49 protein-coding genes (1 of these 49 only partly in view) are annotated in these 56,907 nt (G+C 64.2%); 28 read left to right on the top strand and 21 right to left on the bottom strand.

From position 1 onward, the window contains the following. Positions 1–455, bottom strand: the 5' portion of a protein-coding gene (locus ACTRWG_RS13055) for an HAD-IA family hydrolase (RefSeq protein WP_027237077.1). 208 nt of this gene lie to the left of the window's left edge; 455 of the gene's 663 nt are visible here — the first part of the coding sequence; it begins with the start codon at positions 453–455; the stop codon falls past the left edge of the window. Between the two features lie 131 nt (positions 456–586). Between ACTRWG_RS13055 and glmU the strand changes: the two genes are divergently transcribed. The 3 genes from glmU to ACTRWG_RS13040 are packed head-to-tail and all read left to right on the top strand — an operon-like array spanning position 587 to position 4,451. Beyond that, entirely contained in the window at positions 587–1,942 is a 1,356-nt protein-coding gene (gene glmU / locus ACTRWG_RS13050; protein ID WP_027237076.1) for a bifunctional UDP-N-acetylglucosamine diphosphorylase/glucosamine-1-phosphate N-acetyltransferase GlmU, read from the top strand. Next, complete coding sequence (gene glmS / locus ACTRWG_RS13045) at positions 1,942–3,762, top strand: glutamine--fructose-6-phosphate transaminase (isomerizing) (protein WP_027237075.1); 1,821 nt, start codon at positions 1,942–1,944, stop codon at positions 3,760–3,762. The genes glmU and glmS overlap by 1 nt, the downstream gene beginning before the upstream one ends. Positions 3,763–3,767: 5 nt before the next feature. Next, positions 3,768–4,451 carry a DNA alkylation repair protein gene (locus ACTRWG_RS13040; RefSeq protein WP_027237074.1) on the top strand — a complete coding sequence of 228 codons (684 nt, stop codon included), beginning with the start codon at positions 3,768–3,770 and terminating at the stop codon, positions 4,449–4,451. A gap of 88 nt (positions 4,452–4,539) precedes the next feature. Here ACTRWG_RS13040 and ACTRWG_RS13035 read toward each other — a convergent pair whose 3' ends face one another. Next, on the bottom strand, positions 4,540–4,980 hold the full coding sequence (locus ACTRWG_RS13035) for a hypothetical protein (RefSeq protein ID WP_027237073.1): 441 nt from the start codon (positions 4,978–4,980) through the stop codon (positions 4,540–4,542). A 90-nt stretch (positions 4,981–5,070) separates the two neighbouring features. Between ACTRWG_RS13035 and moaA the strand changes: the two genes are divergently transcribed. Genes moaA through ACTRWG_RS13020 form a run of 3 tightly spaced genes read left to right on the top strand, consistent with a single transcriptional unit; the run spans position 5,071 to position 8,452 of the window. Then, complete coding sequence (moaA, locus tag ACTRWG_RS13030; protein WP_027237072.1) at positions 5,071–6,081, top strand: GTP 3',8-cyclase MoaA; 1,011 nt, start codon at positions 5,071–5,073, stop codon at positions 6,079–6,081. A gap of 2 nt (positions 6,082–6,083) precedes the next feature. Next, complete coding sequence (locus ACTRWG_RS13025) at positions 6,084–7,394, top strand: 3-deoxy-D-manno-octulosonic acid transferase (RefSeq protein ID WP_027237071.1); 1,311 nt, start codon at positions 6,084–6,086, stop codon at positions 7,392–7,394. Beyond that, entirely contained in the window at positions 7,394–8,452 is a 1,059-nt protein-coding gene (locus ACTRWG_RS13020) for a glycosyltransferase family 4 protein (RefSeq protein WP_027237070.1), read from the top strand. The genes ACTRWG_RS13025 and ACTRWG_RS13020 overlap by 1 nt, the downstream gene beginning before the upstream one ends. A 113-nt stretch (positions 8,453–8,565) precedes the next feature. Here the strand turns inward: ACTRWG_RS13020 and ACTRWG_RS13015 are convergent, their stop codons facing one another. From ACTRWG_RS13015 to ACTRWG_RS12995, 5 genes are all read right to left on the bottom strand, one after another. Continuing rightward, positions 8,566–9,729: a M20 aminoacylase family protein gene (locus ACTRWG_RS13015; RefSeq protein WP_027237069.1), complete on the bottom strand. Its 1,164-nt coding sequence runs from the start codon at positions 9,727–9,729 to the stop codon at positions 8,566–8,568. A 33-nt stretch (positions 9,730–9,762) separates the two neighbouring features. Continuing rightward, positions 9,763–10,929, bottom strand: a complete 1,167-nt coding sequence (locus ACTRWG_RS13010) for a M20 aminoacylase family protein (RefSeq protein WP_462829403.1) — start codon at positions 10,927–10,929, stop codon at positions 9,763–9,765. Positions 10,930–11,135: 206 nt separating this feature from the next. Continuing rightward, entirely contained in the window at positions 11,136–12,302 is a 1,167-nt protein-coding gene (argE, locus tag ACTRWG_RS13005) for an acetylornithine deacetylase (protein ID WP_027237067.1), read from the bottom strand. Further along, positions 12,299–13,009 carry an SDR family NAD(P)-dependent oxidoreductase gene (locus ACTRWG_RS13000; RefSeq protein ID WP_245597389.1) on the bottom strand — a complete coding sequence of 237 codons (711 nt, stop codon included), beginning with the start codon at positions 13,007–13,009 and terminating at the stop codon, positions 12,299–12,301. The genes argE and ACTRWG_RS13000 overlap by 4 nt, the downstream gene beginning before the upstream one ends. Beyond that, complete coding sequence (locus tag ACTRWG_RS12995) at positions 13,009–14,829, bottom strand: ABC transporter ATP-binding protein (protein WP_027237065.1); 1,821 nt, start codon at positions 14,827–14,829, stop codon at positions 13,009–13,011. Before ACTRWG_RS12995 ends, ACTRWG_RS13000 begins: the two co-directional genes overlap by 1 nt. 342 nt (positions 14,830–15,171) lie before the next feature. Between ACTRWG_RS12995 and ACTRWG_RS12990 the strand changes: the two genes are divergently transcribed. From ACTRWG_RS12990 to ACTRWG_RS12975, 4 genes are all read left to right on the top strand, one after another. Continuing rightward, the gene (locus ACTRWG_RS12990) at positions 15,172–16,875 is read left to right on the top strand and encodes a peptide ABC transporter substrate-binding protein (RefSeq protein ID WP_259956816.1); all 1,704 of its coding nucleotides are present in this window, start codon (positions 15,172–15,174) and stop codon (positions 16,873–16,875) included. Between the two features lie 149 nt (positions 16,876–17,024). Beyond that, on the top strand, positions 17,025–18,032 hold the full coding sequence (locus ACTRWG_RS12985; protein WP_027237063.1) for an ABC transporter permease: 1,008 nt from the start codon (positions 17,025–17,027) through the stop codon (positions 18,030–18,032). Continuing rightward, complete coding sequence (locus ACTRWG_RS12980) at positions 18,025–18,996, top strand: ABC transporter permease (RefSeq protein ID WP_027237062.1); 972 nt, start codon at positions 18,025–18,027, stop codon at positions 18,994–18,996. The genes ACTRWG_RS12985 and ACTRWG_RS12980 overlap by 8 nt, the downstream gene beginning before the upstream one ends. A 233-nt stretch (positions 18,997–19,229) precedes the next feature. Next, positions 19,230–20,303, top strand: coding sequence for a YeeE/YedE family protein (locus ACTRWG_RS12975; RefSeq protein ID WP_462829402.1), 1,074 nt, complete (start codon positions 19,230–19,232; stop codon positions 20,301–20,303). Here the strand turns inward: ACTRWG_RS12975 and ACTRWG_RS12970 are convergent. The 5 genes from ACTRWG_RS12970 to ACTRWG_RS12950 form a co-directional block, all read right to left on the bottom strand. After that, positions 20,239–21,519: a DUF3422 family protein gene (locus ACTRWG_RS12970; RefSeq protein ID WP_027237059.1), complete on the bottom strand. Its 1,281-nt coding sequence runs from the start codon at positions 21,517–21,519 to the stop codon at positions 20,239–20,241. The genes ACTRWG_RS12975 and ACTRWG_RS12970 overlap by 65 nt on opposite strands. Positions 21,520–21,750: 231 nt before the next feature. Beyond that, complete coding sequence (locus ACTRWG_RS12965) at positions 21,751–23,187, bottom strand: NAD(P)(+) transhydrogenase (Re/Si-specific) subunit beta (RefSeq protein ID WP_027237058.1); 1,437 nt, start codon at positions 23,185–23,187, stop codon at positions 21,751–21,753. A gap of 15 nt (positions 23,188–23,202) precedes the next feature. Continuing rightward, entirely contained in the window at positions 23,203–24,774 is a 1,572-nt protein-coding gene (locus ACTRWG_RS12960) for a Re/Si-specific NAD(P)(+) transhydrogenase subunit alpha (RefSeq protein WP_259956823.1), read from the bottom strand. A 138-nt stretch (positions 24,775–24,912) separates the two neighbouring features. Beyond that, positions 24,913–25,362, bottom strand: coding sequence for a methyltransferase family protein (locus tag ACTRWG_RS12955; RefSeq protein ID WP_027237056.1), 450 nt, complete (start codon positions 25,360–25,362; stop codon positions 24,913–24,915). A gap of 224 nt (positions 25,363–25,586) precedes the next feature. Next, the gene (locus ACTRWG_RS12950) at positions 25,587–26,537 is read right to left on the bottom strand and encodes an MBL fold metallo-hydrolase (protein ID WP_260027775.1); all 951 of its coding nucleotides are present in this window, start codon (positions 26,535–26,537) and stop codon (positions 25,587–25,589) included. 143 nt (positions 26,538–26,680) lie between these two features. Here ACTRWG_RS12950 and ACTRWG_RS12945 point away from each other — a divergent pair, with 143 nt between their 5' ends. The 4 genes from ACTRWG_RS12945 to kynA all read left to right on the top strand — a co-directional run bounded on the left by ACTRWG_RS12945 (position 26,681) and on the right by kynA (position 30,076). Then, on the top strand, positions 26,681–27,436 hold the full coding sequence (locus tag ACTRWG_RS12945; protein WP_462829401.1) for an SDR family NAD(P)-dependent oxidoreductase: 756 nt from the start codon (positions 26,681–26,683) through the stop codon (positions 27,434–27,436). After that, positions 27,436–27,819 (top strand): MmcQ/YjbR family DNA-binding protein, encoded by a 384-nt coding sequence (locus tag ACTRWG_RS12940; RefSeq protein ID WP_462829405.1) that lies wholly within the window; start codon positions 27,436–27,438, stop codon positions 27,817–27,819. The genes ACTRWG_RS12945 and ACTRWG_RS12940 overlap by 1 nt, the downstream gene beginning before the upstream one ends. A gap of 81 nt (positions 27,820–27,900) precedes the next feature. Continuing rightward, positions 27,901–29,094, top strand: a complete 1,194-nt coding sequence (gene kynU, locus ACTRWG_RS12935; protein ID WP_462829400.1) for a kynureninase — start codon at positions 27,901–27,903, stop codon at positions 29,092–29,094. Positions 29,095–29,242: 148 nt separating this feature from the next. Beyond that, a complete protein-coding gene (kynA, locus tag ACTRWG_RS12930) occupies positions 29,243–30,076 on the top strand; it encodes a tryptophan 2,3-dioxygenase (RefSeq protein ID WP_462829399.1) in 834 nt (277 codons plus the stop codon). Between the two features lie 33 nt (positions 30,077–30,109). On the opposite strand, the gene ACTRWG_RS12925 is transcribed toward kynA, so the two are convergent. After that, on the bottom strand, positions 30,110–30,691 hold the full coding sequence (locus tag ACTRWG_RS12925; protein WP_462829398.1) for a TetR/AcrR family transcriptional regulator: 582 nt from the start codon (positions 30,689–30,691) through the stop codon (positions 30,110–30,112). A 94-nt stretch (positions 30,692–30,785) separates the two neighbouring features. Between ACTRWG_RS12925 and ACTRWG_RS12920 the strand changes: the two genes are divergently transcribed. Continuing rightward, positions 30,786–31,250: a (2Fe-2S)-binding protein gene (locus ACTRWG_RS12920; protein WP_462829397.1), complete on the top strand. Its 465-nt coding sequence runs from the start codon at positions 30,786–30,788 to the stop codon at positions 31,248–31,250. 3 nt (positions 31,251–31,253) lie between these two features. After that, complete coding sequence (locus tag ACTRWG_RS12915) at positions 31,254–33,494, top strand: xanthine dehydrogenase family protein molybdopterin-binding subunit (protein ID WP_462829395.1); 2,241 nt, start codon at positions 31,254–31,256, stop codon at positions 33,492–33,494. Positions 33,495–33,540: 46 nt separating this feature from the next. Here the strand turns inward: ACTRWG_RS12915 and ACTRWG_RS12910 are convergent, their stop codons facing one another. From ACTRWG_RS12910 to ACTRWG_RS12900, 3 genes are all read right to left on the bottom strand, one after another. Further along, positions 33,541–34,056 (bottom strand): GNAT family N-acetyltransferase, encoded by a 516-nt coding sequence (locus tag ACTRWG_RS12910; RefSeq protein ID WP_462829404.1) that lies wholly within the window; start codon positions 34,054–34,056, stop codon positions 33,541–33,543. 25 nt (positions 34,057–34,081) lie between these two features. Next, on the bottom strand, positions 34,082–34,861 hold the full coding sequence (locus ACTRWG_RS12905) for a gamma-glutamyl-gamma-aminobutyrate hydrolase family protein (protein ID WP_027237046.1): 780 nt from the start codon (positions 34,859–34,861) through the stop codon (positions 34,082–34,084). Between the two features lie 131 nt (positions 34,862–34,992). Continuing rightward, positions 34,993–35,613: a helix-turn-helix domain-containing protein gene (locus ACTRWG_RS12900; protein WP_259970432.1), complete on the bottom strand. Its 621-nt coding sequence runs from the start codon at positions 35,611–35,613 to the stop codon at positions 34,993–34,995. Positions 35,614–35,777: 164 nt separating this feature from the next. Between ACTRWG_RS12900 and ACTRWG_RS12895 the strand changes: the two genes are divergently transcribed. Next, positions 35,778–36,260, top strand: coding sequence for a fasciclin domain-containing protein (locus ACTRWG_RS12895; protein WP_036797474.1), 483 nt, complete (start codon positions 35,778–35,780; stop codon positions 36,258–36,260). Positions 36,261–36,370: 110 nt separating this feature from the next. On the opposite strand, the gene ACTRWG_RS12890 is transcribed toward ACTRWG_RS12895, so the two are convergent. The 3 genes from ACTRWG_RS12890 to ACTRWG_RS12880 all read right to left on the bottom strand — a co-directional run bounded on the left by ACTRWG_RS12890 (position 36,371) and on the right by ACTRWG_RS12880 (position 39,497). Further along, positions 36,371–36,799 (bottom strand): GlcG/HbpS family heme-binding protein, encoded by a 429-nt coding sequence (locus ACTRWG_RS12890; protein ID WP_027237043.1) that lies wholly within the window; start codon positions 36,797–36,799, stop codon positions 36,371–36,373. Between the two features lie 113 nt (positions 36,800–36,912). Then, positions 36,913–39,060 carry a malate synthase G gene (locus tag ACTRWG_RS12885; protein ID WP_027237042.1) on the bottom strand — a complete coding sequence of 716 codons (2,148 nt, stop codon included), beginning with the start codon at positions 39,058–39,060 and terminating at the stop codon, positions 36,913–36,915. A 230-nt stretch (positions 39,061–39,290) separates the two neighbouring features. Then, positions 39,291–39,497 carry a hypothetical protein gene (locus tag ACTRWG_RS12880; protein WP_027237041.1) on the bottom strand — a complete coding sequence of 69 codons (207 nt, stop codon included), beginning with the start codon at positions 39,495–39,497 and terminating at the stop codon, positions 39,291–39,293. 125 nt (positions 39,498–39,622) lie between these two features. Between ACTRWG_RS12880 and pepN the strand changes: the two genes are divergently transcribed. The 3 genes from pepN (at position 39,623) to ACTRWG_RS12865 (ending at position 44,086) form a co-directional block, all read left to right on the top strand. Continuing rightward, the gene (gene pepN, locus ACTRWG_RS12875) at positions 39,623–42,187 is read left to right on the top strand and encodes an aminopeptidase N (RefSeq protein ID WP_027237040.1); all 2,565 of its coding nucleotides are present in this window, start codon (positions 39,623–39,625) and stop codon (positions 42,185–42,187) included. Further along, positions 42,156–42,638 (top strand): hypothetical protein, encoded by a 483-nt coding sequence (locus ACTRWG_RS12870; protein ID WP_245597387.1) that lies wholly within the window; start codon positions 42,156–42,158, stop codon positions 42,636–42,638. Before pepN ends, ACTRWG_RS12870 begins: the two co-directional genes overlap by 32 nt. A gap of 215 nt (positions 42,639–42,853) precedes the next feature. Then, positions 42,854–44,086, top strand: coding sequence for a hypothetical protein (locus tag ACTRWG_RS12865; protein ID WP_245597386.1), 1,233 nt, complete (start codon positions 42,854–42,856; stop codon positions 44,084–44,086). A gap of 183 nt (positions 44,087–44,269) precedes the next feature. Here ACTRWG_RS12865 and ACTRWG_RS12860 read toward each other — a convergent pair whose 3' ends face one another. Continuing rightward, a complete protein-coding gene (locus ACTRWG_RS12860) occupies positions 44,270–46,624 on the bottom strand; it encodes a Tex family protein (RefSeq protein ID WP_462829394.1) in 2,355 nt (784 codons plus the stop codon). A 337-nt stretch (positions 46,625–46,961) separates the two neighbouring features. On the opposite strand from ACTRWG_RS12860, the gene gatB reads away from it, so the two are divergent. The 3 genes from gatB (at position 46,962) to ACTRWG_RS12845 (ending at position 50,668) form a co-directional block, all read left to right on the top strand. Beyond that, on the top strand, positions 46,962–48,473 hold the full coding sequence (gatB, locus tag ACTRWG_RS12855; protein ID WP_027237035.1) for an Asp-tRNA(Asn)/Glu-tRNA(Gln) amidotransferase subunit GatB: 1,512 nt from the start codon (positions 46,962–46,964) through the stop codon (positions 48,471–48,473). Between the two features lie 306 nt (positions 48,474–48,779). Beyond that, complete coding sequence (gene pepT / locus ACTRWG_RS12850; protein ID WP_027237034.1) at positions 48,780–50,021, top strand: peptidase T; 1,242 nt, start codon at positions 48,780–48,782, stop codon at positions 50,019–50,021. A gap of 170 nt (positions 50,022–50,191) precedes the next feature. Next, positions 50,192–50,668: a DUF4177 domain-containing protein gene (locus ACTRWG_RS12845; RefSeq protein ID WP_027237033.1), complete on the top strand. Its 477-nt coding sequence runs from the start codon at positions 50,192–50,194 to the stop codon at positions 50,666–50,668. A gap of 18 nt (positions 50,669–50,686) precedes the next feature. On the opposite strand, the gene ACTRWG_RS12840 is transcribed toward ACTRWG_RS12845, so the two are convergent. Further along, a complete protein-coding gene (locus tag ACTRWG_RS12840; RefSeq protein WP_027237032.1) occupies positions 50,687–50,941 on the bottom strand; it encodes a BolA family protein in 255 nt (84 codons plus the stop codon). Positions 50,942–51,047: 106 nt separating this feature from the next. Here ACTRWG_RS12840 and ACTRWG_RS12835 point away from each other — a divergent pair, with 106 nt between their 5' ends. The 5 genes from ACTRWG_RS12835 (at position 51,048) to cobT (ending at position 56,853) form a co-directional block, all read left to right on the top strand. After that, the gene (locus ACTRWG_RS12835) at positions 51,048–51,671 is read left to right on the top strand and encodes a DnaJ domain-containing protein (protein WP_027237031.1); all 624 of its coding nucleotides are present in this window, start codon (positions 51,048–51,050) and stop codon (positions 51,669–51,671) included. A gap of 255 nt (positions 51,672–51,926) precedes the next feature. Continuing rightward, positions 51,927–52,295: a hypothetical protein gene (locus ACTRWG_RS12830; RefSeq protein ID WP_027237030.1), complete on the top strand. Its 369-nt coding sequence runs from the start codon at positions 51,927–51,929 to the stop codon at positions 52,293–52,295. Positions 52,296–52,397: 102 nt separating this feature from the next. Next, entirely contained in the window at positions 52,398–53,453 is a 1,056-nt protein-coding gene (locus ACTRWG_RS12825) for a hypothetical protein (RefSeq protein WP_462829393.1), read from the top strand. 370 nt (positions 53,454–53,823) lie between these two features. Continuing rightward, positions 53,824–54,810 (top strand): cobaltochelatase subunit CobS, encoded by a 987-nt coding sequence (gene cobS, locus ACTRWG_RS12820; protein WP_027237028.1) that lies wholly within the window; start codon positions 53,824–53,826, stop codon positions 54,808–54,810. Positions 54,811–54,975: 165 nt separating this feature from the next. Beyond that, complete coding sequence (cobT, locus tag ACTRWG_RS12815) at positions 54,976–56,853, top strand: cobaltochelatase subunit CobT (protein WP_027237027.1); 1,878 nt, start codon at positions 54,976–54,978, stop codon at positions 56,851–56,853. Positions 56,854–56,907: the final 54 nt, after the last annotated feature.

The raw sequence follows: 56,907 nt of genomic DNA, 5'->3' as shown, positions 1-56,907 counted from the left end.
TCGAACAGCGGCTCCGGGTCGGGTTTGCGCACCGGCAGCGTGTCCGCCCCAACCAGCGAGGCAAAGGCATCCCGCACGCCAAGGCTGCGCATCAGCTGCTCTGCCAGCCCTTCCGGCTTGTTTGTGCAAATGCCGACGCCGAAGCCCGCGGCTTTCAGCACCTCCACAGCCTCCATTGCACCGGGATAAAGTATAGTGTGGTGGTCGATAGCATCGCGATAGGCTTCCAGCAGAACCGGATAAAACTCATCGACGGTGGCGGGGTTGAACTGCCCTGCCCGTTTCAAACCTGCGGTCAGCATCATCCGGCCGCCGCGCAGAGCGACGCCTGCATCTTCGGGATGGCTCAGCACATCGCCCAGCCCCATCTGCCGGAAGCAGAAATTGGCCGCCGCCAGCAGATCGCCCGAGGTATCCGCCAGCGTGCCGTCCAGATCGAAGATAACTGTTCGCATACCCTGCCCTTTCGGCACTTTTCCGCCGCCGCATGTTGCAGCCCGCAATCTAGTTTGATGGCGCTATCCCTTGCGCCCTGCCCCCCAGCGGATAAAACGGGAGCGCTAAAAACACAAAGAGAAAAGCGATTATGAGCATTGCCCTTGTCATCCTGGCGGCCGGAAAAGGCACGCGGATGAACTCCGACCTCCCCAAAGTCCTGCACCCGATCGCCCAGGCGCCGATGCTGGAGCACGCTATGGCTGCAGGCCGCGCACTGGAGCCGGAGCGCACCATCATTGTGGCAGGTCACGGGGCTGAGGCAGTGCGTGAGGCGGTAGCCGAAATCGACGAGGAGGCCGAAGTCGTCCTTCAGGAGGAACAGCTTGGCACCGCCCATGCGGTGAACCAGGCCCGCGCCGCGTTAGACGGCTTCGAGGGCGATGTGGTTGTGCTTTACGGCGACACGCCCTTTGTCAGCGCCGAGACGCTGGAGCGGATGGTCGAAGCCCGCCAGCGCGCCGATCTGGTGATCCTGGGGTTCGAGGCTGCCGACCCGGGACGTTATGGCCGCCTGGTGATGAACGGCGACAGCCTGGAGCGGATTGTCGAGTTCAAGGACGCCTCTGAAGCCGAGCGCGCCATCACCTTCTGCAATTCCGGGCTGATGGCCTGCAAGGCCAGCGCGATGTTCGATCTGATCGCCCGGGTTGGCAATGAAAACGCCTCGGGGGAATACTACCTGACCGATCTGGTGGAACTGGCCCGCCGCGAGGGCTTGAAAGTCACCGCCGTGTCCTGCGACGAGGCGGAAACGCTGGGCGTCAATTCCCGCGCGGAACTGGCGCAGGCCGACGGGCTGTTCCAGGCACGCGCACGGGCCGAACTTCTGGACCTGGGCGTCACCCTGATGGCGCCGGAAACCGTCTACCTCTCTTTCGGGACCATCATCGGCCGCGACACGGTGATCGAACCCAATGTGGTCTTCGGCCCCGGCGTGACGGTGGAAAGCGGCGCGCTGATCCGGGCGTTTTCGCATCTGGAGGGCTGCCACGTCAGCCGCGGTGCCAAAGTGGGGCCTTATGCCCGCCTGCGCCCCGGTGCGGAGCTGGCGGAGAACACCCACATCGGCAACTTCGTCGAAATCAAGAACGCCGAGATTGCCGAAGGCGCCAAGGTGAACCACCTTAGCTATATCGGCGACGCCGCGGTCGGCGAAGCAACCAATATTGGCGCGGGCACAATTACCTGCAACTATGACGGTGTGATGAAGCACCGCACCGAAATCGGCGCCCGCACCTTTATCGGGTCGAACACCATGCTGGTGGCCCCGGTGCGGGTCGGCAACGAGGCGATGACCGCGACAGGTGCCATCATCACAAAGAATGTCGAAGACGGCGACCTGGCCATTGGCCGCGCTGAACAAACCAACAAACCGGGCCGCGCGCGCAAGCTCATGGAGATGCTGCACGCCAAGAAAGCCCGCCTGCAAAAGGGAGCCAAGTGATGTGCGGAATTGTCGGCGTACTGGGCAATCACGAGGCCGCCCCGATCCTGGTCGAGGCGCTGAAGCGGCTGGAATACCGCGGCTATGACAGTGCGGGCATCGCCACGGTGAACAGGGGCGAACTGCACCGCCGCCGCGCGGTGGGCAAGCTGGTGAACCTCTCCGACCTCCTGGTGCACGAGCCGCTGGCCGGCAAGGCCGGGATCGGCCACACCCGCTGGGCGACCCATGGCGCGCCGTCCGTCAGCAACGCGCATCCGCACCGCGCGGGCGCCGTCGCCGTGGTGCACAACGGCATTATCGAGAACTACAAGGAACTGCGCGCAGAGCTGTTGAACTGCGGCCTGGAGTTCCGCACCGAGACCGACACCGAAACAGTTGCCCTGATGACGGAACGCTACCTGCAGGAGGGCCTTGCGCCGGCGGATGCCGCCTTCAAGACGCTGGACCAGCTGGAGGGCGCCTTTGCGCTCGCGTTCCTGTTTGACGGCGAGGAGGACCTGATCGTCGCCGCCCGCAAGGGCTCGCCGCTGGCAATCGGCCATGGCGACGGCGAGATGTTCGTGGGCTCCGACGCCATTGCCCTGGCGCCGCTGACCGACCGGATCACTTATCTGGAGGAAGGCGACCGCGCCGTCGTGACCCGCGCAGGCGCCGAGATCCGCAACGCGCATGGCGACCTGGTGAACCGCGAAACCAAGACCATCCAGATCGACGCCGCCCAGGTCGACAAGGCCGGCCACAAGCACTTCATGGCCAAGGAAATCGCCGAGCAGCCCCATGTGATCGCCGAGGCGATCCGCCATTACCTGCCAGTCGAGGAAGATACCGTCCGGCTGCCCGGAGAGGTTGATTTTTCTCAGGTCGAGCGGCTGACAATGGTCGCCTGCGGCACCGCCTATTATGCCTGTGTCACCGCCAAATACTGGTTCGAACAAATCGCCCGCCTGCCGGTCGAAGTCGATATCGCTTCCGAGTTCCGCTACCGCGAGCCGCCGATCCCGGCCAAGACACTGGCCCTGTTTGTCTCGCAATCGGGTGAGACCGCCGACACCCTGGCGGCGCTGCGTTTTTGTCAGGAGAAGGCGAACAAGATCCTGTCGGTGGTCAACGTTCCCGAAAGCTCCATCGCGCGGGAAAGCGATCTGGCGCTGCCGATCTTTGCCGGCCCTGAAATCGGCGTCGCCTCCACCAAGGCCTTCACCTGCCAGCTGACGGTGCTGCTGGCGCTGGCGCTCAAGGCCGCCTGCGACCGCGGACACCTGAGTGCTGAGGAGATGGCAGAGTATGCCACCGCGATCCGCGGCCTGCCCAATGTCCTGTCTTCCGCGCTGGAGCAGAACGAGGCGATCCGCCAGGCCGCTCAGAAGGTGAGCGAAGCCCGCGATGTGCTGTTCCTGGGCCGCGGGCTGATGTTCCCGCTGGCGCTGGAGGGCGCGCTGAAACTCAAGGAAATCAGCTACATCCATGCCGAGGCCTATGCCTCCGGCGAGCTGAAGCACGGCCCCATCGCGCTGATTGACAAGAACATGCCGGTGGTGGTGCTGACGCCCAAGGATGCGCTTTTTGACAAATCCGTCTCCAACATGCAGGAGGTGCTGGCCCGCAAGGGCAAGGTGCTGATGATCTCCGACCAGGACGGGATCAACGAGGCCGGCGACGACGTCTGGTGCGCCATCCGGATGCCGCGGGTCAAGGAGGCGCTGACACCGATCCTCTACGCCATTCCCGCCCAGCTCTTGGCGTATCACACTGCGGTGGCCAAGGGCACCGATGTGGACCAGCCGCGCAACCTGGCGAAATCGGTAACGGTCGAGTGACCGCCGTGACGCTGCAGGAGGCTCTGGCGCAGCTGAAAGCCTTGGCCGAACCCGGCCGGGCAGAACAGATGGCCGCCTATCACAAGCAAACCCGCGCGGTTCTTGGCGTGCCCAACCCGGCCACCAATGATCTGACCAAAGCCTGGCGGCAAACCTTGAACACTGAAGAACGTGCCGGGCTGGCGCGGGCCCTGTGGGAGAGCGATGTCTTCGAGGCCCGCATCGCCGCCGCCAAACTGCTGACGCAGGCCCGGATCAAGGACGACCAGGCTATCTGGGCGCTGCTGCAAACCTGGGTGCCGGAGTTCGACAGCTGGGCCATTGCCGATCACGTCTGTTCCGCCATTGCCAAGCGGCTGCAGGCGGATCCTGAGCGGCTGGACACGGTGGAGGCCTGGTCGCGCTCCGACCATATGTGGACGCGCCGCGCCGCGCTGGTGGCCACTCTGCCCTGGGCCAAGATGAATAACGTGAAACCGGCGGATCAGGACCGGCGAGAGCGCATTCTTGGCTGGGCGGCCGCGTATGTGCCGGACCGGAACTGGTTCATTCAAAAGGCCATCGGCTGGTGGCTGCGCGACCTCAGCAAGCATGACGCCGCCCGCACCCACGCCTTTCTGGACGCGCATGGTGCGGAGATGAAAGGTTTTGCCCGCAAGGAAGCGGCGAAGTATCTGAAACACGCCTAGCCCTGCCAGGGTCGCGCCCGGCACCCGCCGGGCAGCGCACGCCCCCGCCCTAATAGGGCGGGGGCTCCCCCTCTTGCAAAACCAGAGCTCAGCCTGCGGGCAGCACCTGCACTTCGGCCAGTTCGGTCAGCGGCAGGCCCAGCGCGCGCATGGCGCTGATCGACAAGCGGCTGCCGCCCGATTCCGCACCCGGAACCGGTTTCAGTGTCACCACCGCCTCAGTGTTGCGGCCCGTCCGGATCAGCGCCTGCTGTTCTGCCGCCACCAGCGGCGTCTCCATCCACATCCCCGGAACCGAGGGATCGCCCAGCGACGCCACCGTGGTGGCGGAGCCGCGGAACGACGGCGCTGCAGGCACGGCGGGATCCGCCTCCGCCACGTCAATACCAGGAGCAGGCTGCAGCATAGGGTCCTGCGGCTCAGACGGCGCCGGTGCATCCCGGCCATTCAAAACGGAAGAATTCAGCTGGATGCCTTCGCAGGCCGCCAGCAGGGAAATCGAAGCAAGGGAAAAGAATATCATACGCATGGGCAAACCCTAGCTATCCGCGAAACTCTTTGCCAGACACAAAAGCTGTCCCCCCTTGCCGCGGGCGGTGCCCCGCTTTACCTAGGTAGCATGACGGCTCCGCTTATTGATCCCTTCGCCCGCGCAATCACTTACCTGCGTGTCTCGGTCACCGACCGCTGCGATTTCCGCTGCGTCTATTGCATGTCCGAGAATATGACCTTCCTGCCCAAGAAGGACCTCCTGACGCTGGAGGAGCTGGACCGGCTCTGCTCCACCTTCATCCGTCTGGGTGTCGAGAAACTCAGGATCACCGGCGGCGAGCCGCTGGTGCGCCGCGGCATCATGACATTCTTCCAAGCGATGAGCCGCCATCTGAACACCGGCGCCCTGAAAGAGCTGACGCTGACCACCAATGGCTCGCAGCTGGTGAAATACGCCGATGACCTCTATGCCGCCGGGGTGCGCCGGGTGAATATCTCGCTCGACACGCTGGATGAGCAGAAGTTTGCGGACGTGACCCGCTGGGGCCGGCTGCCGCAGGTGCTGAAAGGCATCGACGCGGCGCAAAAGGCTGGCCTGCGGGTCAAGATCAACAGCGTTGCGCTGAAAGGCTTCAACGAGGCAGAGCTGCCCGCCATCACCCGCTGGTGCGCCGAACGGGACATGGACCTCACCTGGATCGAGGTGATGCCGATGGGCGAAGACATCGGCAATATGGAACGCATCGGGCAATACTGGTCGCTGAAGGACGTGCGTGCGGAATACGAAAACCACTACACGGTAACTGACCTCGCTGAGCGCACCGGCGGGCCTGCCCGCTATGTGCGGCTGGAAGAGACCGGCCAGAAAATCGGGTTTATCACCCCGCTCTCCCATAACTTCTGCGAAAGCTGTAACCGGGTGCGGGTGACCTGCACCGGCGAAATCTACACCTGCCTCGGCCAGGAGGGCAAAGCCGACCTGCGCGCGCCCCTGCGCGCCAATGAGGAAGGCACCGGCGTGCTGGAGGCCGCCATCCGCGCCGCCATCGGCGACAAGCCCCGCGGCCACGACTTCGACTACTCGCGCCAGGAAGTCGGCGGCAAGATGACCCGCCACATGAGCCACACCGGCGGCTGACCATGTCCGGGAACACGCCCGCGCGGCCGACGCTGCTGTACTCCCTTTATTGCGGCGCCAGCGCGCTGATTGCCCCTTTCGCCTGGCGCAAGGTCGCGGCCAAGCTGCGCGATTACGGCTTGCCGGAAGAGCGCGTGCGCGAGCGCCTTGGCCATGCCTCCCTGCCCCGCCCCTCCGGGCGGCTGATCTGGTTCCATGCCGCGTCGGTCGGCGAAAGCCTGTCGGTGCTGACCCTGATCCGGCGAATGGGCGAGCAGGCCCCGGATGCGGAGTTTCTGATTACCTCCGGCACGCCCACCTCCGCCGAGCTGATCGCCAAACGGATGCCGCCGCGCTGCCGCCACCAGTTCCCGCCCTTGGATACCGCTGCCGCCGTGGACCGCTTCCTCACCCATTGGCGCCCGGACCTGGGGGTCTTTGTCGAAAGCGAACTGTGGCCGCAAATGCTGGTGCGCGCCCGCCAAGCAGGCTGTCCGCTGGTGCTGCTGAACGCCCGGCTGTCGGACAAATCGGTCGAGGGCTGGAAGAAACGCCCGGACACCGCACGCTTCATCCTGGATCAATTCGATCTGCTGGTCACCCAGAACCGCAAAACGGCTGCAAACCTGCAGGCAATGGGCGCCGCGCAAGACCGCATCCGCCCCGGCAGCAATCTCAAGGCCGTCTCCGCGCCGCTCCCGGTTGACCAGGATATCCTCACCAAGGTGCACGGCAGCATTGGGGACCGCCCCATCTGGATTGCCTCCTCCACCCACGAGGGCGAGGAGGAGACCGTGCTGGAGGCCCATCAGGCGCTGCTGAAACAGCACCCGGATCTCTGCCTGCTGCTGGCCCCCCGCCATCCGGAGCGCGGAGACGCCGCGGAAGCTCTGGTGACTGCTGCGGGCCTCAGCTGTGCACGGCGCAGCAGGGGCATGCTGCCGGGGCAAGCCACGCAGGTCTATCTGGCGGATACGCTGGGCGAGGTCGGCACCTGGTACGCGCTCAGCCCGCTCGTGTTCCTGGGCGGGTCCTTGCGCGAAATCGGCGGCCACAACCCGTTTGAGCCGATGCAGGCAGGGGCCGCGGTCATCACCGGCACCGGGCATTACAATTTTGCCGAAACCTATGCTGAGCTGTCCGCACTTGGCGCCGCTGCGGAAATCGGCTCTGCTGGGGAACTGGCGGACCAGGTTGCGGAATGGCTTGAGAAGCCGGACATTTTCCAGGCCGCACGCGATGCCGCCGGGCAGTTCATCTCCCGGCAGTCGGATCAATTGGACCAGACGGTAGACGCCCTGCTGGCGCTTCTGCCCCCGCAAAGGAGGCCATGATGGCACAGGTTGATGCCAATACAATCGAAGTCATCGCGCCGAACTTCAAACGCCGCCTGTCCGGGGTGACCTCGACCATCGTGCGGCTGGTGCCGCTGCAACGCCGGCAGATCGCCATTGCCACCGCAGGCAGCGGCCTGCCCGGGGATATGCCGCATCTGTCGGCGGCGCAGCTTGTGTTCATGAACCGCAACGGCCCTGCGGGCGCCCGTGTCTGGCACGCCCGGCGCAATGTGGAAATGCTGGGCGGGCTGGCGCTTAAATATCTCCTGGGCAAACGGCTTAAGCTGCTGTTCACTTCCGCCTCGCAGCGGCAGCATTCGGACTATACCAAGTGGCTGATCTCACAGATGGACCGGGTGATTGCCACCTCGGCCAAGGGCGCGGCCTACCTGGAGAAGCCCGTGCAGGTAGTGCATCACGGGATCAACACCGAGGAATTCTGCCCGCCCGCCGATAAACCGGCGCTGCGGCGCGAGTTGGGCCTGCCGGAAGAGGCCATCCTGATCGGCTGCTACGGGCGCATCCGGGCGCAGAAGGGCACCGATGTTTTTGTCGATGCCATGCTGGATGTGCTGAAGGCGCACCCCAAGGCGGTGGGTCTTGTGATGGGCCGCGCCACCGAAAAACACGTGTCATTCGAGAAAGAACTGCGTGGCAAGGTCGAGGCCGCGGGCCTGTCCGAGCGGCTGCTGTTCCCGCCCGAGGTGCCTGTCTGGGAAGTCTCCCATTGGTATCAGGCGCTGGACCTCTACGTGGCGCCGCAGCGCTGGGAGGGTTTCGGCCTGACCCCGCTGGAGGCCATGTCCTGCGGCGTGCCGGCCGTTGCCACCCGCGTCGGCGCTTTCGAGGAGCTGATCGCTCCCGGTGAAACCGGTCTGCTGATCGACCCGGGCGAGGCCGGTCAGATGGTGCAGGCCATCAACGAGGTGCTCTCCACCAATGGCCGGCTGGCGGAGTGGTCAGAAGCCGCCCGCAAACACGCGATGACCAATTTCGCGCTGGAGAAAGAGGCGGAAACCCTCGTCACCATCTACCGCGAGCTGCTGGAACACTGACCCCCGCGCCATAGCGCAGCCTGATCCCTCTTCATCTGGCTGAAAATATCATCGGGGGTGAATTGAGCCGAAGGCTCAAGAGGGGGCAGACAGCCCCCTCCCCCTGGTGCTGATCAAGCCGCAGGCATCCGCTGCTCGACGATCTCCGCCCACCAGCTGCAGCCCGCGGGGATGGCATCGTCGTTAAAGTTGTACTCCGGGTGATGCACCATCGCGGTGTCGCCATTGCCCATCAGGATGTAGGCGCCCGGGCGCTCCTCCAGCATGAAGGCAAAATCCTCGCCGCCCATCACCAGCGGCGCATCCTCGCAGGAACCGGCGACACTGGCCGCCACCTTGGCGGCAAACTCGGTCTGCTCCTCGTGGTTCACCATCACCGGATAGCCGCGGTGATAGGTGACATCGGCAGTGCCGCCAAAGGTCGCGGCGATTCCGGTGCAGACCTCGTTGATCCGCTTCTCTGCCAAGTCGCGCATCTCGCCAGACATGGTGCGCACGGTGCCCTTGATCTGCACCTTCTGCGGGATCACGTTGAACGCTTTCGACGACGTCTCAAACGAGGTCACCGAGACCACGATCTGATGCACGGGGTCAGCATTGCGCGAGGCGATGGTCTGCAGCGCCAGCACGGCTTGGGCAGCCAGCACGGTCGTATCCACGGTCTCATGCGGCTTGGCGGCGTGGCCGCCGCGGCCCTCGAAGGTGATGTCGAACTGGTCGGTGGCGGCAAAGAAGGAACCCGGGCGGAGGGCAAAAGTGCCCAGCGGCTGGCCCGGCCAGTTGTGCAGGCCGTAGACCTCCTGCACACCCCAGCGGTCCATCAGACCGTCGTCGCACATAACCTTGGCGCCGCCGCCGCCCTCTTCGGCGGGCTGGAAGATCACCACCACGGTACCGTCGAAATTACGCGTCTCCGACAGGTACTTGGCCGCGCCCAGCAGCATTGCGGTATGGCCGTCATGGCCGCAGGCGTGCATCGCGCCGGGTGTCTTGGAGGCATAGTCCAGCCCGGTCTGCTCATGGATCGGCAGCGCGTCCATGTCGGCGCGCAGGCCGATCACCTTGCCGGAGGTGTCCGCCTTGCCCTTGATCACGCCGACCACGCCGGTGCGGCCGATGCCGGTCACCACCTCGTCGCAGCCGAATTCCTGCAGCTTCTCCGCCACCAGGGCGCTGGTGCGGTGGGTTTCGAACAGGATTTCCGGGTTTTCGTGGATGTCACGGCGCCAGGCGGTGATTTCATCCTGCAGTTCGGCAAAGCGGTTCTTGACCGGCATTTCTCACTCCTTTGGTTGTCTTTCCCCGCAGCCTCAGGCCGCGGGCATTCTTCGTTCCACCAGCTCGGCAAACCAGCTGCATCCCAGCGGGATCGCTTCGTCGTCAAAGACATAGGCCGGGTGGTGGCACATCTGGGTGTCGCCATTGCCGAGGAAGATATAGGCGCCGGGGCGTTCCTCGAGCATGTAAGAGAAATCTTCCGACGGCATGATCGGCGGGGTCTCAGTGTTGACCTCGGCGGAGACAGCCTGCGCCGCCTCTATCGCGTGGGCGGTTCCGTTTTCATCATTGATAGTCACAGGGTAGCCGGGCAGCCATTCAACTTCAGCCGTGGCGCCGAATGCTGCGGCGGTGTTTTCCGCCACCCGGCGCACCCAGTCCTCGGCCTGGGCACGGCATTCGGGGTCCAGGGTGCGGACGGTGCCCTGCAGTTTGGCGGTATGGGCGATCACGTTGGACGCGGTGCTGTCAGTCTCAAACGTGCCAACGGTCAGCACCACCCGTTTCACCGGGTCCACGTTGCGGGAGACAATGGAATGCAGCGAGACCACGATTTGCGAAGCTGCCAGGGTGGTATCAATCGCGTCGTGCGGGGCAGCAGCGTGGCCGCCCTTGCCGGTGACCGTGATGACAAACTCGTCCGAAGACGCCATGAGCGGACCGGGGCGGATAGCGAATTCGCCCACCGGCAGGCCTGGCATATTGTGCAGGCCGTATACCTCCTGAATGCCCCAGCGGTCCATCAGGCCGTCATCGCACATCGCCTTGCCACCGGCGCCACCTTCCTCGGCCGGCTGGAAGATCAGCACCGCCTTACCGTCGAAATTCCGTGTCTCTGCAAGGTACTTGGCCGCCCCCAGCAGGATCGAGGTATGGCCGTCATGGCCGCAGGCGTGCATCACGCCGGGCGTCTTGGAGGCATAGTCCACGCCGGACGCCTCGGGGATCGGCAGCGCATCCATGTCGGCACGCAAACCGATGGCGCGGCCCGAGGTGTTGGTCTTGCCCTCGATCACCGCGACCACGCCGGTCTGGCCGACGCCGGTGGTGATATCGGTGACGCCGAACTCCTTGAGCCGCTCCACCACAAAGGCGGCGGTCTCATGCACCTCGTACATCAGCTCGGGGTTTTCGTGCAGATGACGGCGCCAGGCAGTGATCTCCTGGTGCATCTCGGCAAAGCGGTTCTTGGCCGGCATAATCCCCTCCCCTTTACTGTTTCAGGTTCCGTTGCGGCAGACTGTCCGCGAAAAAACTTAGCTTCGCAAGTATCCGGGGCCGCCTGGACGCGGCGGAACCCGCCAGAGTGGGGTGACATGCGTGCACCCCCTGCACCACCTGTACACCCCCCGTACGCCTTCCACACCAATCTGAGCACGAAAGGCCCGGTTTCAAGGCGCTGGGATCACCCCCGCAGCTTTTCCACCAGCCCGCGCATGAAGGCATGGCCCGCGTTGAACTGCGCCACTGTGATGTACTCATTGGGCTGATGCGCCTGGGCGATGTCGCCGGGGCCGCAGATTACGGCAGAATAGCCTGCCTTCTGGAACTGCCCGGCCTCGGTGCCGTAGCTGACCACGTGGGAGCCATTGTCGCCGGTCAGGCTGCGCACCAGCGCCTCCGCCACGCCGTCCTGCTCCGGGACCAGGCCCGGCACATCGAAATGCTTGGACACATCAATGCGGGCCTCCGGGTGGATGGCCTGCATTTCCGCTTCGACCGTGCGCACCTTGGCGAGATAGGCCGCTTCCCAATCGGCGGCGTTTTCCCCTGGCACCACCCGGAAATCCATCATGAAGCGGCAGTCCTTGGCGGTGATGTTATGGGCGGTGCCGCCCTCGATCATGCCGACGTGACAGGTGGTCCAGGGCGGGGTGAACATCGCCTGCACCTCGCCGGGCTCTTTGGCCATGTTCTCCGCATTCTTCTGGTTGGCCCAGTCGATCAGCTTCGCTCCTTCCATGATGGCGCTGACGCCAGTGTGCATGAGCGAGGAATGCACCTCGAACCCGACCAGATGGGTGGCATAGCCGGTGCCGCCCTTGTGGCCGGTCACCGCCTTCATCATCGAAGGCTCGCCCACGATCACAGCGGAGCCCTTGGGCAGCACGGGCTGCATCGCCTCAATCATCGGCGGCGCGCCGGTGCAGCCGATTTCCTCGTCAAAGCTCAAAGCCAGTTGCATCGGACGTTTGACGCCCTGCTCATGCGCCTCGACCAGCGCCCAGATGGCGAGGGCATCATAGCCCTTCATGTCGCAGGTGCCGCGGCCGAAGTATTTGCCGTCATTCTCCACAACGGAGAACGGGTCGGTGTCCCAGGGCTGGCCGTCCACGGGCACCACGTCGGTATGTCCCGACAGCACCACGCCCCCCTCTTCCATCGGTCCCACGTGGGCAAAGGTGGCAGCCTTGTGCGGCTGGTCCGGGTCCACCCAGCGGTGGCTTTCGATGCCATGGGAGGACAGATAGTCCTGCACCCAATCCACCAGCGGCAGATTAGTGTCCCGGCTCACGGTCGGGAAGGAGACCAGCTGTGTCATGATCTCCAGCGGCGTCAGTTTTTTAGTCATAGTCTGTAGCCCCCTGAAACAGTAAGCACCTCGCCTGTGACGAAGCTTGCTCCGCTCCCAGCCAGGAAACTAACCGCCGCTGCTATATCGGATGGCGAGGGCAACCGGCCCAGCGCAGTCAACTTTTCGAATTCACCCACCAGCTCCGGCGGCCTTGGGTTCTGTGGGTCATTGACCGCACCCGGAGCCACGGCATTAACCCGGACACCTCGCGGTCCCAGCTCTTTGGCCATGCCGCGGGTCCACAGCTCCAGCGCCGCTTTGCTGGCCCCGAACAGCGCGGCTCCAGCCGGAGGCATACTTGCGTTTACCGAAGAAATGGAGATCACGCCCGCACCGGGTGTCAAATGCGGAAGCGCGGCGGCCAGCAATCCCTGAGCGGCAAAGAGGTTTACATCGAACATTTCCCGCAGGGCAGAGCTGTCGAAAACTTCCGGACCATCGGATGCGATAGCACCGGCGTTATTAATGATCAGATCTATCCGGCCAAAGTGCTGCAACGTGCGCTCCACCACCATGGCAGGTGCTTCCGGATCACGGAAGTCCGCGCGCACCGCGAGAAAGGAACTGTCCGCAGGGCGGGTTTCCAAATGGGTTATCGCAACGGAGTAGTTTCCTGCCAGCTCCTGAGCGATGGCCTGCCCGATCCCGCGGGCCGCTCCTGTCACCAAGGCGACAGGCCGGTCCTGCGATGCTACCGCCATCATCAGTAGCCGCTGTCGGTGGTCAGCACGAAATGGCCGGGCTCCAGCTCCAGGTATTCCGACGGGTCCGGCTCATAGCCCACCTCGTGGATCGGCGACGGGATCGGCTTGAAGTTCAGTTCCTTCTCGGACTTGCGCTGGCGCGGGTCGGCGATCGGCACCGCCTTCATCAGCGCCTGGGTGTAGGCGTGCAGCGGGTTTTCGAAAACGCGCTCGCGCGGGCCGATTTCGACGATGCGGCCCAGGTACATGACGCCGACCTGATGGCTGACGCGCTCCACCACCGCCATATCGTGGCTGATGAACAGGAACGACAGGCCCAGTTCCGCCTGCAGCTCCATCATCAGGTTCAATACCTGCGCCTGCACCGACACGTCGAGCGCCGAGACGGCCTCATCCGCGACGATCAGCTTGGGGTTCAGGGCGAGCGCGCGGGCAATGGCGATCCGCTGCCGCTGGCCGCCGGACATCTCATGCGGATAGCGGCGCATGAAGCTGCGCGGCAGGTGGACGCGGTCGAACAGGCTGGCGACACGGTCTTGCAGCTCGGAGCCGGAGGCCAGGCCGTAGTTGCGCAGCGGTTCTGCCACCTGATCCATCAGCTGCATCTGCGGGTTCAGCGACGCAAAGGGATCCTGGAAGATCATCTGCATGTCCTGGCGCGCCTTGTGCATTTCGGAGGCGCTGAATTTCAAAACGTCGCGGCCTTCGAAATCGACCTTGCCTGACAGCGGCTCCACCAGACGCAGGATGGATCGGCCCGCGGTGGACTTGCCGCAGCCGGATTCGCCGACCAGCGACAGGGTCTGGCCTTTGAACACCTTGAAAGAAACGTCCTCCACCGCGTGCACGTTGGAAATGGTGCGGCGCAGCAGCCCGCCCTTGACCGGGAAACGGGTGGTCAGGTTCTGCACGTCCAGCAGCACCTCATCGGTGCCCTTGATCGGCTCGATCTTCTGGTCCTCAACGCCCATCAGCTTCATCGGCTCGGGGTACTGCTTGCCGCGCATCTCGCCCAGTTTCGGAACCGCCGCCAGCAATGCCTTGGTGTAGTCATGCTTGGGGTTCTCGAATATTTGCTCGACCGGGCCTTCCTCAACCTTGTTGCCGCGGAACATGACGACCACGCGGTCGGCCATCTGGGCGACCACCGCCATGTCGTGGGTGATGAACATCACCGCCGTCCCGGTCTCGCGCTTGAGGCGGTCCATCAGGGCCAGGATCTCCGCCTGGATGGTCACATCCAGCGCGGTTGTGGGTTCATCCGCAATCAGCAGCCGCGGCTCGCAGGCCATTGCCATGGCGATCACCACGCGCTGGCGCATGCCGCCGGAGAGCTCGTGCGGGTACTGCTGCAGGCGCCGCTCCGGCTCAGGGATGCGGACCTGGCGCAAAAGCTCCAGCGCGCGCTCCTCGGCCTGGGCCTTGTTCATGTTCTTGTGGATGCGCAGCCCTTCGGTCAGCTGGCGGCCGACGGTGAACACCGGATTGAGCGCGGTCATCGGCTCCTGGAAGATCATGCCGATCTCATTGCCGCGGATCTGCTTCATCATCTCCTGTTCGGTGTCCGCCAGGTTTGTCTCGCCGCCATCGCGCCGGTCAAACAGCAGCTCGCCGCCGGCAATCTCGCCGCCGCCGAACTCCACCAGCCGCATCAGCGACAGCGAGGAAACCGATTTGCCGGAGCCGGATTCGCCGACGATGCAAACGGTTTCGCCCGGGCTCACGTCAAAGGAGACGTTCTCGACACCGACAACCGGACCGTCCTTGGTCTGAAACTCCACGCGCAGGTTTCGAATGGACGCAATAGCGTTGTCCAGCATGACGGCTTCCCTATCTTTCATTCCCCAAGCCGGCCGCAGATCGCGGCCTCAGCACCCGGAGTAAACTCTACTTTGCACAAAAATGCTCATGCAAATAATGCATAGGCTTTTCGAAATTGGAATTTGCAATTTCCCGGGAAGTGGTTTTCGATACCCTCGTGGTTGCCTGCAGAGCGTCATGCGCCGGTGCGTCCGGCAACATGTTAAGAGTGCTTAATGCCTGCGATTTCAGCCTGCCTGCAGGTGCGATTGCGACACCTCCGCAGTAATGCGGCAAACCTCCGGGCCTCATCCGGCCCGGCCAACAAAAAGACACAAAACGTGTCCGACAAGGAGAGTGTGATGAAACTCAAATCCCTATTGATGGGGGCCGTTGCCACGGCGGCCCTGGCGCCGGCAGCTTTTGCTGAGCGCGGGTCCGATGGCCAGGTCAACATCATCTACTGGCAAGCGCCGTCGATCCTGAACCCGTTCCTGTCGGGCGGCACCAAGGACATTCAGGCCGCCTCGCTGGTGATCGAGCCGCTGGCCCGCTATGACCCCGAGGGCAACATGGTGCCCTATCTGGCGACCGAGATCCCGACCGTCGAAAACGGCGGCGTCAGCGAAGACCTGACCTCGATCACCTGGAAAATCGCGCCCGGTATCAAGTGGTCCGACGGCACCGACTTCACTGCCCATGATGTGAAGTTCACCGCCGATTACTGCATGCATCCCGAGGGCGGCTGCGCGCAGCTGACCAAGTTCGAGGGCGTGAGCTCAGTCGAGCTGGTGGACGACATGACCGTCAAGGTCACCTTCGACAAACCGACCCCCTTCCCCTATGGCCCGTTCTCCGGCGGTGAAAGCCCGATCCTGCAGAAAGCGCAGTTCGAGAACTGCATGGGCGCCCGCGCGCCGGAATGCACCGACGCCAACTTTGCCCCAATCGGCACCGGCCCGTTTGTGGTGGATGAGTTCAAGCCGAACGACGTGATCACCATGTCGGCCAACCCCAATTACCGCGATCCGGCCAAGCCCGCGTTTGCCAAGGTGCTGTTCAAGGGTGGCGGTGACGCAACCGCTGCCGGCCGCGCGGTGATGGAAACCGGCGAGTTCGACTATGCCTGGAACCTGCAGCTGGCGCCGGAAGTGATCGCCCAGATGGAAGCAGGCGGCAAGGGCAAGCCGGTTGCGGGCTTCGGCTCGCTGGTGGAACGCATCATGCTGAACCAGACCGACCCGTCGCCGGACCTGCCGGAGGGCGAACGCTCCACCGCCAAGCATCCGCATCCGTTCCTGACGGACCCGGCCGTCTACAAGGCGATGTCGATGGCGATCGACCGTCCGCTGCTGGTCGAAATCGGCTATGGCAAGGCCGGCAAGGTCGGCTGCAACTGGGTGCCTGCGCCTGCGGCCTTCGCCTCCGACACCTTTGACTGCTCCACCCAGGACATCGAAGGCGCCAAGGCGATGCTGGAGGAAGCCGGCTATAAGGACACCAATGGCGACGGCGTGCGGGAGACCCCGGACGGCAAGCCGATGAAGATCCTGTACCAGACCTCGACCAACGCCGTGCGCCAGGACTTCCAGGCGCTGATCAAGGAGTGGTGGAGCCAGATCGGCATCGAATCCGAGCTGCGCAACATCAACGCCTCGGTGTTCTTCGGCGGTGACCCGGGCTCGCCCGACACCTTCCAAAAGTTCTATGCCGACGTCGAGATGTACGCCAACAACTTCGACGGCACCGACCCGCAGGCCTATCTGGCCAACGGCCTGTGCGACAAGGCACCGAAACCGGAATCCCAGTGGCAGGGTGAGAACATCTCGCGCTTCTGCAACGAAGAGTTCGACCAGCTGCACGCCGAGCTGACCAAGACCGCCGGCCTTGAGGCCCGCGCCGAAATCGGCCGCCGCCTCAATGACATCATGGTCGAAAACGGCGGCATGATCCCGCTGGTGCACCGCGGCCGCCTGTCGGCGCACTCCAACACGCTGGGCGGCGTTCACCTGAACGTCTGGGACAGCGAGCTGTGGAACGCAGCTGACTGGTACCGCATCAAGTAAGCAGCGCTTGCCTCACTTGGGGCCCTGACGTTACATCGGGGCCCCTTGCCATTCAGCATTGGTTACGTTTAACCGCCTGCGCGTGACATGGATGTGAGGCCCTCCCCGCCTGCTCCGACCTTAATACAAGTTGCAAAGGCGCCTACCTGATGCTGACCTTTACAATCCGGCGGCTGATCCTGGCAGTTCCGACACTGCTGTTCATCAGCCTCGTGATCTTCCTGCTGCTGGAGCTCGCTCCCGGCGACCCGATGGCGCAGGTTCCCCTGACCGTCCCCCCCGAAGTCAAAGAGAAAATGCGCGAGGCGCTTGGCCTTGGCCAGCCGATGCATATCCGGTTCTGGAAATGGATCGTGCAGTTCTTCTGGATCGAGCCGCAGGTTCTGATCGACCATTACCTGGGCACGTCCTTCTCTGCCGGCGACCTGCGGGTGATCTCCTGGCAGACCCGTTCGCCGGTGATGGACATCGTGATCCAGCGCATTCCGCAGACCCTGTGGGTCGTCGGCACCGCCTATGTGGTCGCCATCCTGATCGCCCTGCCGATCGGTATCTATTCCGCCTACCGCCAGTACAGCTGGTTCGACCAGCTGGGCACCTTCGTGTCGATGGTGGGCTTCTCGGTGCCGCCGTTCTTCTCCGGCGTGCTGGTGATCGTCATCTTCTCGGTGCAGCTGGGCTGGTTCCCGTCGATCTATGACACCACCCATGTGGTCGACAGCTGGGACGCCTTTGTCTACCAGCTGAAGCAGATGATCATGCCGGTGATGGTGCTGGCGCTGCAGATCACCGCGCAGCTGAGCCGCTTCATGCGCGCCTCGATGCTGGACAACCTGAACCAGGATTACGTACGCACCGCCCGCGCCAAGGGCCTGAGCGAATATGTGGTGGTGATGGTCCACGTCCTGCGCAACTCGATGATCCCGGTGGTCACCGTGATTGCGCTGGGGATTCCGTCGATCTTTGGCGGCGCCATCATCACCGAGCAGGTGTTCAAGGTGAACGGCATCGGCCAGCTGCTGATCGGCGCCATTCAGGCCAACGACCTGCCGATGGTGCAGACGCTGACCTTCATCTTTGCGGTGCTGATCGTGCTGTTCAACCTGATCGCCGACGTGCTGTACGGCATTCTTGACCCGAGGATCCGCTATGACTGACAAGGAACGCTTTGTGCCCGACGAAGGCATGGCGCCGGCCTCGACCGCGGTGCCCGGCGCCGGCGCGCTGGAGGAGCTGCACAACCCGCCGCGCAGCCAGTGGCTGGACGTCTGGGACCAGTTCAAATCCCACCGCGGCGCGCTGATGGGCGGGGCCCTGTTCCTGTTCATCATCCTGGCGGTCTATGCCGGGCCGCTGGTTTGGGACATCGACGCCACCAAGATCGACATCCGCGCCCGCAACCAGGGCCCCACCTGGGCGCATCCCTTCGGCACCGACCAGCTGGGCCGCGACATGCTGGCCCGGATGATGGCGGGCGGCGCGACCTCGGTATCCGTGGGTCTGACGGCGATGCTGCTGGCGTTGTTCTTGGGCTCCTTCATCGGGGTGGTTGCCGGCTTCTTCAAGCGCCTGGACGGCCCGCTGATGCGGTTGACCGACCTGTTCCTGGCGCTGCCGCTGCTGCCGCTTCTGCTGGTAATGATGCTGCTGTTCCGCGAGCCGCTGAACGCGGCCTTCGGGCCGGAACAGGGGATCTTCATCCTGATTGTGGCTTCGATCGGGGTGACCAGCTGGATGCCCACCGCACGCATCGTGCGCGGCGATGTGCTGGCGTTGAAAGAGCGCGAGTTCGTGATGGCGGCACGCTCCATCGGCACCACCAACACCGGGCTGATCACCCGGCACATCCTGCCCAACGTGCTGTCGCCGATCATGGTTTCGGCCACGCTGGGGATTGCCACCGCGATCATCACCGAGTCATCGCTGTCCTTCCTCGGCCTCGGCTTCCCGCCGGATTTCCCGACCTGGGGGCGGCTGCTGTTCGATGCCACCGACTATCTGCAGCAGTACCCGGAGCGGGTGTTCTGGCCCGGCATGGCTATTTCGCTGACGGTGCTGAGCGTGAACTACCTGGGCGACGGGCTGCGCGATGCGCTGGATCCGCGGATCCGGGGCCGCTGAGGCGGAACGCACGCACACATTCAAATAAAAACATACCTACTGGCCGCTTTGCAGAAAGCGGCCAGTTTGTTTTGCAGCAGCCGTGTCCGGCAAAGGCAGGATTTCTTCCGGGCGGTCCGACCCGGAATTTTTTCCTGCCGCTGCCCCCTTCCCGCGCCCCACCTGCGGCTTGCGCGGGTGCGCAAATCCGGCCATTTCGGGAAAACGTTCCGAATCCACAGCTGGAGAGCGCCATGTTCGAAACACTCGGTTTTGAGGAGACCACCGCACGGGAGGTTTCCGTCCTGTTTGCGCTTGGCATTGGCGCCCTTTTCGGCGCGCTGGCGCAGTTGACCCGTTTCTGCTTCCGCCGTGCATTGGTGGGAGAAGACCGCCGCCAGGCCGCCGGTGTCTGGGCAATGACCCTGGCCGTGGCCGTTGCCGGCACTCAGGCGGCCGTGGCGCAGGGCTGGATCAGCTTTGCCGATCACCGGCTGATGGTGCAGGATTTGCCGCTGGCGGCCATTGCACTTGGCGGGCTGATGTTCGGCAGCGGCATGATCATGACCCGCGGCTGCGCCTCGCGGCTGCTGGTGCTGGCGGGCAGCGGCAACCTGCGGGCGCTGCTGGTGATTGCGGTGTTTGCCATTGTGGCCCACGCCACGCTGAAGGGCGTGCTGGCCCCGGTCCGCACCACGCTTGGTGCGATCACCCTTCCCGTGGGCGAACAGATCTCCCTTGCGGCCCTGCCCGGCGGCGCACTGCTGTGGAGCGGCCTGATCGTTGTGGCAGCCCTGGTTACCGCGCTGCGCTCCGGCAACCGGGCACTGACGCTTGCTGGCGCGGCAGCGCTTGGCCTGCTCGTGACTATGGCCTGGACAGGCACCGGTTACGTGCTGTTTGACGAATTCGACCCGATCGCGATGGAAAGCCTTTCGTTCACCGCGCCCGCCGCCGACACGCTGTTCTTCGCGATCGCCTCCAGCTCCATTCCTGCGGGATTCGGCTCAGGGCTGATTGGCGGCGTTCTGCTGGGGGCGCTGGCGGTCTCATTGCTGAGCGGCGGTTTCCAGTGGCAAAGCTTCGAAAGCCCGCGCCAGACCGGACGTTACTTGACGGGCGCCATGCTGATGGGCGTCGGCGGCGTGCTGGCGGGCGGCTGCACCGTGGGCGCCGGGCTGGCGGGTATCCCGACGCTCAGCATCGCGGCCCTGCTGGCACTGGCGTTCATCGCGCTTGGCGGTCTTGGCATGAACGCCGCGCTCAGTGCAGCTTCTTCCGGATCCGCCGCACGCCCAGCCACACCAGCCCGACAACCGGCAGAGTGATCAGCGCCGTCAGGCTGCCCTTGCTGATATCCAGCGCCGAGGTCAGCGGGTAGAGCGCGTAAGCGGCCAGCGACACCGCGTAATAGCTGATCGCCACCACTGACAGCCCCTCCACCGTGTGCTGCAGCCTGAGCGCCATGTCGGCGCGTCGGTCCATGCTGGCGAGCAGCGCCTGGTTCTGCGCCGACCGCTCCACATCGACCCGGGTGCGGAGCAGTTCCCCTGCCCTGCGCGCCCGGTTGGCCAGGGTCTCCAGCCGCTTCTCGGTGGATTTCACCGTCCGCATGGCCGGCTCAAACCGGCGCAGCATGAATTCCGCAAGCGTCTGGAAGCCCTCGTGCCGGTCTTCGCGCAGCAGGCTGACCCGCTGATTGACCAACGCGTCATAAGCTCCCGTTGCGCTGAAGCGGAAAGCAGAGCGTGCCGCCATCGCCTCTAGCTCCGCCGAGACGGTCAGCAGCTGTGACAGGGTCTGCTCGGCAGGCGCGGATCCGCCGGTCATCTCCGCCATCATCTCGCTCAGATGAGTGTCCAGCGCGCTGATGGACGGTGTCAGGCCCCGGGCGCGCGAAAACCCCAGCATCGCCATCGCCCGGTAGGTCTCGATCTCGCACAGGCGCTGCACGATCCGGCCGATGCGCTGGCTGCCGGTCTCAGCATTTGGCAGCACTGCAAAACGCATGTGACCAGCCGGGTCGATGCGGAAATCCCCGGCCACTACGGCGCTGTCATCAAGGACCTGCGACACCGCAAGACTCTCCGGCACAAACCAGTCATGCAGGGTTTCCTTCATCTCCGCCGCTTCGGTGCGCGGCACCACCCGGATCAGCGCCGAGGTGATCCGCTGGCCGGGCGCCTCTGCCAGCCAGTCCGCGGGAAAGACATCAAAATCCGCCGGGTCAAAGGCCCGCGCGCTGACGCCGTCCCGGTAGACGGTGTAGCTGACGAATTCGGTATGCTGCTCCCACTTGATCATATGCCTGCCGATCTGGGCCGCGTGATGCGTCGCCCCCGGCTTGGGGTGCGGCGCGCCGTGGCGGTCCAGAAGATCGGTCAGATGCTTCAGATCCTGCATCCGGTCGCGGTGTTCCGCCTCTTTCGGCTGTTTGACCGCCAGATAGACCACCGTGCTGGGGCAGGTCATGGCGGGAAACGGGCGGGCGTGCAGCTCATTGGTGAGCGAGTAACGCAGGGGGTGATCCTGGATCGGGGGCATTCTGGTCTCCGGGGCAATGCTGCCGACCATAGAGCCCCCTGGAAAAGTTGTACAGAAGTGTTTTATTTCAATGCTTTAGAAGAATACAATGGTATACAGAGCAGGCGTTGCAGGGGCTCTGCCCCCGGCCCACGCGGGCCTCCCCCGGGATATTTTCGGCCAGATGAAGGATCCGGGAATTGAAAAGGCGCCCCGCTTGGAGCGCCTTTCCGTGGTTTGTTCAGTGCTGGCTTACTGGATCATGCCCAGCAGCGTGTCGAGGCTTTGCTTTGCATCGCCGTAGAACATGCGGGTGTTTTCCTTGAAGAACAGGGGGTTCTCGATGCCCGAATAGCCCGTGCCCTGGCCGCGTTTGGAGACGAAGACCTGTTTCGCCTTCCAGCATTCCAGCACCGGCATGCCGGCGATGGGGGAGTTGGGGTCCTCCTGCGCGGCCGGGTTCACGATGTCGTTGGAGCCGATGACGATGGCCACGTCGGTGTCCGGGAAATCCTCGTTGATCTCGTCCATCTCCAGCACGATGTCGTAAGGCACCTTGGCCTCGGCCAAGAGGACGTTCATGTGGCCCGGCAGGCGGCCTGCAACCGGGTGGATGGCAAACCGCACATCTTTCCCTTTTGCCCGCAAACGCCGGGTCAGTTCGGCGACGTTCTGCTGCGCCTGCGCCACCGCCATGCCGTAGCCGGGGATGATCACCACAGAATCGGCCTCCTCCAGCGCCGCCGCCACGCCGTCGGCGTCGATGGCGATCTGCTCGCCGTCGATCTCCATCGCAGGCCCCGTGGTGCCGCCGAAGCCGCCCAGGATCACGCTGATGAAGGAGCGGTTCATCGCCTTGCACATGATGTAGCTGAGGATCGCACCGGAGGAGCCGACCAGCGCGCCGACCACGATCAAGAGGTCATTGCCAAGCGAGAAGCCGATCGCCGCCGCGGCCCAGCCGGAGTAGCTGTTCAGCATCGAGACCACCACCGGCATGTCGGCGCCGCCGATGCCCATGATCAGGTGGTAGCCGATGAACAGCGCCGCCAGCGTCATCAGCAGGAGCGGCAGGAAGCCGCCCGAGTTGAAGTACCAGATCAGGCAGAGAAAGGAGAGCCCCGCGGCGCTGGCGTTCAGCATGTGGCCGCCCGGCAGCTTGGTCGCGGCCGAGGTCACCTTGCCCGCCAGCTTGCCGAAAGCGATGACCGAGCCGGTGAAGGTGATCGCACCGATGAAGATGCCGAGGAAGAGTTCCACGCGCAGGAAGGCGATCTCGGCCGGGGTCTTCTTGGCGATCAGCTTGGCAAAGGTGCCCAGGTCCTCGGTGCTGCCCGCAGCCACGGCCGCCGCCACATTGCCGATCTCGAAATGGGCGATGAAGCCGACGAACACCGCGGCGAGGCCGACCAGCGAGTGCATCGCGGCGACCAGCTGCGGCATCTCGGTCATCTGCACCCGCTTGGCGACATAGGTGCCGATGAGGCCGCCGCCCGCGATCAGCAGGACCGACAACAGCCACAGGCCGGAGCCGGGGCCGATCAGGGTGGCAAAAACCGCCAGCCCCATGCCGGCAATGCCGTACCAGACCGCGCGCTTGGCGCTTTCCTGGTTGGAGAGGCCGCCAAGCGACAGGATGAAAAGAACAGCCGCAACGACATAGGCGGCGGTGGTGAAACCGTAATCCATTTTACCTGCCTCGCTTTAAGATTTCTGGAACATGGCGAGCATGCGCCGGGTGACGAGGAAGCCGCCGAAGATGTTGATCCCGGCCATGAAGACGCTGAGCGCCGCCAGCAAGATCACCAGGAACGAGCCGGAGCCGATCTGCATCAAAGCGCCCAGGATGATGATCGAGGAGATCGCGTTGGTCACCGCCATCAGCGGCGTGTGCAGGCTGTGCGCCACGCCCCAGATCACCTGAAAGCCCACGAAACAGGCCAGCGCAAAGACGATGAAATGCTGCATGAAGCTGACCGGAGCAAACAGCCCGACCAGCAAGAGGAGCGCACCGCCGCCCGCCAGCAGGGTGACCTGGCTCTTGGTCTGCGCCTTGAAGGCTTCGACCTCCTGGGCGCGTTTTTCCTCCGGCGTCAGCTCCGGCACCGTCTCCTTGGGCTTGGCGGCAATCGCCTGCACCTTGGGCGGCGGCGGCGGGAAGGTGATCTCGCCCTCAAACGCCACGGTGGCGCCGCGGATCACGTCGTCCTCCATGTCGTGGTTGACCTGGCCGTCTTTGTCCGGCGTGAGGTCAGCCATCATGTGGCGGATGTTGGTGGCATAAAGCGTCGAGGACTGCGCCGCCATCCGGCTGGGGAAATCAGTGTAGCCGATGATGGTGACGCCATTGTCGGTCACGATCTTCTCATCCGCCACGGTCAGCTTGCAGTTGCCGCCCTTCTCCGCCGCCAGGTCGACGATGACCGAGCCCGGCTTCATCGCCGCGACCATATCCTCGGTCCACAGCTCCGGCGCCTCGCGGTTGGGGATCAGCGCGGTGGTGATGACGATGTCCATCTCCGGCGCCAGCTCGCGGAACTTCGCCAGCTGCGCTTCGCGGAATTCCGGCGAAGAAACAGAGGCATAGCCGCCCGAGGCGCTGCCGTCCTGCTGCTCCTCCTCGAAATCGAGATAGACGAACTCGGCGCCCATCGATTCCACCTGCTCGGCAACTTCGGGGCGCACGTCGAAGGCATAGGTGACCGCGCCCAGCGAGGTCGAGGTGCCGATGGCGGCAAGCCCCGCGACGCCTGCGCCGACCACCAGCACCTTGGCGGGCGGCACCTTGCCTGCGGCGGTGATCTGGCCTGTGAAGAAGCGGCCGAAGTTGTTGCCCGCCTCAATGACCGCGCGGTAGCCCGCGATATTGGCCATGGAGCTGAGCGCATCCATCTTCTGCGCGCGGCTGATCCGCGGCACCATTTCCATGGCGATCACATTGGCGCCCTTGGATTTGGCCAGCGCCATGCCTTCTTCGTTCCCAGCCGGGTTGAAGAAGGAAATCAGCGTCTTGCCCTTGGTCAGCCGCTTCAGCTCTGTGGCGTCCGGCTGGCGCACCTTGGCGACGATATCGGCGGCTTTCCACAGCGCGGCCGGTGTCTTGATGATCTCGACCCCGGCGGCTTCGTAAGCGGCATCGGAAAACCCCGCCGCCGCCCCGGCCCCGGCCTCGATCGCGCAATCATACCCCAGCTTCTGCAGCTGACGCGCAGAGTCCGGCGTCATCGCAACGCGGTTTTCGCCCGCATATGTTTCTTTTGGTGTCCCTATTTTCACCTTGTCGGTCCCCCTCGTCCTGCCCGTGCCAGCATACTCTGGGTACGGATCACAATGATTTTCTCTACTATGCGCAAGATTATTGCGCAAGGATTTTGCTGCGTTGCCGCAAAGTCATGCCGCAACGCCGCGTTCCGCTCAGATCCAGCGGCGCACTTTCCGCTCGTACCGGGCCCAGTCCGCGCGGAAGGTCCGGCGCATCCTGTCCTCCTCCGGAATGACAAAGCGTTTCTCCAGTACCCAAAGGAACACCGGGATCAGCGGCAGCGACAGCACCGCGTCAAACCACAGAATAAGGCCCGCCAGGATCAGCACATCGCCCAGGTAGATCGGGTTGCGGCTGCGGCTGAAGATGCCCGATTGCACCAGGCGGCTGGGTGTCTGGTGCGGCAGGACCGTGGTCTTCTGCCGCCGCATCTCGGTGATGGCGAGCAGCGCCAGCAGCAGGCCGCCGCCCAGGAGGGTGCCGCCCAGAAACTCCGCCCAGGCGCCGCCGAAGGAGAGCCCGAGCGCAAAATGCCGCGCTTGCAGCCACGCGGCCAGGACACAGCCCGCGAGCCAGACGGGCGGCACATCCAGCCACCGCATCAGACCCCGCCCTTTCGCAGAATATGTCCTGAAATCATGCACATCGCGGGCAGTTTTCCCTTATCCGTCCTGGCCGTCCAGACCGGTTCGGCCGGGACTGAAAGAAAAGGACAAATTGCCCTCCATGCTGCAGAAACGACGAATCTGTTCCAGCTTGCGGCATGATCCTGCATAGATTCGTCCGAAAGCCTATGTATATTTATGTGTACTGAAGCCGGAGCCGCTCACTCCCACTCCATTTCCTCAAAAACCCGGCCCGCGTTCTTGGTGGCAAGCTCCTCGAATGTGTCCAGGTTCTTCCAGCGCTCCTGATCAACATAGTAGGCGCTGGCGAGGTCTCCGCCCGCCTCGATATGGGCGCCGATCTTGGCCCGCAGATCGGTCAGGTAGTCGAGCGTATAGCGGCGCACCTGCGGCAAATTGGTCGGGTGGCCGTGGCCCGGGATCACATAGGCGGGGTCAAGGGGTTCCAGCTTTTCCTGCCAGGTTTCGATCCAGCATTTGGTGCAGGTGTGCGGGAAAACCGGCAGCATGCGCTCATGAAAGGCGATGTCGCCGGCAATCAGCAGGTCCCACTCCGGGAGCCATACCTGGATGTCGCCCGGATCATGCGCCGGGCCCAGATGCAGCACCTGCATCTCCACTCCGCCCAGGGTGAGGTCATAGCGGTCTTCGAACGACAGGTTGGCGTGCTCGACGCGGGTCTCTCCCGCCCGGTCCTTGTTGTAGCCGCGCATCCGCTGCAGGATCAGGTCGCTGTTTTCCTGCGTCTCGGCAATCGCCTCTGCGTGGGCCAGCACGTCCACGCCCTGGTCCCGCCAGTAGCCGTTGCCAAGCATCGCGTGGCCCTGACCGTTTTCGTTGATCACCAGCACCACCGGCTGGTCCGTCACCTGCTTGATTTCATCGTGCAGCGCCTTGGCCAGTGCATCGGAAGCTCCGGAGTTCACCACCACCACGCCTTCGGAAGTCACGATGAAGGAGAGGTTGTTGTTGTGGCCTGCGTTTTCGTAGGTCGGCGGCGCAGTGGCGCCGGTGGCGGAGAACACATGCGGGATCACCTCCACCGGTTTGGAGTACAGCTCGGACTGAGGGTACTGATCGGCAATGTCTTCGCTGGCGTGGACGGTTGCAGCGATGCACAAGGCGGCGCAGGCGGCGGCAATGGCTTTCATCGGAAATCTCCCTGAAGGTTTGCAGCAACATTCACACATGCGAATGTGACTGTAAACGCCTGACCCATGCGTCGTGACGGCACGGCGGGGTTGCCAGCTGCCCCGGCCCGGTTAGGCTGCCTGCAAAACCGGGAGAATTGAGGATGACGGTATTGCAAGGCAAACACGCGCTGGTCACCGGCGGCGGCACCGGGATCGGGCTGGCGATTGCTCAGGCTCTGGCCGCGGAAGGCGCGCAGGTCACCATCACCGGGCGCAGGCAGGAGGTTTTGGAGCAGGTTGCCACGGGCAGCCTGCATCCGATGGCGATGGATGTGCGGGGCGAGGCGGACGTGGCGGCCAAGGTGGAGGCTGCGGTGGCGGCGCGCGGCCCGGTCCAGATCTGCGTTGCCAATGCAGGCGTTGCCGAGGGCGCAGCGCTGCACAAGACCTCGATGGAATTCTGGCGCAACATGATGGCGACAAACCTCGACGGTGCCTTTCTGACGATCCGGGAATGTTTCAAGTCGATGCGCGAAACCGATTGGGGGCGGGTGATCACCGTGTCCTCCATCGCCGGGTTGCGGGGGCTGAAGGGGGCGGCCTGTTACTCTGCCACCAAGCACGGGATGATCGGCCTGACCCGGGCGCTGAGCGAGGACTACCTGGGCACGCCGTTTACATTCAACGCGCTTTGCCCGGGGTATGTCGACACCCCGATTGTCGAGCGCAATGTCACAGCGATCTCGCAGCGTGCAGGCATGAGCGCGGTGGAGGCAATGGACTTGATGGTGAACGCTAACCGTCACAAGCGGCTGATCGAACCCAGCGAGGTCGCCGCCGCGGCGCTGTGGCTGTGCGGGCCGGGATCCGGGTCGGTGAACGGCCAGTGCATCGAGATCGCGGGCGGGCAGACCTGATGGACCGGGAGGCGTTCAATAGCTTCTGCGCCACCTTTCCGGCGGCGGAGCACGTGGTGCAATGGGGCAACTCGGACGTCTGGAAGGCGGGCGGCAAGCTGTTTGCCGTTTGCGGCTGGGCTGACGGCCGGGATGCCTTCACCTTCAAGGCCGGCGACATCGCCTTTGAGGTTTTGCAGGAACGCCATGGCGTTCGCCCGGCACCCTATTTGGCGTCGCGCGGGATGAAGTGGCTGCAGCAATTTGACGACAACGGCCTCACGGACGCGGAGCTGAAAGACCAGATCACCCTGTCCTATCAGATGGTCACTGCGGGCCTCTCCAAGCGCAAGCGTGCAGAGCTGGGTATCCCGGACCCGCAGCCGGGGCCGGACGGGCGCTAGGCACTGGACAGAATGGCGCAGATGCGGTAGCAAACCGGAAAAGCTTTAAGCTTGAAATACCCCAACGCATGCGAGACCCCTATGACCGATTTTGCTGCAACCAAGGCGATGTTCGACCTGCCCGAGGGCGTGATCTATCTGGACGGCAACTCGCTGGGCCCCCTGCCCCGCGCCGCCAAGGATCGGGTCGGCGCGATGATGCAGGATGAATGGGGGCAGATGCTGATCACTGGCTGGAACAAGGCCGGCTGGATGGACAAGCCCAAGGCGCTGGGGGACCGGATCGGGCGGCTGATCGGGGCGGAGCCGGGCCATGTGGTGATGGGCGACACGCTGTCGATCAAGGTCTATCAGGCCGTTGCTTCGGCGCTGGAGCTGAACCCGGGCCGTAAGGTCGTGCTGTCGGACAACGGCAACTTCCCCACCGACCTCTACATGGCCAGCGGACTGCTGAAATCGCTGGGGCCGGACTATGAGCTGCGGGTGGTGGATCCGGAGGATGTTGAGGACGCCATCACCGATGAGATCGCAGTGCTGATGATCACCGAGGTGGACTACCGCACCGGCCGCAAGCACGACATGAAGGCCCTGACCGCGAAGGCCCATGCCAATGGCGTGCTGACGGTCTGGGATCTGGCGCACTCCGCCGGCGCCATTCCGGTCGATCTGGCCGGGTGCAAGGCCGATTTCGCAGTGGGCTGCACCTACAAGTACCTGAACGGCGGCCCCGGCGCGCCCGCTTTCATCTATGTCTCGCCGCGCCACGCAGTGGCCGCCCGGCCCGCCCTGTCGGGCTGGCTGGGGCATGAGGCGCCATTTGCCTTTGACCTCGACTACCGCCCGGGCCAGGGCATCGACCGGATGCGCGTCGGCACCCCGCCGATCCTGCAGCTGACCGCGCTGGAGGCGGCGATGGATATCTGGGACAAGGCGGATATGGCCAGCGTGCGCGCCAAGTCCATCGGCCTGTGCGATCTGTTCATCGCAGAGGTAGAGAGGACCTGCCCGCAGCTGGAGCTGGCCTCGCCGCGCGATCCGGCGTTCCGCGGCAGCCAGGTTTCGTTCAAGTTCGACGAGGGCTATGCCGCGATGCAGGCGCTGATCGCCCGCGGCGTGATAGGCGACTTCCGGGCCCCGGACATCATGCGGTTCGGTTTTACCCCGCTATACATTGACGAAGGCGACGTGCGCGCCGCGGCGGAGATCATCGCCGATGTGATGACCAACGCCCTGTGGGACCGGCCGGAATACATGGTCCGCCACGCGGTCACCTGATGCGCCGCACCCGCTCTTCCCATCTGCCGCTTTGCCGCCCGGCGGGCTGGGTTGCGCTGTGGCGCCGCCTGGCCCAATGCGGCACCCTGAACCGGAGGACGCATTCCTTTCCCTGACATATACTGCCCTTAGGAAAAGGAACGCTACGATGACCCAACCCTATGATCCCGCCGACGACGGCGCCCAGATGTCCTTTGACGGGCGCATGTCCTATGGCGACTACCTGTCGCTCGACATGCTGCTGAACGCGCAGAAGACATGGACCAACACCCATGACGAAATGCTGTTCATCATCCAGCACCAGACCTCCGAGCTGTGGATGCGGCTGGCCATTCACGAGCTGAGCGCCGCCCGCGAAAGGCTTCTGGGCGGCCAGACGCGGCAGGCGTTCAAAATGCTGGCCCGGGTGGCGCGCATATTCGAGCAGCTGAACTCCGCCTGGGATGTGCTGCGCACGATGACCCCCTCGGATTACACTGCGTTCCGGGATGAACTCGGCCAAAGCTCAGGCTTTCAGTCGCACCAGTACCGGCAGATCGAATTCATGCTGGGCAACCGCAACATGGCGATGCTGCGCCCGCACGCCCACCGCCCGGACATTCTGGCGCTATTGGAGGCGGAACTGAAGCAGCCGTCGCTCTATGATGTTGCACTGAAGGCGCTGGCGCAGAGCTTTGAACTGCCGGAGGAAGTGCTGAACCGGGATGTTTCCGAGGCCTATCAGCCGCATGAGGCGGTGCAGGCCGCCTGGACCGAGGTCTACCGCGATACTGAGGCCCATTGGGAGCTGTACGAGCTGGCGGAAAAGCTGGTGGATTTCGAGGACTACTTCCGCCGCTGGCGCTTCAACCACGTGACGACGGTGGAGCGCGTGATCGGCTTCAAGCGCGGCACCGGCGGCACCGGCGGCGTCAGCTATCTGAAACGGATGCTGGAGGTGGAGCTGTTCCCCGAGCTTTGGCACCTGCGCACCGAGCTGTAAGGCACGCGCGGGTCGGTGCGTCCGGCCCGCGCCTCAGCGCGGCGTCAGTCCGGCCCCGATCAGCGCGGCCAGCTGGCGCACCCCGGCCTGATAGGCGGCAAAATCACCGGCGGTTTGCTTGATGCCTTTGAGGGACGCACAAATCGTCCGGGCGATCACGTCAGCGTCTCCGTTCAGCGCCGCCTGCCCGGCCTCTGCCTGCTGCTGCAGCCAAGCGGCGTAAAGCCCGCGCAAAGCCGCCTCGCCCGCTTCGATTTCCTCACCCGCGACGTGTTTGGTAACTTCGAACAACTCCATCCCGTGCGGCGACGCCATCATCGACTCAATCGCTTCGCCGCCCTGCCCCCTGAAAGCGGCCAGCAGGCGGTCGGACAGGGTGCCTTCAGAGGCCAGCCCCACGCGGACGTTCTCTGCCGCATTGCCGTAATACGCGGCCACAAGCGCCCGGAAGATCGCCTCTTTGTTCTTGAAATGCAGATAGAGCGCCGGGCGCGACATGCCCGCCCCCTTGGCGATGTCGTCCATCGAGGTCTTGCGGAATCCATATGTGGAGAACGCCGCCCAGGCGGCCCCAAGGATTGCCTGCTGTTTTGGGTCTATGCCTGCCATGTTCATAATTTTGCTTCTGACATTATCTGCAGAAAATGTCAATTGACATACTGACACTTTCAATTACATTTGTCAGCGACCCAGCAAAGGAAGACACGCCATGTCCACCACGCTTCGCATCAATGGAAAGTCCCATCGGGTGGATCTGCCTGATGATGTGCCCCTGCTGTGGGTGCTGCGCGATGAGGTCGGCCTCACCGGCACCAAGTTCGGCTGCGGCGTCGCGGCTTGCGGCGCCTGCACCGTGCATATCGACGGCGAAGCGGTGCGCTCCTGCCAGGTGGCGCTGTCGGACGTCTGGGGCGAGGTGACCACGGTCGAGGGTCTCGGCACACCGGATGCGATGGCTGCGATTCAGCAGGCCTGGGTGGAGCATCAGGTGGCCCAGTGCGGCTACTGCCAGTCCGGCCAGATCATGCAGGCGGCGAGCCTCTTGGCGGAAAACCCGGCGCCCTCGGACGCGGAGATTGACGAGGCGATGCAGGGCAACCTGTGCCGATGCGGCACCTACCCGCGCATCCGCGCCGCTATCCACGCCGCCGCCCAAAAGATGCAGGAGGCGTAAGTCATGGCCAGCTTCAAGAAAATCGCCCGCCGCAGCTTCCTGATCGGTTCCGCCGCCATCATCGGCGGTGTCGCCTTTGGCGCTTATTACGTCAGCCGCCCTGCCCCGAACCCGTTGAAACCCGGCGACGGGGAAGTGGCGTTCAACCCCTTTGTGATGATCTCGGACCAGAAGATCACCCTGATCGCCCCGCGCGCCGAGATGGGCCAGGGCGTGCACACCACCTGGGCCGCGCTGATTGCCGAGGAACTGGACGTGACGCTGGACCAGGTGGAGGTTCTGCACGGCCCCGCCGCCAAGGCCTATTACAATTCCGCCCTGATGAGCGAGGCGCTGCCCAGCACCGGCTATGACAAGTCCAAGTTCATGCACTCGCTGGGCGAACTGATGGGCCAGGCGGGCAAGCTGCTGGATCTGCAGGTGACAGGCGGTTCAACCTCGATGAAGGACGGGTACGAGCGGATGCGGCTGGCTGGCGCCTCGGCCCGGGAAACGCTGAAGGAAGCCGCCGCCCAGCGCCTTGGCGTCAGCCGCGGCCAGCTTAGCACCCGGGACGGCAAGGTAATTGCGCCGGATGGCGCGGAGATTGCCTATACCGAGCTGGCAGCAGATGCAGCCCGGCTGGAGCCGGTGGACGCCCCCCTGCGCCCGCGCAGCGAATGGCGGCTGCTGGGCAAGGCCCAGCCGCGGGTGGACATGGCGGACAAGGCAACCGGCACCGCGCAATTCGGCATTGATGTGCGCCTGCCCGGGATGAAATTTGCTGCGCTGAAGGCGAACCCGCATCTGGGCGGCGCGATGAAGGGTTTTGACGCCGCAGCAGCCCTTGAGATGCCCGGCATCGAAACGGTTGCGGATCTTGGCGATGCGGTTGCCGCTGTCGGCCGCAACACCTGGCTGGCGATCCAGGCGCTGGAGGCCATAGACTTCGACTGGGGGGCAGCCCCTATTCCGGCCGCCCAAAAAGAGATCTCCGGCGCAATTCATGCAGCGTTTCAGGCTGAGCCGAACTCCACCCTTCGCGACGACGGCGATGCCGCAACCCTGCCGGAGGGCGCGCAGGAGGTGACGGCAGAGTACGAGGTGCCCTACCTCGCCCACGCCACGATGGAGCCGCTGAACGCCACCGCGCTGTTTGACGGCCAGCGCCTGCAGATCTGGTGCGGCAACCAGGGGCCGATGCTGGTCCGCGACCACTGCGCCAAGGCGCTGGGGATCGAGCCGGAGCAGGTGGAGGTGAACACCACCCTGATGGGTGGCGGCTTCGGCCGGCGGGGCGAGTTCGATTTTGCCGTCTATGCCGCCCGTCTGGCCGGGCAGATGCCGGGCACACCGGTGCAGCTGACCTGGAGCCGCGAGGAGGACATGACCCATGACTTTTACCGCCCGGCCTCTGCCGCGAGGTTCCGCGGTGCGGTGAAGGACAGCAAGGCGCTGCTGCTGGACGGGCAGATTGCCGGCCAGTCGCCCACCGCGCAGGCGATGAACCGCTGGATCGGACTGTCGCCCAGCGGCCCGGACACCGCCTTGACCGATGGCGCCTTCAACCAGCCCTATGGCATCCCCAACTACCGCATCCGCGGCTATGCAGCGGACCTGCAGATCCCAGTTGGCTTCTGGCGTTCAGTCGGCGCGTCGATCAACGGATTTTTCATGGAGAGCTTTGTGGACGAGCTGGCCCACGCTGCGGGCGCCGACCCGCTGGAGTTCCGCCTGGAACTTGCGCGCGGGGAGTGGGAGCCCGCTGCCAAGGTGCTGGAAGCGGTCAAGGAAATGTCCGGCTGGACCGGCAGGACGCCCGAAGGCGTGGGCCGCGGCGTTGCCATGACATACAGCTTCGGCACCCCGGTGGCACAGGTCATTGAAGTCGCTCAGGAAGACGGCGGCATCCGCCTGCAAAAGGCGTGGATCGCCGCTGATCTGGGGGTTGCGCTGGATCCGCGAAACCTGGAAGCGCAGATGTCCGGCGGCATGGCCTATGGGCTGTCGGCGGCGATGTTCGGCGAGATCACCTTCGCCGAAGGCGCCGCGGAGCAGGTGAATTTCCCCGATTACGACGCCATCCGCATGCACACCATGCCCGTGGTGGAGGTGCGAATCTTGGAAGAGCAGGCGCATATCGGCGGCGCGGGCGAACCCGGCACGCCGCCCGCGGCCCCGGCACTGGCAAACGCGCTGTTCGACCTTACCGGCAAACGGGCGCGGCGGCTGCCGCTGATGCACGACTTCGATCTGCTGACCTGATTGCCGCGCGGCTTGTCATTCACCGGGCAGGCCGCCAGCTTCAATTTCAGTCGAGGATTTTGACCATCCGGTAGTTGTGGATCTTGACGCCGCGGCGCTCGAAAACGCGCCGCCGGTCTACGACAAAGCCCTGCCGCTCAAAGAAGCCGCGCGCAGCTTCGCTGGCCTCAACATATAGCAGCTTGAGCCCCTGGCGCAGTGCCACCGTTTCCAGCCTGACGTATAACGCCGCCGCAACGCCCTGCCCTGCGGCACGGGGATGGCAAAACAGCATGTCGATATGGCCGTCGGATTCCAGGTCGATGAAGGCCACCGGCGTATCGTCTTCGCCGATCGCAACCCATACCGCCCGCCCGTCGGATAGCTTTTGCCCGATGGTCTCGGCCGGTGGCGCCCCGGGGCACCAGGCGTTGATCTGCTCCGGCGAATAATACCGGCTTGCGATGCCATGCACCGCAGAGTGAAACACCTCCGCCAGGTCCTCCGCATCGTCTGCTTTGAATTGCCGGATCTTGTAGTTGCCCTTGCTGCCGGGCGCGCCCTCTTCCGCATCACCTTTCATACTCAAACCTTTTAACCAAATGCGCCTATGCGGATTTCTGAAAACCGGGCTGCGCGCCGCCATTCGCCCAGGCCTGCACCGCAGAGCCAAACGCCTCAAACAAAGGGCGCGACACCGGATCGCTGGCGGCATCCCACTCCGGATGCCACTGCACCGACAGCGTAAAGCCCGGCGCGTCCTTGACGAAGATCGCCTCGGGGGTGCCGTCGGGCGCGTGCCCGTCCACCACCACCCGCGCGCCCGGGCGCTTGATGCCCTGGCCGTGCAACGTGTTGGTCATCACTTCCTCGGCGCCGAACAGGCGGTGGAACACGCCGCCCGCACTGAACCGGACGCTGTGGCGCAGGGCAAATTTCTCTTCCAGCGTGCCATCGGGCGGCATCCGGTGGTTCATCCGCCCCGGCAGATCCCGGATTTCGGGATAGAGCGTGCCGCCCATTGCCACGTTGACCTCCTGAAAGCCGCGGCAGATGCCCAGGAACGGCTGGCCGCGCTCCACGCAGGCGCGGATCAGCGGCAGGGTGATGGCGTCGCGCGCCCGGTCAAAGGCGCCATGCGCCTCGGTCTCCGCCTCGCCGTATTCAGCGGGGTGCACATTCGGCCGCCCGCCGGTCAGCAGGAAACCGTCGAACGTTTGCAGCAGTTCCTCAACGGTGACAAAGCGCGGGTCGGAAGGGATCATCAGCGGCATGCATCCGGCCACCTCGGCAATCGCCTCGGAATTCATCGTGCCGCCTGCATGCACAGGGTACTGATCGTTGATCAGATAGGAGTTGCCGATAATGCCAACCTTGGGTCGCGTCATAATCCACTCGTAAATTCATTTCCTGAAGAAAAACCTAGCCCTGACACTGCACGGGTTCAACAGGCGCCGCAGAGCAACACAGTGTTCACACCCGCACAACCCTGCGTCAGCAGCCAGCCTGCCGCCTTAATTCAGCACGACAGGCTGTCCGGTGCCGCGTCGCGCGACACCACCACAAGCGCCCGGCACCTCTGCCCCGGCACCGCCCGGTAGCTGTGTGCAAACCCCGCGTCGAAATAGACCGAGTCGCCCTTGTTCAGAACCTCACTCCGGCCATGGATGCCCAGTTCCAGCCCGCCCTCGATCACATAGATCAGCTCCGCGCCCGGATGCGCATGGGGCTCGCTTTCGGCGCTGTTGCCGGAAAATTCCGCAAGGTAGGTCTGAAAGCGGCTTTTGGTTACCGGGAAATCCAGGCTCTCAAACAGATAGGACAGCGGCCCGTCGTTTTTGTCGCCCAGTTTCAACCGGTCCCGCGCCCGCACCACTTCCAGCACCGGTGCGTCCTCGCCCGGCCCGAAGAAGTGATCCAGCCCCACCCCGAACACCATGGCGATGCGCAGCAAGGTCGCCAGGGTCGGGAACACCTGCCCACGTTCAATCCGCGACAGCATCGCCGCCGACAGGCCGGTGTGCTCGCCCAGCTGTGCCAGCCCCATGTCCTTGCCCTGGCGCAGACTGCGCAGCTTGGGACCGATTCTGTAGGCTTCCAAACCTTCCTGAAGCGTTTCAGACAGCATGGGCTTGCTCATGGTTTTGACCTCCGGTGCAATCCAGTTAAGGGTCATTTTACCCAGGTGCAAAAATAATGCACCTCACACAAACGTGTATCTCATGCAAATTTTTTGCATGTCAAGCTATCCATGCCAGACCTCTCTGCCCTCCTCCCGCTGGCGCCTGACAGAAAGGATGTCCCATGATCTTCAACCGCCTCTCCGTGACAGCATTTGCCATTGCCCTTGGCCTATCCGTGCCGTCGGCCGTCCCGGCCGGGTCGAAAGACATTGTCGAAACGGCAGCTGCTGCCGGCCAGTTTGAGACCCTTGCAGCCGCGCTGACCGCCGCTGATCTGGTGGGAAAGCTGCAGGGCGATGGCCCATTCACGGTGTTTGCGCCGACTGATGACGCATTTGCGGCCCTCCCCGAAGGCACGGTCGAAACTTTGCTGAAGCCGGAAAACCGCGCGCAGCTGACAGAGATCCTCACTTACCACGTGGTGCCGGGCAAGGTGATGTCCTCAGACCTGAGCGACGGCATGACCGCGGAAACTGTGATGGGCAAAGAGATCACCGTGTCGATGGACGGCGGGGTCAAGATCAATGACGCCACGGTCACAACCGCAGACGTCGAAGCGTCAAACGGCGTCATCCATGTGATCGACGCGGTCATGCTGCCATAAGCGCGCCGTCTGCCCTAAAAGCAGGTCCCCCCTCTCCTGCTTTAAGAGCAGGGCCCTCTCCCGTCCTATTCAGCGGGCTTCCCTCTGGCCCCGGCGGGAGGGGGCTGTTGTCAAATCTCGCCGTGCAGGCCCGCGGCTTCGATTCCGGTCACCGCAGCGGCCGCGTCATTGTCCGAGGTATCGCCGGTCACGCCGACCGCCCCGATCACGTCACCTGAGCTGTCCCTGACCAGCACGCCGCCGGGCACCGGCACCACCTGGCCGCCGTAAACCCCGTTCACCGCGGCCATAAAATAGGACTGGCTCTCTGCCCGCGCCATTTGTGCAGTGCCCGCCATGCCCAGCATCACCGCGCCGTAAGCCTTGCCATGGGCAATCGCGAACCGTCCCGGTGCGGCGCCGTCCTCGCGCTCGAATGCCTGCACGTGGCCGCCGGCATCCAGCACCACCACCGACAGCGGTTTCAAGTTCAGCCCGCGCCCGCTTTCCAGCGCCGCCCGGATGATGGTGCGCGCCTGATCCAATGAAATCCCTGCCATGAGTGATCTTCCTCCCGCTGACGTTACGTTATGAAAGGAAAAGGAGGCCAAAAGGCCCCCTGTGACTACCCGCTGAATCAGGGAAACTGTTTCCCGGGGTCAGTTTGACGCGGTCAGGCCGAAGCTTCCTGCGCCTTCAGCTCCAGACGGCGGGCGTGCAGCACCGGCTCGGTATAGCCCGAGGGCTGGACCCGCCCCTTGAACACCAGATCGCAGGCTGCCTGGAACGCGATGGTGTCAAAGCCCGGCGCCATCGGACGGTAGCTGTTGTCGCCGCGGTTCTGGTCATCCACCACCTTGGCCATCTTACGCAGAGCGCCCATGACTTCCTCCTCTGAAACAACGCCGTGATGCAGCCAGTTGGCGATATGCTGGGCAGAAATCCGGCAGGTGGCGCGGTCCTCCATCAGGCCAACATCGTTGATGTCCGGCACCTTTGAGCAGCCGACGCCCTGGTCGATCCAGCGCACCACATAGCCTAGGATCCCTTGCGCGTTGTTGTCTACTTCGCGGGCGATCTGCTGCGGCGTCCACTTGCGGTAGGTGGCCAGCGGGATTTCCAGGATGCCGTCCACATGGGCGCGGCGGCCGCCGGCCTTGAGCTTCTTTTGCACCGCAAACACATCCACTTTGTGATAGTGCAGCGCGTGCAGGGTGGCGGCGGTCGGGCTGGGCACCCAGGCGCAGTTGGCGCCGGATTTCGGATGCTCGATCTTCTGCTCCAGCATCGCCGCCATCATGTCGGGCATCGCCCACATGCCCTTGCCGATCTGCGCCTTGCCGGACAGGCCGCACTCCAGGCCGACATCCACGTTCAGGTTCTCATAGGCGCCGATCCAGGCCTTGCGCTTGATGAAATCCTTGCGCGAGAACGGCCCCGCCTCCATCGAGGTGTGGATTTCGTCGCCAGTGCGGTCCAGGAAGCCGGTGTTGATAAAGGCCACCCGGTGCTTGGCGGCGCGGATGCATTCCTTGAGGTTCACCGAGGTGCGGCGCTCCTCATCCATGATGCCGATCTTCACGGTGTGGCGCGGCAGGCCCAGGATATCCTCGACCTTATCAAAGATCCGGTCGGTGAAGGCCACTTCCTCCGGCCCGTGCATTTTGGGTTTCACCACATAGACCGACCCCAGGGCAGAGTTGCCGCCGTCGCGCTTCAGGTCGTGCTTGGCGATCAGAACGGTGATCAGTGCGTCCAGCAGGCCCTCATAGGCCTCGTTGCCGTCCTTATCCAGAACTGCCGGGTTGGTCATCAGATGGCCGACATTGCGCACCCACAACAGGGCACGGCCCTTCACGGTCTTGGCAGTGCCATCCGGCGCGGTGAAGCCGAAGTCCGGGTTCAGGCGGCGGGTAATGATCTTGCCGCCCTTTTCCAGGTTGGTCTCCAAGTCGCCCTTCATCAGGCCCAGCCAGTTTGAATAGGCCAGCACCTTGTCCTCGGCATCGACGCAAGCAACCGAGTCCTCGCAATCCATGATCGCAGACATAGCGCTTTCAAGCCGCACATCGGCGAGGCCCGCTTGGTCGCGGGCGCCAATCGCGTGGGCGCGGTCAAAGACCAGCTCCACATGCAGCCCGTTGTCGCGCAGCAGCACCGATTCCGGCGCCTTGGGGTTGCCGCGGTAGCCTGCAAATTTCTCCGGCTGGGCCAGCTGCAGGTCGTCGATCAACAGCTGGCCGTCCTGCACGTAATACCGGCGCACGTCGGCGTGGCTGGCACCGTCGATCGGAAAAGCCTCGTCCAGGAATACCCGTGCCCGTGCCACCACCCGCGCGCCGCGGCCCTTGTCATAGCCGCCCTTAGGCGCCGGGGTTCCCATCGCGTCGGTGCCATAGAATGCGTCATACAGGCTGCCCCAGCGCGCGTTTGCCGCGTTCAGCGCATAGCGGGCGTTGGTGATCGGCACCACCAGCTGCGGACCGGGCACCGATGCGATCTCCGGGTCCACGTTCTGCGTCTCGATCTCGAAATCACCGCCCTCTGGCAGCAGGTAACCGATCTCCGCCAGGAACGCCTTATAGGCTTCGTGGTCATGCGGCTTGTCGCGGTTGGCGATGTGCCATGCATCGATCTTGGCTTGGATCTCTTCCCGTTTGGCCAGCAGCGCCCGGTTTTCCGGCCCGAACCCGTTCACCAGCTCCGCCAGGCCTTTCCAGAACGCCTCCGCCTCGACACCGGTGCCGGGCAGCGCCTGTTTCTCAACGAAATCCGCCAGTTCCGGCGCAACCTGAATTCCCTGTTTTTCGTCCCGGCTCATGACTTGCTCCTTCCGGCGGTACACCACTGTATGCTGTTACCTAGTTAGGGCAGAAGTTTCCGATCAGCAACAAAACAGCCTCCCGGTGAAACCGAACGCAATTTCTTGATTTTCAAGAAAGTGCCGAAAAGATTTCCGAAAATGCAGCGCCTGACGCCGGCCCTCCAAACAGCACAAAGGCGCGCAGGTTACCCTGCACGCCCCGCAAACATGCTTTACTGGACCGCCGGTCAGTCAGCGGTCCCGTCAATGACCGCCTGCACCTCTTCGGCGGAGGCCGGCGCTTCCACCTTGTCCTGCTCGCCGCCGCGATCAAACACCATCAGCAGGAACAGCCCCAGCGCGATCAGTGCAAACACAACCACGGCGCCGATCCCCAGCAAGGAGGGCTTGTGCTTATTCTTCTGACGCTCGACGTTGGTATCCGGGGCGGACATGGCGGAACTCCTTTCAATAACAAATTGAGGCGCAGGACGGCTTGCCGCTCCGCCCGGTGTTGCCTACGACTATGGTAACTACGTGCCGGCCCCCGCTCGGGTTCCATTAAAAACGAGGTTCCGCCGTGAAAGATGCAAGCCCCGCCACCGCCCCCAAGACGTTCTACCTGAAAGATTACACGCCCTTCGGGTATGACGTGGAAAGCATTCACCTGACCTTCCGCCTGGCACCGGAGACCACCCGCGTGCTCAGCAAGATCCGGTTTGCGCCCAAGGCAGATGCGTCGGACAGGACCTTCTTCCTGCACGGCGAGGAGCTGAAGCTGATTTCCGCCCGGATCGACGGCCAAGAGGTAACGCCGGAGCTGGTGGACGGCGGCCTCAAATGCGATGTGCCCAGCGCTCCCTTCACCTGGGAAGCTGAGGTAGAGATCAACCCTGCCGGCAACACCGCGCTGGAGGGGCTATACATGTCCAACCGCATGTATTGCACCCAATGCGAGGCCGAGGGATTCCGCAAGATCACCTATTACCCGGACCGCCCAGACGTGATGTCCACCTTCACTGTGCGTATTGAGGGCGACGAGCCGGTGCTGCTCTCAAACGGCAACCCCACAGGCCAGGGAGAGGGGTGGGCCGAATGGCACGACCCTTGGCCGAAACCGGCCTATCTGTTCGCGCTGGTGGCTGGCGATCTGGTCAATTACCCCGGCCAGTTCACCACCAGGTCCGGCAAGGCGGTAGAGCTGAACATCTGGGTCCGCCCCGGCGACGAAAACAAGTGCGCCTTTGGCATGGAGGCGCTGAAGAAGTCGATGAAATGGGACGAGGACGTCTATGGCCTCGAATACGACCTGAAGCTGTTCAACATCGTGGCTGTCGATGACTTCAACATGGGCGCGATGGAGAACAAGGGGTTGAACATATTCAACTCGTCCTGCGTTCTGGCCTCGCCTGAAACCTCCACAGATGCCAATTTCGAACGGATCGAGGCGATTATCGCCCATGAGTACTTCCACAACTGGACCGGCAACCGCATCACCTGCCGCGACTGGTTCCAGCTGTGTCTGAAGGAAGGGCTGACGGTGTTCCGCGACGCGCAGTTTACGGCCGACATGCGGTCCGAGCCGGTGAAGCGGATCGACGACGTGATCGCCCTGCGCGCCCGCCAGTTCCCGGAGGATAACGGCCCCCTCGCCCATCCGCCGCGGCCCGAAGCCTTTCAGGAAATCAACAACTTCTACACCGCCACGGTCTATGAGAAGGGCGCCGAGGTGATCGGCATGCTGAAGCGGCTGGTGGGGGATGAGAACTATTACAAGGCGCTGAAGCTTTACTTTGAGCGCCACGATGGCCAGGCCTGCACCATCGAGGACTGGCTGAAAGTATTCGAGGACGCAACGGGCCGCGACCTCAGCCAGTTCAAACTGTGGTACAGCCAGGCCGGCACCCCGCGCCTGAAGGTTTCCGAGGATTACGCGGACGGCACCTATACCCTGACGTTCGAGCAATCTACGCCACCCACCCCCGGCCAGCCGGAGAAGGACCCGCGGGTGATCCCGGTGGCGGTCGGCCTGCTGTCCCCCAACGGCGACGAGGTGCGCGGCACAGAAGTGCTGGAACTGACCGAAGCCAAGCAGAGCTTTACCTTCGACGGCCTCGCCTCCAAACCGGTGCCCTCGATCCTGCGGGAATTCTCCGCCCCGGTGATCCTGGAGCGCGAAACCACCAACGCCGAGCGCGCCTTTCTGCTGGCCCATGACACCGACCCGTTCAACCGCTGGGAGGCCGGCAACGCGCTGGCCAAGGAGGTCCGTGTCGCGATGGTGCTGGACGGCAGCGCCCCCGATGCGGCCTATCTGGATGCACTGGAAAAACTGGTGCGCGACGACGATCAGGACCCGGCCTTCCGCGCCCTGGTTCTGACGCCGCCCAGCCAGTCGGATATTGCGCAAACCCTGCATGAGCGCGGCTTCACCCCCGATCCGCAAAAGATCTATGACGCGGCTGAGACCTTTGCCCAGACCCTTGCGCAGCAGCTGGAAACCAGCCTGCCCCGGCTGTATGCCGCCACCACGGTTGAAGGCCCTTATGAACCGGATGCCGAGGGCGCAGGCAAACGCGCCCTCAACGGCCGCATCCTGTCACTGCTGACCCGTCTTGACGGCGGCGATCAGGCCGCGCGCCAGTACCAGGCCGCGGATAACATGACCCAGCAGTACGCCGCCCTTGGCGCGCTGATGAAGGCCGAGAAGGGCGAGGCGCAAAGCCAGGCCTTCTTCGATCAATGGCAGGACGACCGGCTGGTGATGGACAAGTGGTTTGCGCTGCAAATTGCTTGCGCCGCACCGGAGAAAGCCGCCGCCGCCGCAGCGGAGCTTACCCGGCACCCGATGTTCGACATGAAGAACCCCAACCGCTTCCGCGCGGTGATGGGGGCGCTGGCGGGCAACCACGCGGGCTTCCACCATGCCAGCGGCGAAGGCTATCAGCTGCTGGCGGACAATCTGATCGCGCTGGACAAGCTGAACCCGCAGACCACCGCCCGGATGTGCGCGGCCTTCCAGACCTGGAAGCGCTATGACGCGGGCCGCCAGTCGCTGATCCGTGCGCAGCTGACGCGGATTGCAGGAACAGACGGTCTCAGCCGCGACACAAATGAAATGGTCACCCGGATCCTGGATGCCTGAGACGCCCGGAAAACCTGCCCCGGCGGAGCCCTACAGCTTCTCCCGCCGGGGCCGTTCCAACACCGCTATTCTCGCGACGGGCGGCTGGCTGGCGGTCCTGCTGGTGCTGTGGCTGGTGCTGGACGCGGCCCTGTGGCTGACGGTCCTGCTGGCCCTGCCAGCCCTGCCTGCCCTTCTGGACCTGATCCGCAACCCTCTGGCAGGGCTTAGGATTTCCCGAAACCGCATCGAATGGTTCAGCGGCGGGCTGACTGGTGAAGCAGATCTCAGCGAGATTGACCGGGTGCGTTTCGACACCCGCTGGGACCTCTCGGTGCGGGCCACGCTGGTTCTGCGCAACGGCAAGCGCATCCGCCTGCCGCAGGAGGCCACCCCGCCGCACGCCGAAGCTGACGCGGAATTCCAAAAGTGCGGGCTGCGCACGGAGCGGCACCATTTCACGGCCTTCTGACCGCCGCCCGTCAAAGCCCCGCCAAAACAATTTAGGATTGTCGGCAGTGAAAGGCGATTAACCGCCTGTGCGCGGGAACTTCCCCACTGCCGCCATCTTTGCGCCCCATTGCCTGAGGAAACTGAGACCAACGATAAGCTGCCACTCTTCAGGAAGCAAAAATGCTCACACAGTCTCGACAGGCACGGGATCTTCTGTCCCGGATTTCAGATCTGATGTCCCGCAGCTCCCGGCCCGCCAGCCGCCCGGGTCCTGCGCCCGCTCCGCCCCCCGCTGACGCGCTGCTGAACCGGAGCCTGGAAGACAGCCTGTCCATCCCGATCCGCAGCGCCGAAGGCGATCCCGACTGCCTGCAAGCGCAGGACCACGGACAGTTCCTGGCCCGCCAGGAACGCTGGGAGGACCTCTCCAGCGCGATCCGGGAAGCAGACGACAGCCGCGCTGCCGCCCGCTGCGGCCTGCCGCTGGCCGATCTCATCGCCTATGGCGCCCGTGCCGACGTGGTGAATGCCACCGAACATGCCCTGGCCGAGCAAAAGGATGCCGGCAATCGCAGCCTGATCCGCGGCCTGATGGCGTTTGAGGCGCTGCGGGCAGAGCACCGCCACGATCCCTATCTGACCGCCCTGGTGGCACTGGCCCATATCGACATCGGCTGGGCCTGGCGCAGCCCCGGCAATGCTCCTGCAGCCCCGGCCTCCAGCCAGCGCCGATGCGCCGCCCATTTCGACCGCGCCGCCGCCCTGCTGGAGCCGATTGCGGAGGACAGCAAAGACAGTCCCTTCCTCAAATCGGCGCAATGCGCCCTGTTTGCCGGCAGCACCAGCGGTACCCTGCCGGTGGCGGATGCCTTTGGCGCCCTGATCGACCTGGCCCCGGCCAACCACCGCCACATGCGCACCCTCGGCACCCATATGCTGCCGCGCTGCTCAGGCTCTTATGCGGCACTGGAGCTGGAGGCCCGCCGGACCGCGGCGCGCACTGCGCAGACTTGGGGGGCGGGCGGCTATACCTGGGTTTATTTCGACGCCATCGCCATCGACGATCAGGCCTGCGCCCGGGTCGATACCCGCTTTTTCCTCGACGGCCTCAGGGACATCGTGCAGGCCAACCCGTCGCAGGAGATGATCAACCTCTTGGCGGCCTATTGCACCGTCGCCCTGCGCAAGGGGCTGGGGCAGAACCTGCAGGCTGACGTTCCCCGGCTGAAGATATCCGAAGCCGCCAGCTGGTTGATCCGCGACCACCTGAACGAACTGCACCCGCTGGTCTGGGCCCACGCAGAGGAAGGCTTCGACAACAGCGCCCGCATCCGCTCTGTCAGCCACTTTGCGGCCCGCGGCCACGCCGGCGCATTGCAGGCCATCGCAGGCCAGTTCCGCGACGAGATCGAGAACGGCCAAACTGTCGCCTTTACCGAACAAGGACTGGAATTCAGCCCCGCTTGAGGCGCAGAACGCAGCTTTCACACATCGATGCATTTCAGCCATCAGCGGTAGCCGCCGCCCGTCGCGCCAACGGCGGGCGCGTTCCGCACGCGCCCGGGCAGACGCTCACCGCAATACTTCTGCGGACGCAGCCAGCCCGTGCACACTCTGCCCTGATCGAATTGGGGCCGAAGCCCCGTTTCGTCATTTCTTCTTAAAGGCGTCCATCAAGGCCGCCCCCAGCGCGCCGGTTCCCTGATCCCTGCCCTGACCGCCCTTGGGTCCAGAAGTCATCTTACCCCTGCCGCCCGGCTGCCGGCCCGGCTTGCCGCCCCGGCGCGGGGCCGCTCCTTTGGCCGGGCCGCGGGCATTGCGGTCCTCCTTAGCCGAGGCACCGCCGTCCTTCTTCATGGTCAGGCCGATGCGTTTCCGTCCCACATCCACCTCGGTCACCGTCACCTTCACCACCTGACCGGTTTTCACCACCTCGTGCGGGTCTTTCACAAACCGGTCGGCCAACTGGCTCACATGCACCAGCCCGTCCTGATGCACGCCGATGTCGACAAATGCGCCAAAGGCCGCGACGTTGGTCACCGTGCCCTCCAGCACCATGCCGGGCTTCAGGTCGGTAATCGCCTCCACCCCATCCTTGAAAGAGGCGGTCACGAAGGACGGGCGCGGGTCGCGGCCCGGCTTCTCCAGCTCCTGAAAAATGTCCCGCACCGTCGGCAGGCCAACATCGCCGCCCACAAAATCTTCGGCACGCAAGGACTTCAGCGCCGCGCCGTCCCCCATGATCTGGCGGATATCCCGCCCGCAGGCGGCCACGATCTTGCGCGCCACATCATAGCTTTCAGGGTGAACCGAGGACGCATCCAGCGGCTCCCTACCGTCGCGGATACGCAGGAAGCCCGCGCATTGTTCAAACGCCTTGGGACCAAGGCGCACAACCTTCAGCAGCTCCTTGCGAGAGGCAAATGCGCCGTTCATGTCCCGGTGCGCCACAATCGCCTCCGCCAGACCGGGGCCAAGGCCCGACACATGGCTCAGCAGCGGGGCTGAGGCCATGTTGAGGTCGACGCCCACCGCGTTCACCACATCCTCGATCACCGCTTCCAGCGATTTCGACAGTTTGTGCTGGTCCACATCATGCTGATACTGGCCGACGCCGATGCTCTTGGGTTCGATCTTCACCAGCTCCGCCAACGGGTCCTGCAGGCGCCGCGCAATCGACACCGCCCCGCGCAAGCTTACGTCCAGATCCGGGAATTCCCGAGCCGCCAGCTCAGACGCGGAATAGACCGAGGCGCCGGCCTCTGACACCACAACCTTGGTCGGCGTCTTGATCTTGGCGGGCAGGTGTTTCAGCACCTCCGCCACCATCCGCTCGGTCTCGCGGCTGGCGGTGCCGTTGCCGATGGCGATCAGCTCCACGCCGTGTTCGGCAATCAGTTTCACAATCGACACCTGCGCCCCGCGCAGGTCGTTCTTCGGCTGGAACGGGTACAACGTCTCGGTGGCCACCAATTTCCCGGTTGCATCGACCACTGCCGCCTTGACGCCGGTGCGAATGCCCGGGTCCAGCCCGAGAGTCGGCCGCGCACCGGCCGGAGCTGCGAACAGCAGGTCTTTGAGGTTGCGGGCAAAGACCTGAATGGCGTCCTCCTGCGCGCGGCCCCGCAAATCGCCCATCAGCTCCAGCATCATCGACAGCGACAGCTTCACCCGCCAGGTCCAGCCCGCCACCTTGCGCAGCCAGACATCGCCCGGCCCGTTACCGCCCGCGCCCAACTCCGCCGCCACCATCGCCTCGGCCCGGGCCACGCCCTCTTCCGGCTCCGGCCCCACGTCCAGCGTCAGCACGCCCTCATTGGAGCCTCGCAGCATCGCCAGCGCCCGGTGCGAGGGCACGTCCGCCCAGCGCTCGGAATGGGCGAAGTAGTCGGAGAACTTGGCGCCCTCCTGCTCCTTGCCCTCGATAACCTTGGCTGTGAGCACCGCCTCCTTCTGCAGGAATTCCCGCAGCCGGCCCAAGAGCGTTGCGTTCTCGGTCAGCCGCTCGGTCAGGATATCCCGCGCGCCGTTCAGCGCATCCTTCACCGTGGCCACGGCCTCAGTGATATAACCTTCCGCCAATTTCTCCGGATCGGCGCTGCGGTCGGCCAGGATGGCATCTGCCAGCGGCTCCAGCCCGTTCTCCTTGGCGATCATCGCCTTGGTGCGCCGCTTGGGCTTGTAAGGCAGATAGATATCCTCCAGCTGCGCCTTGGTCTCTGCCTTGGCGATTGAGGCCGCCAGGTCGTCGGTCAGCTTATCCTGCCCCTTGATCGACTCGAGGATGGCGGCGCGCCGCTTTTCCAGCTCGCGCAGATACTCCAGACGCTCCGCTAGGGTGCGCAGCTGAGTGTCATCCAAGCCCCCCGTCGCCTCCTTCCGGTAGCGCGCGACAAAGGGCACGGTGGCGCCTTCATCCAGCAGCGCCACTGCAGCGCTCACCTGCTTGGCGGCGGCGCCGATCTCTGTGGCAATTGTCTGGCTGATGCGGGCGGATGTGTCCAAGGCGGCCTCCTGAAGTTCTGCTCGGGCTGCCAGTTCTAGCCCTCCTGATGCACCCCGCCAAGAGGCTGAATCAGGCACAGGCGAACCATCGCGAAGGGCAGCGCCTGTCCGCGGGCGGAAGCGCAGCGCCCGCCCATAGGGGCGGTCGGGCGCTGCGCGGGCTTCCAGCCCGTGCTATTCATAGGGGCTTCAGCCCGCTTCAAAGCTCTCTGCGCCACCTGCCCTCTTGCTCCTCCGCGCCGCCGGGCCTAGAACGCTGTGCAACGGAAATTGACATTGTGCTGATGAAACATCGCACCACGTCACTGCAACTGACATTCGGATACGGCGGAAAACCATGCTCGACCTGACATATGAACTCCCCAAGCCCAAGGTGATCGCGGGCGCCAAGCATGACTGGGAACTGGTCATCGGCATGGAGGTGCATGCCCAGGTCAGCTCCAATGCCAAGCTGTTCTCCGGCGCCTCCACCAAGTTCGGCGCCGAGCCGAACTCCAACGTGGCTTTCGTGGATGCGGCAATGCCCGGCATGCTGCCGGTGATCAACGAATACTGCGTCGAGCAGGCGGTGCGCACTGGCTTGGGTCTCAAGGCGGACATCAACCTTTGGTCGGCTTTTGACCGCAAGAACTACTTTTACCCCGACCTGCCGCAGGGGTACCAGATCTCGCAGCTTTATCACCCCATCGTGGGCGAAGGCGAAGTGCTGGTGGAACTGGGCGACGGCACTGCCCGCAATGTGCGGGTCGAGCGTATCCACATGGAGCAGGACGCCGGCAAATCCATCCACGACATGGACCCGCATATGTCCTTTGTCGACCTGAACCGCACCGGCGTCTGCCTGATGGAGATCGTCTCCCGCCCCGACATCCGCGGGCCCGAGGAAGCGGCGGCCTACATCGCCAAGCTGCGCCAGATCATGCAGTACCTGGGCACTTGCGACGGCAACATGCAGAACGGCAACCTGCGCGCCGACGTGAACGTTTCGGTCTGCCTGCCGGGCCAGTACGAGAAGTACCAGGAAACCCAGGACTTCAGCCACCTCGGCACCCGCTGCGAGATCAAGAACATGAACTCCATGCGCTTCATCCAGCAAGCCATCGAGGTCGAGGCGCGCCGCCAGATCGCCATCCTTGAGGCCGGCGGAGAGATCGTGCAGGAGACCCGCCTGTATGACCCGGATAAGGGCGAGACCCGCTCCATGCGCTCCAAGGAAGAGGCGCACGACTACCGTTATTTCCCCGACCCCGACCTGCTGCCGCTGGAGATCGAACAGGACTGGGTGGACGGCATCGCCGCCAATCTGCCGGAACTGCCGGACGAGAAAAAGGCGCGCTTCATCAACGACTTCGGCCTCAGCGACTATGACGCCTCGGTGCTGACCGCGGATGTGGAATCGGCGGCCTTCTTTGAAGAAACTGCAAAGGGCCGCAGCGGCAAGCTGGCCGCCAACTGGGTCATCAACGAGCTGTTCGGCCGCCTGAAGAAAGAAGATCACGCGATCACCGAGTCCCCGGTTTCCCCCGCCCAGCTGGGCGGCATCATCGACCTGATCGCCTCGGATGCGATCTCCGGCAAGATCGCCAAGGACCTGTTCGAAATCGTCTACACCGAAGGCGGCGACCCGGCGCAGATCGTCGAAGACCGCGGGATGAAGCAGGTGACCGATACCGGCGCCATCGAGACCGCCTTGGACGAGATCATCGCCGCCAACCCGGCGCAGGTGGAGAAGGCCAAGGTGAACCCGAAACTGGCAGGCTGGTTTGTCGGCCAGGTGATGAAGGCCACCGGCGGCAAGGCCAACCCCAAGGCGGTGAACGAGCTGGTCGCCAAGAAACTGGTCGGCTGATCCCGGCGGAAAACGGATTAGCGAAGGGCGCCCCTTGCGGCGCCCTTTTTCGTGCCGAAACGAGGGTGCCATGCGTGCACCCTCTGTACACCCCTTGTGCACCGGGCGGTGCCATTCAGACCCTTCGCCCAGCGGCACGCCGGGCAGCTCCCGACCGCCCCCATGGGCGGGGGCTATGCCCCCGCCCGCCCCCCCCGTGGGCGGGGTCTGCCCTTTCTGTCCTGCTACACTCTGCGCTGGGATTTCTCCCTGCCTTGACCTTCCCCGCGCCAGCGGCTTTCCTCCACCCAAAATCCCGGAGGTTTCATGACCCGCATTTTTGACCAAGAGCTCGAGGACCGTCTGGTCCGCTATGCCGCCATCGACAGCCAAAGCGACGAGACCTCGGCCACCACGCCCAGCACCGCGATCCAGTTCGACATGCTGAACCTGCTGGTGAGCGAACTGCAGGAGATCGGCGCTGAGGATGTCACACTCACGGACTACGGCGTGGTGCTGGCCACTGTTCCGGCCACCGCGCCGGGGCCGGCCATCGGTTTCCTCGCCCATGTCGACACCGCGCCGCAGTTCAACGCAACCGGCGTCAAGCCGCGTGTGATCAAAGGCTACGATGGCACTGACATCACCTTCCCCGACAACCCGGACCTGGTGCTGTCCCCGGAAAAATCCCCCTACCTCGCCTCCAAACAGGGCGACGACCTGATCACCGCCTCCGGCCTCACCCTTTTGGGCGCCGACGACAAGGCGGGCGTGGCCATCGTGATGACGCTGGCCCGGCACTTGCTGGCACATCCGGACATCAAGCACCCGCACATCCGCCTCGCCTTCACCCCGGACGAGGAGATCGGCCGCGGTGTGGGCGCGCAGCTTCCCAAGGATCTGGGCGTGGCGTTCGCCTATACGCTCGACGGCGGCGACGCGGGCGAGATCGTCTATGAAAGCTTTTCTGCCGACCGGGCGGTGGTGCGCATCAAGGGGGTCTCGATCCACCCCGGCTGGGCTAAGGAGAAGCTGGTGAACGCCGCGCATCTGGCGGCCAAGATCGTTCAGACCCTGCCGCAGGCCACGATGACACCGGAAACCACGGACGGGCGCAAGGGGTTCATCCATATCACCGACATGAACGGCGGGTCTTCGGAGATGGAGATCAAGCTGATCCTGCGCGATTTCGAGCTGGACGGGCTGGCCGCCAAGGGCGATCTGCTGCGCAAGGTCTGCGAGGCTGTGCAGGCCTCGGAACCGCGGGCGGAGATTGCCTGCGAAATCCACCCGCAATACCGCAACATGCGGTACTGGCTGGAAAACGACATGACCCCGGTGGAGCTGGCGCTGGAAGCCTGCAAGGCGCATGGAATCGCCCCAATCACGGCCCCGATCCGCGGCGGCACAGACGGCTCACGGCTGACTGAGTTGGGGGTGCCGACCCCAAACATCTTCACCGGCATGCAAAACGTGCACGGACCATTGGAGTGGATCTCTGTGCAGGACATGGCCAAGGCCACAGACGTTTGCCTGACGCTGGTGCAAATGGCGGCGGGAAAGGACTGAACCGGCTGGGAAGACCGGAATTTTACGAAAAATCCGGCCCGGAAAACACGTGATCTCCGAGCTGTTTGCCGCGCCGGAGACCGGCGGGCCGGCGCCCATGCGCAGCCTTTCCGGCCCCTTGACCCCTTCCCCCCATCCGCTAAACCTGCAAGCCGAAACAGGAGACGTTCATGCAAGCATTTGAGTACAAGGTTGTCCCCGCCCCGGCCAAGGGCACCAAGGCAAAGGGGGTGAAGACACCCGAGGCGCGCTTTGCCAATTCGATCGAGATCCTGCTGAACGAAATGGCGGCGGAGGGCTGGGAGTTCCAGCGCGCAGAACTGCTGCCGAGCGAGGAGCGCTCCGGCCTGACCGGCTCCAGCACAAACTGGCGCAATGTGATGGTGTTCCGCCGCGCGCTTGCCGCGGAGCAGGCGGGAACCGCATCCGCTCCGGCCGAGGCCGCCGCAGTGGAGTTCCGCCACAGCGAACCGCCGCTGACCGCCACTGCAGGCGACCCCGAAGCCCCCGGCGGCGCCACGCCGGTTCCGGGCGCCGGCGCCTCCAAGATGCAGGCCGATGATGGTGTGGAAGAGCTCAGCCCGGTGTCCGGCGTGACCACGGCACTGAAAAACCGGGCCGCGCAGAAGGGCGACGGGGAGGACTGATCCTCCCCGGTACTGGGATCAGACGCCGGTATCCAGTGCCAGCGCGTGGATGCGCGGCACGATACCGCCCAACGCCTTGTGCACGGCACGGTGCTGCGCCACCCGGTTCATGCCTTCAAAGGCCTCTGTGCGGATCCGCACCGCAAAATGGCTCTCGCCCGAGCCGTCGTCGCCCGCGTGGCCCGCGTGTTTGTGGCTTTCGTTCACCACCTCCAGCGCGCTTGGCGCAAAGGCCGCCAGCAGCGCCGCTTCCATTTCCTGCTTCACGTTCATTTTCCGCTCATCCCCATATTTTTTGCCTGCGCCCCCTTCTATCTGGCGCACCTTAGACTAAACTGCTGCCTCCGAGTCGAACAGATGCGTCTAGAAGGTGCGCCCCATGACCAAATCCGATCCCTTTGGCTTCGATATGTCCGTCCGCTCTGCCAAGAAGAAGAACCCGCGCGGGCGGCGGGCCGCTACCGGTGCGTCCGAAACCTCCGTGCGCGTCTGCGACAAGGACGGCTGCGAGGAAGCCGGCAAGTTCCGCGCGCCCAAGGCGCCCGACGTGCTGGATGATTTCTACTGGTTCTGCCAGGAGCACGTGCGCGAATATAACAACAAGTGGAACTTCTTCGAAGGCACCACCGAGGCAGAGCTGAATGCGCAGCGCTCCAAGGACAAGGTCTGGGAGCGTGAGACCAAGCCGATGGGCGACCCCGAGGCCCGCGCCTGGGCGCGGCTGGGCATCGAGGACCCGCATCAGGTTCTGGGCGCCAATGCCACCCAGAACCCGGGCCGCGCCGCCAAGACCGGCCGCCGCCTGCCCCCGACCGAGCGCCGCGCGATCGAAATCCTCGAGGCCAAGGACGACTGGTCCAAGGCCGATATCCGCAAAGCCTACAAGAAGCTGATCAAGGTGCTGCACCCGGACATGAACGGCGGCGACCGCAGCCAGGAGGAGCAGCTGCAGGAGGTCATGTGGGCCTGGGATCAGATCAAGGACAGCCGCAGCTTCAAGTAAGCCCGGCAAACTACCGATTTGCGAAGAGCGGCCTGGGGCCGCTCTTTTTTTGCCCCCCCTGCAGCTGAGGAATACAGCCTGCTTTAACCACCGGGTTCAGCGCTTATCCCAAAGGGTAGGCAGGCTCGCTTTTGCTCCCGGCTCAGCGGCGGTCCTACACTTTTGCCAGCGCGCGCCTTCACCAACTCCCGTGTAGATTGAAAACATCAGCGGAACCCGCTCCCGGGACCGCCACTCTCGCACAGGAGACCGCCCATGCACCGCCTCGTCATCACCGCCAAGCTCGCCGCCGGCACCACCCATCAGCAGATCGCCCGGTTTATCAGCCAGAACCGCCCGCCGATGCAGAAAGGCGGCGCCACCGGAATGATGATCCGCAGCGGCGGGACCGTTCACATTATCCTGGAAGGCCCCGAAGCCGTGATGCAGGCCACTGCCGGTGCGGCCGCGTCAAGCGGGATCTTCACGTCGGCAGAAGCGGCGCAGAAGATGCCGATCCGCTGCCGTGTCTTCGATGGCATCTGCCTGGCTTATGCCAAACCGGAGCAGCTGGGCGCCGGCATGCGCCGTGAAGTTGCCATGCTGACCGGCCTGGACGTGCCGCCGCAGGCGCTGGCCGCCTGACCCTCGCGCCCGCGCCTGGGCCGGGTCAGGAAGGCCATCCCGGCGCGGCTCCTCCCCCCTGCCGGGCAGAGCCAGGAAATCCTGGGCACGCGCCCCCATGAAATGCAGGCAGCTTGGCAATATCATCTTAAGGTTGCATCGCTAATCTGGATAAAACTTCGTTGTGGGGGCACGAAGATGCATATCCAGGGATTGGCACCGGCTTACATAAAGACCCTGTTGGGCAGCCCGGCGGCAGCCGCGGGGCAGGCATCTGCGCCGCTGCAGGACCGGGCAAGCCTGTATCAGCCAGGACAGACCATAACCGATCCAACAGCCTATTCTGCGCCTGCCGCTGTCAGCCTTGTGTTGCCGGAGCGGACGCAGGCCGCACTGGACCGCATCCAATCCATCATTGAAAACGAACAGGTGAATTTGCGCAAAAACCTCCTTCAGTCCATCACCGAGGATCTGAGCCAGGGGTTGGACGAGAAACAAAAGCAGGAACTGGCCGAAGAGCTAAAGAGCCTGAAGCTCAGCAACTTTTCCCGGCACGACTACCCGGGAAGGCAGTTTTCGGAGAAGACCCTCGACGCAAAACAGCTGATGTCCCGGCTGGAAAGCGAAACCTGGGAAGCAACCAAGGGCCTGGAGGTAGCGATCTCCATTGCGTATTTCGGCCAGGATCATGTGGAAATGACCCGCGAGGAACTGGTTGACCTTACCATTACCCGCGGTGTCGAACGCCAGATCAAGGCCATGAAACGGGTGTCTGAGACCACCAATTCCGAACAGTACCGCACCCTGGCCGCTCGGGACAGCTCTGTGCCGCGGGCGGTTCCCCCGCTGAGCGCGGAGGACGAAGCTGCCATCCGGGCAGATCTTCTGGCACACCGCCGGGCGCAATACGAACGGGGTGAGCTGGATATCGAGATCAAGGTGTTTTCCAGCACATGGGCCGCCACCTACAATGAGCCCTACACCATCATCGGGATGGCTGACGGCCAGCAGGTCACGAATGAGGCAAACGCCAGCCCGTTCCGGGACGAATGGGAAATGACCGAACACCGCAAGGCTCTCTTCCGCCGGGGGATTGCGCACCATGGGCGAGAGCAATACGCCCCTTCCCTCGCACAACATGCCCATCGCGAGGAGATCCTGAGGGATATCTACAGCTGATGCGGAACCGCTGAAAGGGCGGGCCCGGGCCCGGACAGGCGCCGCTGGCACGGCGCTGGGTAAGCGGTCTTTTGCCGAAACTTATTGATAGACTTTTTATTTCTTTGACCCGCCCCGCAGTCACCGGTTAGGCAAAGATGTGCCGGCCGCAGCCTACCCCCCCAAGCTACGCGGTCGCCGGCAAAACGCGCCCCCTGCTGCCCGGCCGGGGGCGCAGTGCGTCTGCCCCCGCCCGTCTGTCCAGTTCCGCTGCAATCGCGGCGTCAGCTGGCTTCCTGCCACAGTTCCCCTTGCCCTCGCGCGCCAGATCGGGCACCAATCCCGCGGATTGGACCCTGATGGCAGGGAAGCGGTATAAGGATCGACGGCGATGACCGATGGCTTTGTGGATATGAATGCGAAACCGACCGAAACCATTTCGGTCCGCGATGTCTTCGGCATCGAAACCGACATGACGATCAAGGGTTTCGCCGAAGGCTCCGAACGCGTCCCGGCGCTGGATCCGACCTACAAATTCGACCCGGAAACCACGCTGGCGATTCTGGCGGGCTTCAGCCACAACCGCCGTGTGATGATCCAGGGCTACCACGGCACCGGCAAATCGACCCATATCGAACAGGTCGCCGCCCGCCTCAACTGGCCCTCCGTGCGCGTCAACCTCGACAGCCACATTTCCCGGATCGACCTGATCGGCAAGGACGCGATCAAGCTGCGCGACGGTAAGCAGGTGACCGAATTCCACGAGGGCATCCTGCCCTGGGCGTTGCGCAACCCGGTTGCCATCGTGTTCGACGAATACGACGCCGGCCGCGCCGACGTGATGTTCGTGATCCAGCGGGTGCTGGAGCATGACGGCAAGCTGACCCTGCTGGACCAGAACGAGATCATCACTCCGAACCCGTTCTTCCGCCTGTTCGCGACCGCCAACACCGTTGGCCTGGGCGACACCACCGGGCTCTATCACGGCACCCAGCAGATCAACCAGGCGCAGATGGACCGCTGGTCGCTGGTCTCGACCCTGAACTACCTGAGCCACGACGCCGAAAGCGCCATCGTTCTGTCCAAGGCACCGCATTACAACACCGAGAAGGGCCGCAAGACCATCAGCCAGATGGTGACCGTGGCCGACCTCACCCGCACCGCCTTCATGAACGGCGACCTGTCGACCGTGATGTCGCCGCGCACGGTGATCAACTGGGCCCAGAACGCCGAGATCTTCCGCGATGTGGGCTATGCCTTCCGCCTGTCGTTCCTGAACAAATGCGACGAGCTGGAGCGCCAGACCGTGGCCGAGTTCTACCAGCGCTGCTTTGACGAAGAGCTGCCGGAGAGCGCCGCGAGCGTTTCGCTGGGGTAACAGCAATGTGCCGCCCGGCCGAAAGGCCGGGCAGTGCCCGTCCGCCCCCATGGGCGGGCACTTCGTTTCCCGCCCGCGGCCGGGCACCGCCCTCTGAAGTAATCGAAGAAGGCTGGACAAAGGCTGCACTTGGCGGAATGCTTCGACCAAGGACACCTTGCGACCATGAAAAAGCCCAACGACAACCCCGCCGATCCGTTCAAGAAGGCGCTGGCCGAAGCCACCAAGGTTATGGCCGACGACCCGGAACTGTCGGTGAGTTATACCGTCGACCCCTCGGGGCTGTCGGGCGACTCGATGCGGCTGCCGCAGGTCTCCCGCCGGATGAGCCGCGAGGAGGTGCTGCTGGCCCGCGGCACCGCGGATGCGCTGGCGCTGCGCCACAAGTTCCACGACGACGCCACCCACGCAAAGTATGTGCCGCAGGGCGAAATGGCCCGCGACCTCTATGAGGCGATGGAAACCGCCCGCTGCGAGGCGATGGGCGCGCGCCACATGCCCGGCACCGCCTCGAACATCGACGTGAAAATCCGCAATGAGTCGATCCGGCGCGGCTATGACCAGATGAAATCCTCCTCCGAGGCGCCGCTGGCCGCTTCGGCCGGCTATCTGATCCGCCACCTGGCCACCGGCCGCGAGCTGCCGGAAGGCGCTGCCAACATCATGGAGCTGTGGCGCGGCTTCATCGAATCCCAGGCCGGCGGCACGCTGGAGAACCTGGATGAGACCATTGCCGACCAGGCTGCATTCGCCAAGCTGGCGCGGCAGGTGATCTCTGACCTTGGCTACGGCGACCAGCTGGGCGATGACCCGGATGAGCTGGACGACGAGGCAAACGACGAGGCCGAGGACAACGCCGAAGAGCAAGACGATCCGGACAGCACCGGACAGGACGACTCCGAGGAGGAGCAGGCCGACGCCTCCCCTGAACAGAGCCAGGAGCAGCAGCAGGACGAAAGCCAGGCCCAGGTCTCGATGGACGAAATGGCTGACGAGGAGCTGGCCGAGGACACCGAGATGCCCGACGGCGAGGCCCCGCTGGAGCCGCCGGCGCCGCCGCCGGCCTCCGAGGCCGATCCGGACTACAAGGTGTTTCTGGATACCCACGACGAGGAAATCGCCGCCGAGGAGCTGGCCGAGCCTGCCGAGCTGGAGCGCCTGCGCGCCTACCTCGACCAGCAGCTGGAGCCCCTGAAGGGCGCGGTGTCGCGGCTGGCCAACAAACTGCAGCGCCGCCTGCAGGCGCAGCAGAACCGCTCCTGGGAGTTTGACCGCGAGGAAGGCATCCTGGATGCCGGGCGCCTCGCCCGCGTGGTGGCCAACCCGACCACGCCGCTCTCGTTCAAGGTCGAAAAGGACACCGAGTTCCGCGACACCGTGGTGACACTGCTTCTGGACAACTCCGGCTCGATGCGCGGCCGCCCGATCTCCATCGCGGCGATCTGCGCCGACGTTCTGGCCCGCACCCTGGAGCGCTGCAACGTGAAGGTCGAAATCCTCGGCTTCACCACCCGCGCCTGGAAGGGTGGCCTGGCCCGCGAGGCCTGGCTGAACGAGGGCCGCCCGCAGCAGCCCGGCCGCCTCAACGACCTGCGCCACATCATCTACAAGGGCGCGGATGCCCCGATGCGCCGCACCCGCACCAACCTGGGTCTGATGATGAAAGAGGGCCTCTTGAAGGAAAACATCGACGGCGAGGCGCTGGAATGGGCCCACCGCCGGATGATGCATCGTCACGAGGCGCGCAAGATCCTGATGGTGATCTCCGACGGTGCTCCGGTCGATGATTCGACACTGTCGGTGAACCCTGCGAGCTATCTGGAGAAACACCTGCGCGACGTGATCGCCATGGTGGAGAAGAAAAAGCAGGTGGAGCTTCTGGCGATCGGTATCGGCCACGACGTGACCCGCTACTACGAGCGTGCGGTGACGATTACAGACGTGGAGCAGCTGGCCGGCGCGATGACAGAGCAATTGGCCGCCCTTTTCGATAGCGACCCGCGCGCCCGCGCCCGGGTCATGGGCATCAAGCGCGCCAGCTGACGCCTCCCCGCGCTGCAGCAGCGGGCATCTCCCGCGTCTGCGGCCTGCATCTTG

The organism is Leisingera sp. G5_S3_59_S7 (assembly GCF_054968485.1).
This window is presented reverse-complemented; position numbering and strand designations above follow the sequence as displayed.

What these genes read in the sequence shown, in the direction of transcription:
- ACTRWG_RS12895 (WP_036797474.1), top strand. Translation starts at nt 35,778, where the DNA reads ATGATCTTCAACCGCCTCTCCGTGACAGCATTTGCCATTGCCCTTGGC.
- ACTRWG_RS12925 (WP_462829398.1), bottom strand. Translation starts at nt 30,691, where the DNA reads ATGAACATGGCAGGCATAGACCCAAAACAGCAGGCAATCCTTGGGGCC.
- ACTRWG_RS12865 (WP_245597386.1), top strand. Translation starts at nt 42,854, where the DNA reads ATGTCCCGCAGCTCCCGGCCCGCCAGCCGCCCGGGTCCTGCGCCCGCT.
- ACTRWG_RS12910 (WP_462829404.1), bottom strand. Translation starts at nt 34,056, where the DNA reads ATGAAAGGTGATGCGGAAGAGGGCGCGCCCGGCAGCAAGGGCAACTAC.
- ACTRWG_RS12955 (WP_027237056.1), bottom strand. Translation starts at nt 25,362, where the DNA reads ATGCGGTGGCTGGATGTGCCGCCCGTCTGGCTCGCGGGCTGTGTCCTG.
- ACTRWG_RS12995 (WP_027237065.1), bottom strand. Translation starts at nt 14,829, where the DNA reads ATGCTGGACAACGCTATTGCGTCCATTCGAAACCTGCGCGTGGAGTTT.
- ACTRWG_RS12840 (WP_027237032.1), bottom strand. Translation starts at nt 50,941, where the DNA reads ATGAACGTGAAGCAGGAAATGGAAGCGGCGCTGCTGGCGGCCTTTGCG.
- ACTRWG_RS13025 (WP_027237071.1), top strand. Translation starts at nt 6,084, where the DNA reads ATGTCCGGGAACACGCCCGCGCGGCCGACGCTGCTGTACTCCCTTTAT.
- kynA (WP_462829399.1), top strand. Translation starts at nt 29,243, where the DNA reads ATGACCCAACCCTATGATCCCGCCGACGACGGCGCCCAGATGTCCTTT.
- argE (WP_027237067.1), bottom strand. Translation starts at nt 12,302, where the DNA reads ATGACTAAAAAACTGACGCCGCTGGAGATCATGACACAGCTGGTCTCC.
- ACTRWG_RS12870 (WP_245597387.1), top strand. Translation starts at nt 42,156, where the DNA reads ATGAAATGGTCACCCGGATCCTGGATGCCTGAGACGCCCGGAAAACCT.
- ACTRWG_RS12975 (WP_462829402.1), top strand. Translation starts at nt 19,230, where the DNA reads ATGTTCGAAACACTCGGTTTTGAGGAGACCACCGCACGGGAGGTTTCC.
- ACTRWG_RS12990 (WP_259956816.1), top strand. Translation starts at nt 15,172, where the DNA reads ATGAAACTCAAATCCCTATTGATGGGGGCCGTTGCCACGGCGGCCCTG.
- cobT (WP_027237027.1), top strand. Translation starts at nt 54,976, where the DNA reads ATGAAAAAGCCCAACGACAACCCCGCCGATCCGTTCAAGAAGGCGCTG.
- ACTRWG_RS13010 (WP_462829403.1), bottom strand. Translation starts at nt 10,929, where the DNA reads ATGCCGGCCAAGAACCGCTTTGCCGAGATGCACCAGGAGATCACTGCC.
- ACTRWG_RS12940 (WP_462829405.1), top strand. Translation starts at nt 27,436, where the DNA reads ATGGACCGGGAGGCGTTCAATAGCTTCTGCGCCACCTTTCCGGCGGCG.
- ACTRWG_RS13020 (WP_027237070.1), top strand. Translation starts at nt 7,394, where the DNA reads ATGGCACAGGTTGATGCCAATACAATCGAAGTCATCGCGCCGAACTTC.
- gatB (WP_027237035.1), top strand. Translation starts at nt 46,962, where the DNA reads ATGCTCGACCTGACATATGAACTCCCCAAGCCCAAGGTGATCGCGGGC.
- pepT (WP_027237034.1), top strand. Translation starts at nt 48,780, where the DNA reads ATGACCCGCATTTTTGACCAAGAGCTCGAGGACCGTCTGGTCCGCTAT.
- ACTRWG_RS12945 (WP_462829401.1), top strand. Translation starts at nt 26,681, where the DNA reads ATGACGGTATTGCAAGGCAAACACGCGCTGGTCACCGGCGGCGGCACC.
- glmS (WP_027237075.1), top strand. Translation starts at nt 1,942, where the DNA reads ATGTGCGGAATTGTCGGCGTACTGGGCAATCACGAGGCCGCCCCGATC.
- ACTRWG_RS12880 (WP_027237041.1), bottom strand. Translation starts at nt 39,497, where the DNA reads ATGTCCGCCCCGGATACCAACGTCGAGCGTCAGAAGAATAAGCACAAG.
- ACTRWG_RS12885 (WP_027237042.1), bottom strand. Translation starts at nt 39,060, where the DNA reads ATGAGCCGGGACGAAAAACAGGGAATTCAGGTTGCGCCGGAACTGGCG.
- ACTRWG_RS12985 (WP_027237063.1), top strand. Translation starts at nt 17,025, where the DNA reads ATGCTGACCTTTACAATCCGGCGGCTGATCCTGGCAGTTCCGACACTG.
- ACTRWG_RS12830 (WP_027237030.1), top strand. Translation starts at nt 51,927, where the DNA reads ATGCACCGCCTCGTCATCACCGCCAAGCTCGCCGCCGGCACCACCCAT.
- ACTRWG_RS13015 (WP_027237069.1), bottom strand. Translation starts at nt 9,729, where the DNA reads ATGCCGGTCAAGAACCGCTTTGCCGAACTGCAGGATGAAATCACCGCC.
- ACTRWG_RS12920 (WP_462829397.1), top strand. Translation starts at nt 30,786, where the DNA reads ATGTCCACCACGCTTCGCATCAATGGAAAGTCCCATCGGGTGGATCTG.
- cobS (WP_027237028.1), top strand. Translation starts at nt 53,824, where the DNA reads ATGACCGATGGCTTTGTGGATATGAATGCGAAACCGACCGAAACCATT.
- ACTRWG_RS13000 (WP_245597389.1), bottom strand. Translation starts at nt 13,009, where the DNA reads ATGATGGCGGTAGCATCGCAGGACCGGCCTGTCGCCTTGGTGACAGGA.
- ACTRWG_RS12890 (WP_027237043.1), bottom strand. Translation starts at nt 36,799, where the DNA reads ATGGCAGGGATTTCATTGGATCAGGCGCGCACCATCATCCGGGCGGCG.
- ACTRWG_RS12845 (WP_027237033.1), top strand. Translation starts at nt 50,192, where the DNA reads ATGCAAGCATTTGAGTACAAGGTTGTCCCCGCCCCGGCCAAGGGCACC.
- ACTRWG_RS12950 (WP_260027775.1), bottom strand. Translation starts at nt 26,537, where the DNA reads ATGAAAGCCATTGCCGCCGCCTGCGCCGCCTTGTGCATCGCTGCAACC.
- ACTRWG_RS12980 (WP_027237062.1), top strand. Translation starts at nt 18,025, where the DNA reads ATGACTGACAAGGAACGCTTTGTGCCCGACGAAGGCATGGCGCCGGCC.
- ACTRWG_RS12970 (WP_027237059.1), bottom strand. Translation starts at nt 21,519, where the DNA reads ATGCCCCCGATCCAGGATCACCCCCTGCGTTACTCGCTCACCAATGAG.
- moaA (WP_027237072.1), top strand. Translation starts at nt 5,071, where the DNA reads ATGACGGCTCCGCTTATTGATCCCTTCGCCCGCGCAATCACTTACCTG.
- ACTRWG_RS12905 (WP_027237046.1), bottom strand. Translation starts at nt 34,861, where the DNA reads ATGACGCGACCCAAGGTTGGCATTATCGGCAACTCCTATCTGATCAAC.
- ACTRWG_RS13035 (WP_027237073.1), bottom strand. Translation starts at nt 4,980, where the DNA reads ATGCGTATGATATTCTTTTCCCTTGCTTCGATTTCCCTGCTGGCGGCC.
- ACTRWG_RS12835 (WP_027237031.1), top strand. Translation starts at nt 51,048, where the DNA reads ATGACCAAATCCGATCCCTTTGGCTTCGATATGTCCGTCCGCTCTGCC.
- kynU (WP_462829400.1), top strand. Translation starts at nt 27,901, where the DNA reads ATGACCGATTTTGCTGCAACCAAGGCGATGTTCGACCTGCCCGAGGGC.
- ACTRWG_RS12965 (WP_027237058.1), bottom strand. Translation starts at nt 23,187, where the DNA reads ATGGATTACGGTTTCACCACCGCCGCCTATGTCGTTGCGGCTGTTCTT.
- ACTRWG_RS12825 (WP_462829393.1), top strand. Translation starts at nt 52,398, where the DNA reads ATGCAGGCAGCTTGGCAATATCATCTTAAGGTTGCATCGCTAATCTGG.
- ACTRWG_RS12900 (WP_259970432.1), bottom strand. Translation starts at nt 35,613, where the DNA reads ATGAGCAAGCCCATGCTGTCTGAAACGCTTCAGGAAGGTTTGGAAGCC.
- glmU (WP_027237076.1), top strand. Translation starts at nt 587, where the DNA reads ATGAGCATTGCCCTTGTCATCCTGGCGGCCGGAAAAGGCACGCGGATG.
- ACTRWG_RS12915 (WP_462829395.1), top strand. Translation starts at nt 31,254, where the DNA reads ATGGCCAGCTTCAAGAAAATCGCCCGCCGCAGCTTCCTGATCGGTTCC.